The sequence below is a fragment of the Anabaena sp. PCC 7108 genome, assembly GCF_000332135.1.
Taxonomy (GTDB): domain Bacteria; phylum Cyanobacteriota; class Cyanobacteriia; order Cyanobacteriales; family Nostocaceae; genus Anabaena.
The window spans coordinates 5,515,712-5,573,382 of the sequence record NZ_KB235896.1; the positions used below are offsets into that span (position 1 = coordinate 5,515,712).

Annotated in this window: 46 protein-coding genes and 5 pseudogenes (2 of these 51 running past the window's edge); 39 read left to right on the forward strand and 12 right to left on the reverse strand. The window is 39.3% G+C overall.

Going from position 1 to position 57,671, the window contains the following annotated elements:
• The 3 genes from ANA7108_RS31135 to ANA7108_RS0125760 all read left to right on the forward strand — a co-directional run.
• Positions 1 to 3,087 carry the 3' portion of a DUF3854 domain-containing protein gene (locus tag ANA7108_RS31135; protein WP_026104457.1) on the forward strand. It extends 717 nt beyond the left edge of the window, so 3,087 of the gene's 3,804 nt are visible here — the last part of the coding sequence; its start codon lies beyond the left edge, outside the window; its stop codon occupies positions 3,085 to 3,087.
• Between the two features lie 125 nt (positions 3,088 to 3,212).
• Complete coding sequence (locus ANA7108_RS0125755) at positions 3,213 to 4,115, forward strand: hypothetical protein (RefSeq protein WP_026104458.1); 903 nt, start codon at positions 3,213 to 3,215, stop codon at positions 4,113 to 4,115.
• 147 nt (positions 4,116 to 4,262) lie between these two features.
• Positions 4,263 to 5,201, forward strand: coding sequence for an Rpn family recombination-promoting nuclease/putative transposase (locus ANA7108_RS0125760; protein WP_016953718.1), 939 nt, complete (start codon positions 4,263 to 4,265; stop codon positions 5,199 to 5,201).
• Between the two features lie 120 nt (positions 5,202 to 5,321).
• Here ANA7108_RS0125760 and ANA7108_RS0125765 read toward each other — a convergent pair whose 3' ends face one another.
• The gene (locus ANA7108_RS0125765) at positions 5,322 to 5,540 is read right to left on the reverse strand and encodes a hypothetical protein (protein ID WP_026104459.1); all 219 of its coding nucleotides are present in this window, start codon (positions 5,538 to 5,540) and stop codon (positions 5,322 to 5,324) included.
• A 91-nt stretch (positions 5,541 to 5,631) separates the two neighbouring features.
• Between ANA7108_RS0125765 and ANA7108_RS27980 the strand changes: the two genes are divergently transcribed.
• From ANA7108_RS27980 to ANA7108_RS0125795, 6 genes are all read left to right on the forward strand, one after another.
• A complete protein-coding gene (locus tag ANA7108_RS27980; RefSeq protein WP_084776981.1) occupies positions 5,632 to 7,227 on the forward strand; it encodes a plasmid recombination protein in 1,596 nt (531 codons plus the stop codon).
• A gap of 251 nt (positions 7,228 to 7,478) precedes the next feature.
• Entirely contained in the window at positions 7,479 to 7,700 is a 222-nt protein-coding gene (locus ANA7108_RS0125775; RefSeq protein WP_015214243.1) for a hypothetical protein, read from the forward strand.
• Positions 7,687 to 8,109 carry a putative toxin-antitoxin system toxin component, PIN family gene (locus ANA7108_RS0125780; RefSeq protein WP_202804356.1) on the forward strand — a complete coding sequence of 141 codons (423 nt, stop codon included), beginning with the start codon at positions 7,687 to 7,689 and terminating at the stop codon, positions 8,107 to 8,109. Before ANA7108_RS0125775 ends, ANA7108_RS0125780 begins: the two co-directional genes overlap by 14 nt.
• 126 nt (positions 8,110 to 8,235) lie before the next feature.
• Positions 8,236 to 8,562: a helix-turn-helix domain-containing protein gene (locus ANA7108_RS0125785; protein ID WP_016953722.1), complete on the forward strand. Its 327-nt coding sequence runs from the start codon at positions 8,236 to 8,238 to the stop codon at positions 8,560 to 8,562.
• Positions 8,563 to 8,914: 352 nt separating this feature from the next.
• Positions 8,915 to 9,691, forward strand: coding sequence for a hypothetical protein (locus ANA7108_RS27985; RefSeq protein ID WP_016953723.1), 777 nt, complete (start codon positions 8,915 to 8,917; stop codon positions 9,689 to 9,691).
• Positions 9,692 to 9,736: 45 nt separating this feature from the next.
• On the forward strand, positions 9,737 to 10,027 hold the full coding sequence (locus ANA7108_RS0125795; RefSeq protein ID WP_016953724.1) for a hypothetical protein: 291 nt from the start codon (positions 9,737 to 9,739) through the stop codon (positions 10,025 to 10,027).
• 80 nt (positions 10,028 to 10,107) lie between these two features.
• Here the strand turns inward: ANA7108_RS0125795 and ANA7108_RS0125800 are convergent, their stop codons facing one another.
• Entirely contained in the window at positions 10,108 to 10,563 is a 456-nt protein-coding gene (locus tag ANA7108_RS0125800) for a zinc ribbon domain-containing protein (protein ID WP_016953725.1), read from the reverse strand.
• A gap of 77 nt (positions 10,564 to 10,640) precedes the next feature.
• Between ANA7108_RS0125800 and ANA7108_RS27990 the strand changes: the two are divergent.
• From ANA7108_RS27990 to ANA7108_RS27995, 4 genes and pseudogenes are all read left to right on the forward strand, one after another.
• A pseudogene (locus ANA7108_RS27990) lies at positions 10,641 to 11,549 on the forward strand (tyrosine-type recombinase/integrase).
• Positions 11,550 to 11,915: 366 nt separating this feature from the next.
• Positions 11,916 to 12,299, forward strand: coding sequence for a DUF4158 domain-containing protein (locus ANA7108_RS0125810; protein ID WP_016953728.1), 384 nt, complete (start codon positions 11,916 to 11,918; stop codon positions 12,297 to 12,299).
• A gap of 127 nt (positions 12,300 to 12,426) precedes the next feature.
• Entirely contained in the window at positions 12,427 to 13,083 is a 657-nt protein-coding gene (locus ANA7108_RS0125815) for a transposase (protein WP_016953729.1), read from the forward strand.
• Positions 13,084 to 13,241: 158 nt separating this feature from the next.
• Positions 13,242 to 13,517 carry a hypothetical protein gene (locus ANA7108_RS27995; RefSeq protein ID WP_016953730.1) on the forward strand — a complete coding sequence of 92 codons (276 nt, stop codon included), beginning with the start codon at positions 13,242 to 13,244 and terminating at the stop codon, positions 13,515 to 13,517.
• Between the two features lie 180 nt (positions 13,518 to 13,697).
• Here ANA7108_RS27995 and ANA7108_RS0125825 read toward each other — a convergent pair whose 3' ends face one another.
• Both ANA7108_RS0125825 and ANA7108_RS0125830 read right to left on the reverse strand, forming a co-directional pair.
• A complete protein-coding gene (locus ANA7108_RS0125825; protein WP_016953731.1) occupies positions 13,698 to 14,450 on the reverse strand; it encodes a hypothetical protein in 753 nt (250 codons plus the stop codon).
• 60 nt (positions 14,451 to 14,510) lie between these two features.
• Entirely contained in the window at positions 14,511 to 15,530 is a 1,020-nt protein-coding gene (locus ANA7108_RS0125830; protein WP_016953732.1) for a tyrosine-type recombinase/integrase, read from the reverse strand.
• A 1,000-nt stretch (positions 15,531 to 16,530) separates the two neighbouring features.
• Here ANA7108_RS0125830 and ANA7108_RS0125835 point away from each other — a divergent pair.
• Positions 16,531 to 16,776, forward strand: a pseudogene (locus ANA7108_RS0125835) (IS4 family transposase); the annotation flags it as partial.
• Between the two features lie 47 nt (positions 16,777 to 16,823).
• Here ANA7108_RS0125835 and topA read toward each other — a convergent pair.
• Positions 16,824 to 18,999 (reverse strand): annotated as a pseudogene (gene topA / locus ANA7108_RS28000) (type I DNA topoisomerase).
• Between the two features lie 155 nt (positions 19,000 to 19,154).
• Here topA and ANA7108_RS0125845 point away from each other — a divergent pair.
• The 3 genes and pseudogenes from ANA7108_RS0125845 to ANA7108_RS0125855 all read left to right on the forward strand — a co-directional run.
• Positions 19,155 to 19,583 (forward strand): annotated as a pseudogene (locus tag ANA7108_RS0125845) (ATP-dependent RecD-like DNA helicase); the annotation flags it as partial.
• Positions 19,584 to 19,685: 102 nt separating this feature from the next.
• Positions 19,686 to 20,993, forward strand: coding sequence for an NF041680 family putative transposase (locus tag ANA7108_RS0125850; protein WP_016951334.1), 1,308 nt, complete (start codon positions 19,686 to 19,688; stop codon positions 20,991 to 20,993).
• A gap of 161 nt (positions 20,994 to 21,154) precedes the next feature.
• On the forward strand, positions 21,155 to 21,502 hold the full coding sequence (locus ANA7108_RS0125855) for a hypothetical protein (RefSeq protein ID WP_016953735.1): 348 nt from the start codon (positions 21,155 to 21,157) through the stop codon (positions 21,500 to 21,502).
• A gap of 92 nt (positions 21,503 to 21,594) precedes the next feature.
• On the opposite strand, the gene ANA7108_RS28005 is transcribed toward ANA7108_RS0125855, so the two are convergent.
• Complete coding sequence (locus ANA7108_RS28005; RefSeq protein WP_016953736.1) at positions 21,595 to 22,038, reverse strand: hypothetical protein; 444 nt, start codon at positions 22,036 to 22,038, stop codon at positions 21,595 to 21,597.
• On the opposite strand from ANA7108_RS28005, the gene ANA7108_RS30640 reads away from it, so the two are divergent.
• From ANA7108_RS30640 to ANA7108_RS0125935, 15 genes are all read left to right on the forward strand, one after another.
• Positions 22,013 to 22,264, forward strand: coding sequence for a hypothetical protein (locus ANA7108_RS30640; RefSeq protein WP_016953737.1), 252 nt, complete (start codon positions 22,013 to 22,015; stop codon positions 22,262 to 22,264). The two genes, ANA7108_RS28005 and ANA7108_RS30640, sit on opposite strands and share 26 nt — an antisense overlap.
• 21 nt (positions 22,265 to 22,285) lie before the next feature.
• The gene (locus ANA7108_RS0125870) at positions 22,286 to 22,552 is read left to right on the forward strand and encodes a type II toxin-antitoxin system ParD family antitoxin (RefSeq protein ID WP_016953738.1); all 267 of its coding nucleotides are present in this window, start codon (positions 22,286 to 22,288) and stop codon (positions 22,550 to 22,552) included.
• Complete coding sequence (locus tag ANA7108_RS0125875) at positions 22,549 to 22,854, forward strand: type II toxin-antitoxin system RelE/ParE family toxin (RefSeq protein WP_016953739.1); 306 nt, start codon at positions 22,549 to 22,551, stop codon at positions 22,852 to 22,854. The genes ANA7108_RS0125870 and ANA7108_RS0125875 overlap by 4 nt, the downstream gene beginning before the upstream one ends.
• Before the next feature lie 257 nt (positions 22,855 to 23,111).
• On the forward strand, positions 23,112 to 23,717 hold the full coding sequence (locus ANA7108_RS0125880; RefSeq protein ID WP_016953740.1) for a hypothetical protein: 606 nt from the start codon (positions 23,112 to 23,114) through the stop codon (positions 23,715 to 23,717).
• A 311-nt stretch (positions 23,718 to 24,028) separates the two neighbouring features.
• On the forward strand, positions 24,029 to 24,367 hold the full coding sequence (locus ANA7108_RS0125885; RefSeq protein WP_016953741.1) for a hypothetical protein: 339 nt from the start codon (positions 24,029 to 24,031) through the stop codon (positions 24,365 to 24,367).
• 153 nt (positions 24,368 to 24,520) lie between these two features.
• Positions 24,521 to 27,388 (forward strand): hypothetical protein, encoded by a 2,868-nt coding sequence (locus tag ANA7108_RS0125890; RefSeq protein ID WP_026104461.1) that lies wholly within the window; start codon positions 24,521 to 24,523, stop codon positions 27,386 to 27,388.
• Positions 27,389 to 28,027: 639 nt separating this feature from the next.
• Positions 28,028 to 28,786, forward strand: coding sequence for a hypothetical protein (locus ANA7108_RS0125895; RefSeq protein WP_016953743.1), 759 nt, complete (start codon positions 28,028 to 28,030; stop codon positions 28,784 to 28,786).
• A gap of 249 nt (positions 28,787 to 29,035) precedes the next feature.
• The gene (locus tag ANA7108_RS0125900) at positions 29,036 to 30,178 is read left to right on the forward strand and encodes a hypothetical protein (RefSeq protein ID WP_016953744.1); all 1,143 of its coding nucleotides are present in this window, start codon (positions 29,036 to 29,038) and stop codon (positions 30,176 to 30,178) included.
• A gap of 39 nt (positions 30,179 to 30,217) precedes the next feature.
• Entirely contained in the window at positions 30,218 to 31,000 is a 783-nt protein-coding gene (locus ANA7108_RS0125905; RefSeq protein ID WP_016953745.1) for a hypothetical protein, read from the forward strand.
• Between the two features lie 600 nt (positions 31,001 to 31,600).
• On the forward strand, positions 31,601 to 33,310 hold the full coding sequence (locus ANA7108_RS0125910) for a TrbI/VirB10 family protein (RefSeq protein WP_016953746.1): 1,710 nt from the start codon (positions 31,601 to 31,603) through the stop codon (positions 33,308 to 33,310).
• Positions 33,311 to 33,354: 44 nt separating this feature from the next.
• On the forward strand, positions 33,355 to 34,149 hold the full coding sequence (locus tag ANA7108_RS0125915) for a hypothetical protein (RefSeq protein WP_016953747.1): 795 nt from the start codon (positions 33,355 to 33,357) through the stop codon (positions 34,147 to 34,149).
• A gap of 207 nt (positions 34,150 to 34,356) precedes the next feature.
• Positions 34,357 to 35,643 carry a hypothetical protein gene (locus ANA7108_RS0125920; protein ID WP_016953748.1) on the forward strand — a complete coding sequence of 429 codons (1,287 nt, stop codon included), beginning with the start codon at positions 34,357 to 34,359 and terminating at the stop codon, positions 35,641 to 35,643.
• Positions 35,644 to 36,351: 708 nt separating this feature from the next.
• Positions 36,352 to 38,106 carry a type IV secretory system conjugative DNA transfer family protein gene (locus tag ANA7108_RS0125925; RefSeq protein ID WP_016953749.1) on the forward strand — a complete coding sequence of 585 codons (1,755 nt, stop codon included), beginning with the start codon at positions 36,352 to 36,354 and terminating at the stop codon, positions 38,104 to 38,106.
• A gap of 78 nt (positions 38,107 to 38,184) precedes the next feature.
• Positions 38,185 to 38,508 (forward strand): nucleotidyltransferase family protein, encoded by a 324-nt coding sequence (locus ANA7108_RS0125930; RefSeq protein WP_016953750.1) that lies wholly within the window; start codon positions 38,185 to 38,187, stop codon positions 38,506 to 38,508.
• A 69-nt stretch (positions 38,509 to 38,577) separates the two neighbouring features.
• Complete coding sequence (locus ANA7108_RS0125935) at positions 38,578 to 40,872, forward strand: hypothetical protein (protein ID WP_016953751.1); 2,295 nt, start codon at positions 38,578 to 38,580, stop codon at positions 40,870 to 40,872.
• 219 nt (positions 40,873 to 41,091) lie between these two features.
• On the opposite strand, the gene ANA7108_RS0125940 is transcribed toward ANA7108_RS0125935, so the two are convergent.
• Positions 41,092 to 42,549 (reverse strand): hypothetical protein, encoded by a 1,458-nt coding sequence (locus tag ANA7108_RS0125940; protein ID WP_026104462.1) that lies wholly within the window; start codon positions 42,547 to 42,549, stop codon positions 41,092 to 41,094.
• Positions 42,550 to 42,715: 166 nt separating this feature from the next.
• Between ANA7108_RS0125940 and ANA7108_RS0125945 the strand changes: the two genes are divergently transcribed.
• From ANA7108_RS0125945 to ANA7108_RS0125955, 4 genes are all read left to right on the forward strand, one after another.
• Complete coding sequence (locus tag ANA7108_RS0125945; RefSeq protein WP_016953753.1) at positions 42,716 to 43,012, forward strand: helix-turn-helix transcriptional regulator; 297 nt, start codon at positions 42,716 to 42,718, stop codon at positions 43,010 to 43,012.
• A gap of 64 nt (positions 43,013 to 43,076) precedes the next feature.
• Positions 43,077 to 46,577 (forward strand): AAA-like domain-containing protein, encoded by a 3,501-nt coding sequence (locus ANA7108_RS0125950; RefSeq protein WP_026104463.1) that lies wholly within the window; start codon positions 43,077 to 43,079, stop codon positions 46,575 to 46,577.
• A 57-nt stretch (positions 46,578 to 46,634) separates the two neighbouring features.
• Positions 46,635 to 46,781, forward strand: a complete 147-nt coding sequence (locus ANA7108_RS30395) for a hypothetical protein (RefSeq protein ID WP_158318385.1) — start codon at positions 46,635 to 46,637, stop codon at positions 46,779 to 46,781.
• 333 nt (positions 46,782 to 47,114) lie between these two features.
• The gene (locus tag ANA7108_RS0125955) at positions 47,115 to 48,455 is read left to right on the forward strand and encodes a transposase (protein WP_026104464.1); all 1,341 of its coding nucleotides are present in this window, start codon (positions 47,115 to 47,117) and stop codon (positions 48,453 to 48,455) included.
• Here the strand turns inward: ANA7108_RS0125955 and ANA7108_RS0125960 are convergent.
• Positions 48,433 to 48,777 carry an EF-hand domain-containing protein gene (locus tag ANA7108_RS0125960; RefSeq protein WP_016953756.1) on the reverse strand — a complete coding sequence of 115 codons (345 nt, stop codon included), beginning with the start codon at positions 48,775 to 48,777 and terminating at the stop codon, positions 48,433 to 48,435. The two genes, ANA7108_RS0125955 and ANA7108_RS0125960, sit on opposite strands and share 23 nt — an antisense overlap.
• A gap of 792 nt (positions 48,778 to 49,569) precedes the next feature.
• Here ANA7108_RS0125960 and ANA7108_RS0125965 point away from each other — a divergent pair.
• Positions 49,570 to 50,283: a hypothetical protein gene (locus ANA7108_RS0125965; protein ID WP_016953757.1), complete on the forward strand. Its 714-nt coding sequence runs from the start codon at positions 49,570 to 49,572 to the stop codon at positions 50,281 to 50,283.
• Here the strand turns inward: ANA7108_RS0125965 and ANA7108_RS0125970 are convergent.
• From ANA7108_RS0125970 to ANA7108_RS0125980, 3 genes are all read right to left on the reverse strand, one after another.
• On the reverse strand, positions 50,248 to 51,621 hold the full coding sequence (locus ANA7108_RS0125970) for an AAA-like domain-containing protein (protein WP_016953758.1): 1,374 nt from the start codon (positions 51,619 to 51,621) through the stop codon (positions 50,248 to 50,250). The genes ANA7108_RS0125965 and ANA7108_RS0125970 overlap by 36 nt on opposite strands.
• Before the next feature lie 15 nt (positions 51,622 to 51,636).
• On the reverse strand, positions 51,637 to 52,638 hold the full coding sequence (locus ANA7108_RS0125975) for a pentapeptide repeat-containing protein (protein ID WP_202804357.1): 1,002 nt from the start codon (positions 52,636 to 52,638) through the stop codon (positions 51,637 to 51,639).
• A 968-nt stretch (positions 52,639 to 53,606) separates the two neighbouring features.
• Positions 53,607 to 54,128, reverse strand: a complete 522-nt coding sequence (locus ANA7108_RS0125980; protein WP_144052427.1) for an EF-hand domain-containing protein — start codon at positions 54,126 to 54,128, stop codon at positions 53,607 to 53,609.
• A gap of 318 nt (positions 54,129 to 54,446) precedes the next feature.
• Here ANA7108_RS0125980 and ANA7108_RS0125985 point away from each other — a divergent pair, with 318 nt between their 5' ends.
• Positions 54,447 to 57,047: an adenylate/guanylate cyclase domain-containing protein gene (locus ANA7108_RS0125985; RefSeq protein WP_016953761.1), complete on the forward strand. Its 2,601-nt coding sequence runs from the start codon at positions 54,447 to 54,449 to the stop codon at positions 57,045 to 57,047.
• Positions 57,048 to 57,077: 30 nt separating this feature from the next.
• On the opposite strand, the pseudogene ANA7108_RS29260 reads toward ANA7108_RS0125985, so the two are convergent.
• A pseudogene (locus tag ANA7108_RS29260) lies at positions 57,078 to 57,429 on the reverse strand (four helix bundle protein).
• Positions 57,430 to 57,533: 104 nt separating this feature from the next.
• Here ANA7108_RS29260 and ANA7108_RS0125990 point away from each other — a divergent pair.
• A protein-coding gene (locus ANA7108_RS0125990; protein ID WP_016953762.1) for a cyclic nucleotide-binding domain-containing protein crosses the window boundary here: on the forward strand, positions 57,534 to 57,671 show its start. It continues 1,353 nt past the right edge of the window; the window shows 138 of its 1,491 coding nt (coding positions 1-138); its start codon is at positions 57,534 to 57,536; the stop codon falls past the right edge of the window.

Genomic DNA, 57,671 nt, shown 5'->3' on the forward strand with positions numbered 1-57,671 from the left:
ACCTCATTTTTATGTGCAGATACTCCACCCTCGTATGTCGATACTTCATATTCGTGTGTTAATACCTCACCTTTATGTGCAGATACTTCACCTTCGTTTTGGAACACTCCCCTATTATTTTGGGCGTGGCTACTACTGCTATTAAGCCAGCACAAAACAGATATAGCAAAAACTCTCCTCTCATTTGGGGAATGGGTCGTGCTGCTATTAAGCAAGAACAAACAACAAATAGATATAATCGAAACTCAACTCTCATTTTGGGCGTGGGTTGTGCTGCACCCAGAAATCCCGATTATTCTGTGTGAAGGCGAGAAAAAAGCAGCTAGTTTATTAAGTCAGGGATTTGTAGCGATCGCACTCCCAGGCATCTGGAACGGACGCATTGGCAAAAAAGACTTTGACGAACGCCTACACCCAGACATCATGCCCCTTACCCAACCAGGGCGCAAATTTATCATCCTTTTTGACTACGAAACCAAACCCAAAACCCGTTGGTCAATCTTTCAAGCCACCTTGCGTACAGGCAAAACCATTGAAGCTGTAGGTTGTACCTGTGAAGTCGCACTGCTCCCTGGTCCTGAAAAAGGTGTAGATGATTTTATTGTCGAACGCAGTAAATTAATCGAAAGTGGACAAACAGTTAAATACAGTCAATTCATTGAGCAGAATCAAACTAATACCCGCAATCAAACAATTAATCAAACTGCACCAGTTGAAAACAATCAATTAATCAATCACGGTCAAGTCATAAATTGTCATCAGGTAATTAATCCGATTACACCACTTCAAAGCAATGACTTAACCAATAACAGTCAAATCATAGAATGTCATAAAACAGTAGAGCCAATCTCATCGGTTCAACAACTAAACTTTAAAAGTCAAGTTACAGAATATCATGAAGTAATTAATCAGGTTTCATTACTTAAAAACAATCAATTAATAGACAATGGTCAAGTAGTAGAACATCATCAGCAACTTAGCCAAAACTCAGCATGGCAAAATAATCAATCAACAGAGAATAGTCAAGTAGTAGAACATCATCAAGCAATCAATCAGGATGTACCAGTTTCAATTAATAAAATAAATGCTTTACTAACCACTATCATTGATGATGCGATAAGTCTAAAACAATATCAACGCTCATTCCACACTAGGCATAGGGGACTAAGTAGTAAATACAAACCAGATATTCGTGTCAACGTCAAATACCTGTCATCAGCTGAAAAACTTCCCTCTTCTGGACTGGTAGTATTGTCCAGCGACATGGGGACTAACAAAACCGGACGCATGGCTCAATGGCGGGAAGCAAATCCTGATGTCAAATTCCTCAACACCGGACATCGGGTTAACCTGCTGAAAAACTTAGCGACCCGTCTTAAAACAGATATGTACTCTGATTTAAGTTATGCAGGTTTAGCCAAAGCACAAGCCCTCAGCATCACAATTGACAGCTTACACAAGTTGAACACCCAAATGCTTAACTACGGATGCGTATTTATTGATGAAGCTTGCCAATACTTAACTCACCTACTGCACAGTAAAACCTGTAAAGAATATCGAGCGCAAATATTAGAAGTACTGGAATATATCGTTTATAACGCACCGCTAGTAGTCATCGCTGATGCCCACATGGACGATATCACAGTAGACTTCTTCCGAGCCATGCGTCCATTAGGGGAAAAACCATTTATTCTCAAAAACGATTGGAGAAATGGCGATCGCTTAATCTATTGGTATGAAGGTAAGAATTCCTCAGCCATAGTTGCTCAGATTTCTGCCGCACTGATGAACAAACAGAAAATCATGGTAGCTTCTGATTCCAAGCGTTTCATCAAGAAACTGGAACAATCCCTCACTATGAAAGTACGAGTAGAAGAGGCAGGGAGCAGGGAGCAGGGAGCAGGGGGACTGGATACCTCTGCGGTAGTTAAAGATGGTGCTTCTCGAACTTTATCCCCGATAAATTTAACATCATCTGAAACAGTTAAAGATGACAATTCTCAAGCTTTATCGCAGGTAAATTCAACATCATCTGAAACAGTTAAAGATGGCGATTCTCAAGCTTTATCGCAGGTAAATTCAACATCATCTGAAACAGTTAAAGATGGCGATTCTCAAACTTTCTCACAGGTAAACCCAACATCATCTGAGGCAATTAACAATGGCAATTCTCAAATATCCTTGATAAATTCAGCATCATCTGAGGCAATTAACAATGGCAATTCTCAAATATCCCCGATAAATTCCACCTCATTTGAAACAGTTAAAGATGACAATTCTCAAGCTTTATCGCAGGTAAATTCAACATCATCTGAGGCAATTAACAATGGCAATTCTCAAACTTTCTCACAGGTAAACCCAACATCATCTGAGGCAATTAACAATGGCAATTCTCAAATATCCTTGATAAATTCAGCATCATTTGAAACAGTTAAAGATGACAATTCTCAAGCTTTATCGCAGGTAAATTCAACATCATCTGAGACAGTTAACAATAGCAATTCTACAGCTTTATCGCAGGTAAACCCAACATCATTTGAGACAGCTAACAATGGCAATTTTCCAGATTTATCACAGGTAAATTCCACATCATCTCAAACATTTAAAGATGATAGTTTTCAAATATCACCTTTAAACTCAACATCAGTTGAATCTGAGATAGTTAAAGATGAATCTGCAACAGATAAAGATGGCAATTCTCCAGCTTCATCTCAGGTAAATTCCACATCATCTGCAACAGATAAAAATGAAAATTCTCCAGCTTCATCTCAGGTAAATTCCACATCATCTGCAACAGATAAAAATGGCAATTATCAAATATCACAAGTAAATTCCACATCATCAAATCATTCCCCCACACCCAACACCCGACACCATTCAGACTGCGGCATGAACGCTCAATCGAACGCTAACGCTCACATAAACACCACACCCAAACTGAGATTATGGTCTATTCACTCAGACAACTCAGGTAGCGAAGAAAACGTTGCCTTCATCAAAGATATTACCAACGCCGTCAAAGATGTTGATGCCCTGTTAACCTCCCCCAGTCTCGGTACAGGAGTAGACATCAACGAATATCATTAGTAGAAAAAGATGCTGGTGGTAAATTAAGTCGAGCGATTTCCGCATTTGAGGCCATCCTCAAAGAACCAGATGGAACAATTTTTGACACTAATAGCAATAGACAATACCCAGCCCCACCAACAATTGTGGCAGAAAAAGACCGCCAAGAGCGAGAACATCTGCCTTTGTGTATGGACTGGGGTAATTATTCAGCTAAATGGTTAGCACGGTTTAATTTAGGACTGCATGACATTTTAAAACGGTTGATAGCAGGAGAGGAAGTTACTGCTCGTGATCCTGATTTATTGAGGATGGTGGCGATTGCTAAAGAATACGGGGTGTATATTAAAGCAATTTTGGGCTTTACGGTTCCTGCTGACTGTAAACCAATCTGGTTGTTGGGGACTTTGTTAGACCAACTGGGATTAAAGTTGGATGACCGCAAGGTGGGTCCACGTGGTAAACAGGTGAAAGTTTTCTCGCTTGGACAGGTGGAGTTGGATTTTGCGCTGAAGGTCATAGAGTACCGAGAGCATAAGCGTAACCAGAAGCAGGAAAGAGCAAGGCAAAGTCAGGAAGAACAACGGCGTTATCAGGCTAGAATGCAGTCTAGGCATGGGGTTGCGCCGCCACCTGACCCGGTATCCACTCCCCCCCTTAATGGTATAGGGAATCCTCTAGGGGAGGGGGTGAATATTACGGCTGATGGAGTTGATTTTGCAGCTTGTTCTAGAGATGGTAATGACCTTTCTTTAGCTAATGGTGCTGATAGAGTCGATTTTAGGCAGTTTCACCCGGATGATGGTGATGAAACTCCCTTGATTAATTGTGTTGAGTTACTGAGGACTAGTTTTAAAAAGGGGGTGGAGGCGATAAAGTCGGTGCTTCGTTCCTGGAGTGAGGATAGAAGATGGGGGGCTGTGTTGTTGCTGGAGGACATTGCTGCTGATGATTTGCGATTCCTACGGAGCGCTTCGCTATCGCTCGAACAGTTGATGCCACAAATTTATGATTGGCTGAGTGAATCGGTTTTACCGATGGATTGTTAACTTGATCTCTACGGGAGCAAAACAGAACGAAAGTAGCGGTAATACCCTTCGGGAAGCAAGCTACATGAATTACCTTTACGTAAGAATGAGGTTTTTAGCCACATCTTGCACAAATACTAGAAAATTATTGACACTATTTTAATCACAATGACTGAAATTACAGCTAACTATGATGAAACCTGGAAAGAAGCAATAGGAGATTATTTTGATTCATTTCTTGCCTTCTTTTATCCAGAAATCTATCAACAAATAGATTGGACTAAACCCCCCATTTCTCTAGATAAAGAATTAGAACAGATTACTGCATCTGCGGACAGTAAAACCCGCCACGCTGATAAATTATTTCAAGTGTGGTTATTAGATAATCAAGAGGTTTGGATATTAATTCATGTAGAAGTACAAAGTCAATATGATAAAGAATTTTCCCAAAGAATGTTTATCTACAACTATCGAGCTTTTGATTTATATCAAAAAACCGTGATTAGTTTAGCCATACTAGGGGATGAAACTAAAAGTTGGCGACCTAGTTCTTACCAGTATGGTTTAGGAAGTAGTCAATTAATCTTTAATTTTTCTATCGTCAAGCTTCTAGATTATCAATGGGAGGAGTTAGAGCAAAGTAATAATATTTTTGCTATAGTGGTAATGGCACATTTAAGGACTAAAGCCACTAACAGCAATTTGTCAGCTAGGGAACAGTGGAAATGGAACTTAGCTAGATTACTTTATGAAAGAGGTTATAACCGTAAAGAAATTGTTGATTTGTATAAGGTCATTGATTTAATGATGGCTTTATCTGAAAACTTGCAATTAAGTTTTGAAGAAAAATTAGCTCATTATCAGGAGGAACGAAAAATGCCACTGTTAACTAACATCGAAAACAGGACTATAAAAGAAACTCGAAAACAAGATATTTTTGATTTACTGGTTAGTCGTTTTGGTAAGTTACCCGAAAATCTGACAGAAGATATTGGAAAAATTCAGGATGTAAATATTTTAAAACAACTTCTAATATCAACAATTAGCATTAGTTCTTTAGAAGAATTTGCACAGCTTGTTAATTCTAATTTACCAGAATCAGATTAATAGATGTAGGTTGGGTTAAGCAACAGCCCAACCGAATAAAAGTATTGATAAGGTTGATTGAATTTGTGCAACAGGTTGTTGCCTAAATTCTTTGGGGTGATAATATCCGCATTTTAGATACTACTGGTGACGGGTTTGGGGATAATTGGGGTTATATACTTTATCAAGTGCAGCGTAACGGGCTGCAAATATCGCCTGTGCCAAACGCTCCCGGTCTAGTCCACTAGTCATTTCCACCACCTGGTCCAGCATATCTGCAAACCCCAACAATGGACTATCTCCCAGCTTCAGTTGTCCCCGCTCAAAGTAAAGTGCGGTCGTGTTTCTGTGACCAAACATCAGCACCCCCAACTGAAGAGAGCGCAACCAGTCCAGCACCCAAGCAAGCGGAGCGCATCTGAGTGGGAAGAGCAGTGCCGTAGGCAATCGCATTGTCAGGGCTGAATTGCACTTGGATGAAGTGACACCCCACATTCATGCTTATTTTGTGCCACTAGATGAAAAGGGGCAACTGCGGTGCAATCATTTTTTTGATGGTCGGCAGAAGATGCGAGATTTCCAAGAAAGCTATTTTGCATCTGTGCAGCACCTGGGGTTAGAGCGTGGTATTCAAGGTAGTTTGGCTAAACATCAGGATATTAAGGATTTTTATCGCATAGTTGAGGAAGGAAAAGACCTTAACTCTGACCTGACTATTGCACAGATGCGGGCTAAGGCTGCAGATCGAGATAGGGCATTGCAGAGTAAGAGTTCTATGGAGCGCACTGCTAAAAGGTTGGTGAAGGAAAATGAATCTCTGCGACAAAGGATTCAGGAACTGGAAGCGGAAAACTCACAGTTGCAAAAGCAGGTTGAACAATTAAGTGATTTGCCCCTGGAAGATGTGGCTTGGCATTTGGGATTAGACCAAGACAATAGCAGCTATCGCTGCTGGAAAGGGGGTGAACACATTATCTATATAAATGGCTCTCACTGGAGTCACCTTGCACCCGATACTCAGAATAGGTTGGATGCACCCAACACACAAACAACAGGTAATGGTACTGCCAAATCTCAGAAAACTGGTACTGCCAAATCTCAGAAAATAGGTAATGTTGCAGCCAACTCCCAAAAAACTAGTGCTAGTCCTGGTGCTATTACTGGTACTGGTGCTGTGGCGTTGGTAAAGCAGGTTAATGGGTGCAATTTTAAAGAGGCTTGCATCTGGTTGAATGATAGATTTGGTGAAGATGGGATGCAGAGGTCTGTCACTCACTATACTAGGCAACAAGCGCAAGATATCCTCAAAGATGAGGCTGCACCACAGTTTGTCCCACCAGTACCGGATGAATCGAACTGGCATTTAGTACACAACTATTTAACTAAGAAACGGAGATTGCCTCAAGATTTAGTGCAAGAATTATATCAACGGGGCTGGGTTTATGCTGATGCTCAACAAAATGCTGTGTTTTTGTTGAAAAACCTCAATGGTGAAACTAAAGGTGCATTTTTGCAGGGGACAAGAGCAGAAGATAATACTTTAGAAGAAGACAATACTTTTACAGGAGATGCTACTGGTTTTACAGGATATGCCACTGGGACAAAACGTAATCAGGGTTGGTTTTATCTCCAGTGGGGAGGGCAACCTACTGATGAAATCCAAAAAGTGGTGTTGTTGAAGTCACCCATTGACGTGCTGTCTTTTGCGATGTTAGAGGTTGAAAGACAGCGAGGAGTACCAGGAGGAGTACCACAAGAAAGAACAATGTACATGACTGTAGATAGTCCCAGGGGTTTACCTATGGAGTTATTGCCAGATATCCCTGAAGTTGTTTGTGCTTATGATAACAATGCTGCTGGAGATGAGATGGCTGGTGCTGTAGGTGAATTATTGCCCCAAGCTACTAGAGTTAAACCACAAGCGCAGAATTGGCATGAGGAATTGTTGGCATTGCTGCGGTGGCAACAGAGGGAACGAGAGTATCAACAACGACAAAAGCAACAACGACAACGTGAGCGTAAACGGGAGTCTGAACTGGAGTTATGAGCAGTATCGCTGAATCACAATATTGCACTCGTTTTCTACTACAAAAGTAGTTTTCAAAATACAAATTAATAAGTATAATTGCTTAAATTTTAGTTTGGGTCAAAAGTGGTCACGCGACGAGAAATTGATGAAATAGTGTATAAATTGTATGGGTTAACAGAGGAAGAGATTAGAATAATTCAGGATAGTGTAAAACAGAAATAACTGGCAATTGCTATAATAAACATAGACTAATTAACTTGTAATTTATCATGGAAAACATTACCATTCAAGTTGAGCCAGAAATTGCCAAAGCGTACCGAGAAGCAGAACCAGAAAAACAGCAAAAAATCCAAATATTTCTCAACATAATGCTGCAAAAAGCAGTCAGTCAAAAACCACTCTTAGATATCATGGAAGAAGCGAGTCAACAAGCCATTGCTAACGGAATCACCCCAGAGATTTTAGAATCAATTCTCAATGATGAAAACTAACCGTTTCGTAATTGATACAAATGTAATTGTCAGTGCATTAATCTTCTCTAAATCTACGACAATGCAAGCTTTTAGAGAAGCCAAACAAAACGGATTAATCTTAATTTCAGCAGAAATTTTATCAGAATTAATTGATGTACTCAGTCGTCAAAAATTTGACCGCTATCTATCGAAAGAAATTCGTGAAGACTTCTTAGCCAGTTTAGCCAGAGAAACAGAATTAATCACAATTAATGAAACAATAGATATTTGTCGAGATCCTAAAGATAATAAATTCTTAGAATTAGCCATTTCTGGAAATGCCACTCATATTATCACAGGAGATAAAGACTTGTTAGAACTGCATCCTTTTCGAGATATCTTGATTGTTACACCTAGTCAGTTTTTAGATAGTTTATCTTCAAATTAAACCCCAAACCAGGAAATAGACACCACAGAATTAGAAATAAAAATTGATGAAATAGTGTATTAATTATATGACTTAGTGTGACTTGTGACTTCGCTATAAGGATGCAGTAGCAAGGGAGAAACAACAATGACACAGGAACCCATTTTTGAAGAAAGCAGTGGCAACGTATTCGCCGACCTCGGTTTGACAAATGCTTCGGAACTTTTTACGCGGGGCAAGATAGGGATTCAGGTACTGCGCCTTTTGAAACAACGCCACCTCAAACAGCGAGAAATTAGTGAACTTCTTGGCATTCCCCAGCCATTCGTATCTCATTTGATGAAAGGAGAGTTTCAACGGTTCAGTGAAGGAAAACTCCTCATTTTCCTTAAGCGACTTGATACGGAAATCACCTTGCATCTTCGCCCTCGTCATGCGTCAGACCAATCTGCTGAAACTGTGATATTGCTGTGAACTTAAGTTATGTGGCCGCTAGATTAGTCTTGTTAGCCTGTGGACTGGTGAAGCAGCGCAGAAAACAGCATTTAAATAAATCTTGCCCTTGACATCAAAGCCGAGAAATTAGCCAATTGGACAACCCTTTAATAGCCAATTGGACGATGGTAACTACTGAAACCAGCAATTAAAGTGAGTGTATGCTCAACTGACAACTCTCCAAGTTATGGCTTACCTCACATTAAACTTTGACCCTGTTTCATCTTTGAAAGAGAGTGATTTACCGAACTTGATATGACAATAGTTTCAGTATTTAATTCACATAATCCGTAAATTACTAATTAGTATTTAACAAGAAGGAATTAGAAAAATGGCAACAATTCACTTTATTGATGGTGAAAAAGGTGGAGTAGGTAAGTCATTATTTGCACGAGTCATGGTACAATATTGCCTTGATAAACAACTGCCATACGTGCTGGTAGAAGCTGACCCAAGTAACCCAGATGTGGGTGTATTTTACCCAGAAAATATCCAAACTGCAATTTTTAGTGAATCAGAACGTAAAGTTTATGCTGCTGATGCAATTTTTAATTTAGCACTGACAACTCCTGTGATTGTCAATTTGCCTGCTCACGTAACTAGAGCAGTGAATGATTGGATTGAGCGGAATCAAATACTAGAAATGGGAACTAAGCATAAAGTTGATATCTGCAAGTGGTTTGTTGGTAACGGTGGATATGATAGCGTTCAGTTATTGATTCAATCTTTAAACCACTTTGAAGGCAAGATTAAGCACGTCTTTGTTCGCAATTTTGGTTTATGCGATGATTGGAAACACGTAGATGAACGAGAGGATTTACAAGAGTTAATTCAAGTTCAAAAAGTACCTATAATTAACTTTCCTAAGTTTAGTTATCGAGAGCGGGATTTACTTGATGCAACGCGGATCAACTTTTCTCAAGCTTTCTTAACTGCTGAGTTGGGTGTTTTGGGTCAGCAGCGTTTGCATAGTTTTCTTAAAAAAGCTTATGAAGAAATTGGCAAAGCGCAAGTATGGAATGTGGGTCAACCTGCGGCTAATAAATTATCACTAGATATAGCCTATTTTGGTAGCCCTCAAAGAAACTATTGCCATAATGAAGATTGATGCAGCTATTCAAGAATGTTCTATCACGTAGAGGAGAGATGAAGAATGATGCTCAAAGAACTACTTCTCCAAGAAATTGAATCCACTCCAGACAGCATTCTGGCTGAAACCCTAGACTTTTTACGCTTTCTCAAAGCCAAGGAAACCCAAACACAGCCCAAAGTAGAAGTAGCTGAAGAACCTACTCACACAAGAGTAAATTCCACAGCCAGCTACATCCTAGAACACTTGAAAACGATTGGTAAATGGGAAGGTGATGATTTACAAGAGTGCCTCCAGCTAGTTTATGCCACTCGTGGCAAGGCCAAATTTGATGACGATAACCCCTTTGAATAATGTACCTATTAGGTATTGAGCCGAGATACGTGTAAAAACCTGCAAGATAGTCTGGAAACGCTTACTGTGTCTAGCTTTCATCAATTTCCACCCCCATCCTTATAAGGTTTTCCACACAGAGGACAAAACTTATACCTCAACGACACCACCAACTCACCACAATTAGTACAACTAGACCGTAATTGCGTACCGCATAGATAACAAAACCTAGCCCGAACATTCCCCCACATTGAATCCACAGCACCACCAGGATTCCAACATTGGGGGCAAAACTTAATTGCTGCCATTGCCTGGGAAGCTTCCCCCCTGACAACAGCTTGCAAATACTCAACAGGCACAGACAAAGCTAAAGCAAGTCCGCCAAGAGTTTTATGGCTGAGTTTCCTTGTCAATCCCCGTTCAATTTTCCCCACAGAACGAGAATGAACACCAGCCGCATTCGCCACCTCAAACTGAGTTAAATTGAGTTCCTTTCTCATCCGCAAAACATAGTCGGACAGAGATTCTCCTGGTTTGGGAATTTTAAAAGTATCCATAAAACGCTGCCAATATTTCTCCCTAAAAGATATATAATTCAGGAATAAATAACCTTGCTAAAAACACACAAATTTCCGTGAAGCAAGCTGTCACATTAGCCACCGTTGCCGTCAAATTTTTAGAACGGACTGGACTAGCACCCAGTACCATAAAAACCTATGAACTAACCCTCTTAAACTTCCTAGCAGAGTATGGAAGTTGGCCAATCGAAATTATCAGTAAGCAAACATTAATAGAGTATCTAGATAGCCTTTCCCATTTAAAATACACAACCCACCACAAGCATCAAGCAATACTGCAAAGTCTATTTAACTTCGCCGTCCAACAAGAGTATATAAAAATCAACCCAATTCAGGGATTAAAATAGCGTCTCCCACAACGAGAAAAAGGCGAACATAAAAGCGATACTCCCATAAGATATCTAACATCAGACCAGCTAAATATCCTCTACCAAGTAACAAAAAATGACCTGCGACTGTCAGCAATAATTCATCTATTGCATCGCACAGGATGCAGAATAGGAGAGCTTTTAGCCCTGAATATATCAGACCTAGATATCAAAAATCAGAAATTTCAGGTATTGGGAAAAGGCAACAAACAACGATGGTGCTTTTATAGCGATGATGCTGCCCAATCACTAAATAAATATTTCCAACACACACGACATCAAAACATCAACGCACTGTTCACAGCACAACATCCAGTTACCCTCAAAGTCAGTAGAATTAGCTATCATACCTTGCATGATTATTGGCGAGAAATTACCAGCACAAATCCCGAATTAAATGGTGTACGCATCCATGATTTACGCCATACTTATGCTACAGAACGAGTTGGATTAATCAGCATAGAAGAATTACGCTCACTCATGGGACATGAAAGCATTCAAACCACATTACGTTACCAGAAAGTTACCTCCCAAAAAGCCGAATTAGCCGCCCGTCATGCCTTAAATATGCTGATTAATCCAGAACCACAAAGCTGAACTGAATCACCCGAATACCAGAAATGTTGACAACCTTTTTAACCAGAAAAACAGCATTTTGATTGGCATTGTCAATTTTTACCCAAAAGAATATAAAATACTCTTTGGTAAAGGAGTGAGGGATAAAACCTTTTTGGGTAATCTTAGTATTATATAAGACTCGTATTTGATTTATAAACGGGTTTTCAGATCAAAGCCTTGTTGAATATGGATTTGGGTGCGGTTTTTGTGTGTTCAGCAGTAAAACCCTTTTGATGCAAGGCTTGTGGATTAAAATCTATACCTTGTTCAACTGTATACCACGATAAGTAACAGTATATTTTCAAAATTTCCTCCGATTTTTTATATATTTTATATATTACTTGAATGACATCAATTGACCGTACCGCTTACCCCAAATTTAAACAATTTCCTGACCCCAAAGAACTGGCAGAACTTTATACTCCCACACCCACAGAAATCAAGTTTGTCAAGTCTAAAACCAAGAATCATGAAGGATTACTACGGTTAATGGTTCTGTTCAAATCCTTTCAACGTCTGGGATATTTCCCTCATCCTGAACAGATCCCAATTGCGGTAATTAAACATCTCCGGTCGTGTTTAAAATTACAAGACTCAGTAAAAGCAATACCCTCCGAACGCCAGCGTCACACCTATAAAAATATTATTCGGGAGTATTTAGGGGTCAAACAATATGATAAAACCGGTCAAAGATTAATAGCCACAATAGTTGCAGACGCTGCCAAATAAATTGTTCTCTGTAACTCATGACGCAAAAAGTTTGAAGTAGGAAGTTGGGAGAAATTACATCATTATACACCTCCTGCCCCCTGCCTCCTGCCTCCTGCCTTGAACGCAGAATTTTCACAAAATCGCGTTGCTCCCTATCCGTAACTGGAAGGATTTAACTTTTGTGCGTCCTGGTACAGATGTTAACTATCAGCATATTGAGCCACTATTTAAGGGTGTTGTCAATTGGAGTTTAATTCAGACTCATTGGTATGACATGATGCGAGTGGTGCTGTCAATTAAGGCTGGTAAGGTGATGCCTTCGACGCTGTTACGTAAGTTGGGTAGTTATAGTCGGAAAAATCGTCTTTATCAGGCTTTTCAAGAGTTGGGTAAGGTGGTGCGGACTATGTTTCTGCTGGATTATATTTCTAATGTTACGTTGAGACGGGAAATTACGGCGGTAACAAATGTTGTGGAGATGTACAATGGTTTTCTGGATTGGGTGTTTTTTGGTAAGCAAGGGGTGATTACTGAGAATGATCCCATTGAGCAGGAAAAGCGGTTGAAGTATTTGGATTTGGTTGCCAGTGCGGTGATTTTGCAGAATACTGTGGATATGTCGTTGGCGATTCAAACGTTGATGTCACAGGGTGAGGTGATTCCTAAGCGATACCTTGCTGCTTTGAGTCCTTATATTACAAGGCATATCAAAAGATACGGTGATTATGTGGTGAATTTACATAATATTCCTCAACCTTTGGAGGCGGCGATTAATCTCCCACCTGAAATCTTTGAAATGTAGACACAGTAGGCGTTTTCAGACCATCTTGCAGGTTTTTACACGTATCTCGGCTCAATACCAAGAGGAAAAGATAATGAGTGGAGTTTTTCAGATTTTAGAAAAGGTGAGAACTAAGCCAGGAATGTATATTGGTCGTCATAAAGGTGAGCGATTTATTTATGTTTTTGGTGGGGTATGAATGCGCCCGTAGTGAGTTAGGAATTGAAACCACTCAGGAGGATGATGATTTTTATGGTGAGTTTCAGCCTTGGTTACAGCAGAAGTTGGGGATAACAACCGTCAGTTCTTGGGCGAAGATGATTATGGTTTATTGTCAAGATGAAAAGGCAGGGTTTGAATATTTTTATAATTTACTAGATGAGTTTAAACAGGGAGATAAAAGTTTAGATAAAAATGGAGTTAAGGAAATATCTGAAACTGTCGGAAGTAGATAATATCAATTCTGACCCCACATTTAGGGAGAGAAATAATGAGCCTTTCAATTGAGCGATAGCTACGCTCACCGTATCCCTTCCGGGACCGCAGGAAAGGTATCGCTCAATTAATGCGGACCCAGGACAGATGACTGAGATCAGTTTTGTGCAGTTTATAGAACAGCCCCAAATTAATTGCATTTACCAAAAATCATCTTCAATAGGGGCTGAACCAATCATAAAATCAAAATTACCTTCACCCTTGCTTTTCTTCAATGTTTCCATAATTTTTGTGGGGTTATCGTGGGGACCATTAACATAGAATGGTTTCCCGTCACGACCACATTCAATACGTATCATCCCATCCCATTCTCCAATGTGCGCTCGTGATTTTTCAAAGTCTTTGTGTGGTTGAAATCCTAAGCTTTGAGCGTATTCGCAAGCACTAAATATCATCCCTTGGGCAACTTCAAGGGGAACCTCTTGTGGTTTTCCGGGAAACAGATTGAATAATCCTTCTACAACTTCTTTAAACTTTATCCTGTCTACTGTACGTGGTGGCATGGCATCTTTAACACCCAAGCACCATATATCTAAAAGGTAACTACAAAGCGTGATTTGATTGTATCGAGCTTCCCTGGTAATCACTACCAATCCTAAACCGCTATCAATATCGTTCTTGTTTTTTATAGGTATGATGTTTGTCAGTATATTTTCGATGCTGTTTTCCGGTGGGATTTTCGGTAACAATTGAATAAGACTCTCGCTTGCTAAACACTGATATATGGGGTCTAATTCTCCGGAAGCTAATCTATCTAATGTGGTTTGCTCGGCTTGATTTTGAATCGCTGCATTGACTTCTGATACTTTGATACCTAGTTTTCGAGCTATTTGTTTGGGTGTTAAATTCAATGTCCTTAAATTCAGGATTTCTTGTTGTTGTGTTGCTGTCATAAATTACTACCTTCTACAAAGCTGCGCTATCATATTTTCTGCCTGTACTTATTCTCATCATCACTCCTGATTATTTAACATTCCCGTCAACAATTCCGACATTTCCCATAAATCTTTATTGCGGTTATCATCATAAATCATCAACGTTCTCGGGTCAGCATGACGGCTCAACTTCTGCACCTTTCTAATATTCCCATCAGTCGCATCAAGCGCCGCCGTAATCGCCGAATGCCTCACCCTATGCGGTGACATAGGTTTCTTCACCCCCACCGCCTTAAAACTCGCCGACACAATTTTATAGATCCCATCCGCCGTCAATCTATGCCCAGAATTATGAAAATCCAACGCCGTAAAAATCGGTAAATTCTCCTGCACATCCCCCCGCGCTATCAACCACTGGGCAATGGCAATGCCCACATCCTTAGACATATCCAAATACTCTTCATTCGTTCCCTGACCCTTGCCTAAAATCCGCAACTTGCGACCATAAAAATCAAAATCACCCACATTTAACTGACATATTTCCTGGCGACGCAACGCTAAACCCCAAAGCACCATAAAAATTGCATAATTGCGCTTACCAATCAACGTTTCTCTATCAAACTGCTGAATCACCTTGGCTATCGTCTTAGTATCAACACCCCGCGTATCCCGATAAGCCTTTACCTTTTCCCCCTCCACATCTTCCAGGGAATAATTACACACCCCCAACTTCCGCCCCATCTTCGCCAAGGACTTAATCGCCGCCAACCGCCGATTAATCGTCGCCTCCCGCACCCCAGATTTAATCAACATCGCCTTATATTTCAGCACCACCATCACCGCTTGCTCCCGCTGCAAGTGCAGAAACTCCAGCACACTATCAGTAGATGGCAACAAGCCCGTCATCTTCGTAAAAAAATCCCGAATATCCTTCTCATACGCCCTTTTTGTATTGGGATTGCGCTTATCTGCCAACAACTGCGCCAACACATCCGGGTCTTGGTCTAACTGCGCGTCAAAATACCGAGATATCTTGGCATCCAAACACGCTTCTAACTGAGGAACGATAATTTCTCCCACCCGTGGTTGATTAGACATTTTTCCTCACTGGTTCGTTCGTGATAATGTATCTTTCCAATAACGTCTATCATAAAACAACAAGTATGGGCATGAATCAAAATATTCCCGAATTAACTAAATACTCCTTGCGGAAGTTGTCAGGTATGATTTGTCCATGCTATGTCTGTATTTGCCTGTTTTGATATCGAAGTTGATATCAGTTTTTTAGTACATCAATACTAAAGAATTACCCAAAGCGAAGCAATCGCTTTCTTATCCGGAGGGGTGATCACAGAAAAGGGAAGCAGCTTTAGATGCGTTTGTCCTGATGTCCAGTTTTGTCAAGACGGGAGTCAAACCCTACTACCAGGGGCTAAATGAGCAGCCATGCAGAAAGTTACGATAAGGACTTGATGACCCGTTAGTAACATCCTGACAAGCATGGATAAAACTGTACCATTTGAACGCCTCTAGTTTTTGTAGCCTGAAATCGGGGTAAAGACAAGATACGCGCAAAATTTATCACGATATTAAGAAATATAAAGAACCTTAACAAATACCCCTGAATTTCGGCTATTCATTAGTTATTTTTTCATTTATCCCCTCTTTTGTAAAAATAACGTTACAGTTAGTGGTAATTGAAGCGATACCTGCGGTGAGCGAAGCTATCGCCAAAGTCACAGCCCTTCAAATTAACTTGACCGAAAAGGGAAGTGGGTGGGTCAAGGAAAAAAGCTTCAAACCCTATCATTTCATTAGATTCAATCTCAAATATTGCCTAAAATGAACCCAACTAGGCAATGTTTGAAAGACATAAATACATGACTACTTTACAAAACTTTACGTCGTGCTAAATTTTGCGCGTATCTCGTCTTTACCCCAAATCCTTATGACTACGTTGTCAAATGCTGTATCAAATAAACTTTGGATTAATTGGTACGTTGAGAATTACCAAAAATATTGATTGACAGAATGCTTATCCAGTAAGAGTTACAGCCTTAGCGTAACTTTCTGTTCGATTGCTCATTTACCCTCTTTAGCTACTATCCACGGTCAACGCATGAAACAATTAGGTATTGAGACTTATGCTGGACGTATTCAACAACATCAGGACAAGTACCCATGCCAGAGTGATTTTAGTTTTGCTCTCTACGGACAACTATGGATCTATGGCATGGAATTATGGGCTGATTTAGCTCTGAACTTAATCGCTCTCAAGCCTCATAAACGCCTCTTTTTTCAACGCGGCTTTCAGGCTCTATCCCTTATGAAACAAGCTGTTTAACTACCTTGTCACCCGTTGAAGTCAAAATTACTTGCTATGTAAAACAATCACTCAATTTTTAAATTCCCAAATTTAGGACTCCACCATCCTTTAGCCGTATGAAAATAAGCCACATCCTTATGTTTCTTATCCTTCCAAGACTCCTGACCAGAACACCGCAGCATAGTTTTACTCTGTCCATCCTTAATATAGCTGTATTCCTCCAAAGGTTTCTTACATACCGGACAGGGATATGAAGTAATTTTTGCAGAAGGCTTGGGAGCATTTTCATCTTGGGATATTTTACTTTTCGGTGCTTCCCACTTTTTGTTAAAATCGCTCCAAAACAAAATAATGTTTTCACACCCACTCACACATTTGAGAAAGTATTTCTTTTTAACTTTGCTGCTAGGAATTTTAGCTAAAAAGTTTTTACAATCAGGACAACGAGTTTTAGAAGTTTCATATTTGCGCTCAACCAAGCTATTCGTTTTAGTTGTAGCTGATGAATTAACAACCACAGTTTTAGCTTTGGAAAGCGCAGGTACAAAATAATTTTGATTCCAACTAGTCAAATAATGTTGCCAAGAGTTTTTTCCTTCAGAGATTGCATCTAGTGCATCCTCCATTTTGGCAGTAAATTCCGCTTCTAATAAATCTGGTAAAGCCTTTTTTAAAAACTCATCAACTTCCAAACCCAAAGCTGTAGGTTGAAGATTATCTTTTTTCAACTCCACATAATTGCGTTTCTTTAAAGTAGCAACTGTAGGGGCGTAGGTACTAGGACGACCAATTCCTTTACGTTCCATCAGTTGTACCAGTTTTGGTTCACTGTACCTTGGTGGTGGTTGGGTTTGTTTTTGGTCATGTCCGGCATTTTCTAAGGTGAGTGCCTGTCCCTGTTGCAATAAAGGTAAAACCGCATCTTTGCTAAGATTCGTCCAATATTTTGCATAACCGTAAAATTCAATTACTTGCCCTCTAGCTTGCCATAAAATATTTCCTGATTTCGTAATTACCAGAGTTTTACGAAGTTGAGCAGGACGACATTGAGAAGCCACTGCTCTTTTCCAAATCATCACATACAGGTTAAACTCATCGGTAGGGAGTTCTTCACGCAATTGAACTGAAGGACGAAAGACATCTGTGGGACGAATAGCTTCATGTGCTTCCTGAGCCGTTTTACTACTGCGATGTTTGGCTACTTGCTGGGGGACATTCTGGGGGTCATTTTGTTCCAACCATTTACGCGCACTAGCACAAAACTCAGGACTTAACATTACTGAATCTGTTCGCATATATGTAATTAACCCTGCCTCATATAGCTTTTGGGCTACCTGCATGGTTTTGTCGGGGGCAAATTTCAACTTTGAACCAGCTGCTTGTTGGAGGGTGGAGGTGGTAAATGGTGGAGGGGGTTGACGATAAACTAGTTTCCCTTTTCCCTTCTACATGAATAATTTGATGAGGATAACGCTTTGCTTCCTCAACTAATCTTGTGGCTTCTGCTTCTGAGAGAACGCGCTTAGATTCGGGTTTTTCTGGGTTATTACCAGCTGCATCATCATGAGTTTCCGTTTCTGGTTCTGGTGTGTCTGTGGGAGTATTGGCTGTACCTTTGTAAAAAGCCCGAAATCCTTCTTTGTAATCTACCCAGACACTCCAGTAATCTTGGGGAACAAAAACTTGAATTTCTCTTTCTCGTTGACAAATTAGGTGTAATGTGGCGCTTTGAACTCTACCTACACTTTTTGCACCGTTATTTAATGCCCAAACTAGGGGACTACCTTTGTAACCTACCAGCTTGTCTAGGCAATCTCGACATAATCCTGCACCTATTAGGTTGGTGTCAAGTTTTCTAGGATGTGCGATCGCATTCTGAACCGCTGATGCTGTAATCTCTGTGTAAACTACTCGCTTTGGTTCTCTCAAACCTAAGATTTCTTTGAGATGCCAAGCAATGGTTTCTCCTTCCCGGTCTGGGTCTGTTGCTAAGACGACTTCATCAACTTGTCTGACAGCGGCTTTTAGTTGTTGAATGGTTTCTTTTGCACGTTGGTCACGGGGTACATAATTGCAGTGGATACTATTGCCTTCCATTGTGAATCCTAGTGAATCATCCCCCTCATTGCTGAGTTCGCGGATATGTCCACAACTAGCGCGAACAATCCAATCTGCACCGAGAATTTGACTCAGTTTTTTGACTTTACCGGGTGATTCGACGACTAGGAGGCGTTTGGGCATAGCACCTGTTTTCTAAATGCTCTATATTGAGTGATTTGTCACAGTAAGCAATTCCATAGTACATTTTAGTAGATATGTACTACGATTTTACTTTTATTTATTGCTTTTGACTTACAACTTTCTGATGACTGCAATTGGCATCAATTTAGCGCATAATGTCCACTGTACCAAACCCTGCTCCCCAACAAATTAATGCTTCTGTTCCCCAAGAAACAATTACTGGGGTAGTAGAACGACTCACTTTTTACTCAGAGGAGTCTGGGTATACTGTAGCAAGGTTAACTCGCTCCAAATCTCAAGATTTAACAACTATTGTCGGCAGCTTTGCCAATATTCAGCCAGGACAAACACTACAACTAACGGGTTTCTGGCGGGAACATCCCCAATATGGGCCACAATTTCAAGTAATCAATTATAAAGAAACTAAACCAGCTACACTTACAGGTATCGAAAAATATTTGGGCAGTGGATTAATCAAAGGTGTGGGTCCAATCACAGCAAAACGGATTGTTGCCCATTTTGGAACGGAAACACTAGAAATCATTGAAAATCAAATTGACCGCTTAATTGAAGTTACTGGAGTTTAGACTAAATCGGTCATGTTCAAGAAAAAAGGGAGTCTGATTGAATACAGTCCCCCTTTTGGCGGAAGCTAAGAGAAGAATCACCTACTCTTACTCGCCAATATGAAACGTACCTCCTTAGAAGAATTCCGTCAAGCAGCCTACCAACATTTAGGCAAAGCGAAAGACGCTACCTTTGAATTGACAGATGCGATATTACTGACTCGAAATGTTTATTGCCTAGCAGAGTTGTCCTTATCACCAGTATTTAGACGCAAGTGGCCAAGCATCTATGAAGCATTACAAGATAGCAGACCACAGCGACAGAAATTGATGCAGCTATATATCAAACAGATACCAACTGTGGAGCGACCTCTATTGGCAGGAGATCATACGAACTGGTCACGACCAGATGCAGTCAAACTCAAAGAAAGAACTTATCAACATAGTGGCACATCCATCGCCGGAAATAAACCAATAACTGTAGGACAGGGATATAGCACAATAGCCTGGATACCAGAAAAAGAGGGGAGTTGGGCATTACCTTTAAGACATGAACGAATCACAAGTTCTGAAAGTCCTATTTCAAAAGCAGTTTGGCAACTCAAACAGGTATGTAAATATTTACCTGTCAGACCAATTTCTGTTTGGGATAGTGAGTATGGTTGTGCGCCTTTTGTCTTAAAAACTGCGAACATTCCCGCAGATATTCTCGTTCGGTTGCGTTCAAACTTGTGTTTATGGGGTGAACCAGGAGCTTATTCTGGGAAGGGGCGACCCAAGAAGCATGGTGATAAATTTAAACTCAATGAACCAACAACATGGACTGAGGCGACATCTGTATTAGAAATAAATGACCCAAAATTAGGACTTGTGCGTCTGAGATTGTGGAAAGATTTACATTTCCGTAAAGCTGCCACAAGCCCAATGTTAATTATCAGAGTTGAACGTCTGGACGCGCAAGGTAACATGAGAGTGTCTAAACCTTTGTGGTTGGCTTGGGTAGGAGAAGAAATGCCACCCCTAGAGGAAGTTTGGTGTCTTTACTTGCGTCGCTTTACCATTGACCATTGGTATCGCTTTTTAAAGCAACGTTTACATTGGACAGTTCCAAACTTTGGTACACCTAAGCAATGTGAAAGGTGGAGTGACCTGATGCCGTTGATGACTTGGGAATTGTGGTTAGCTCGTGATATTGTTACCGATAATCCTCTCCCTTGGCAAAAATCTCAGGGTAATTTGACCCCTGGAAGGGTTGCTCAATCTATGGGTGGAGTTTTTGCGGCCATTGGTACTCCCACTTCTGCACCCAAACCTCGCGGAAAGTCTTCTGGTTGGGAACCAGGAAAACAGCGTCACCGTAAAAACCGCTGCCCCATTGTTAAAAAAACAGTATCACGACCACCTAAAGAACCTTCTGTTGCTGTTTAATACTCAAGGTTATTCATACTTTTCCTAAGTCTCTGATTAACTCAGCCCTGCTGGGTCATTTTTCATGGCTTAGTCTAAACTCCAGTTAATAACCCAAGTTGCTAATCATCTAGTTAAGGCTGGTAATTGGTAATTGGTGATAAAATCTCAGTCTTAATCCTATGAATGACTGGACTGTAGAACAAATTGCGTTTCGGTGCTATCGCCTTTCTGTACGTCTTGAACAATTGGCACAGAACTTTCTGCAAATGGCATCTCTCAGTTTGGATGGGGTTAATGAGGAAGCGGTACTTGGGATTGTTAGAGAAAGTAAAGTATTTTTAGAACTGACAGCGATTGATTTAGATGTGGACAGTGCGTTTGAACTGGCTCAAATACAACGTCAATTGTCTCGATGGCATACCCATTGGTTGGAGACTTGGGCAAGTGATTCTAGTCGTCTCCAAATTTCAACCTTGTCTCAAACCTGGGCAAATCGAATTAGGGAGATGGCAGGAGTTCTAGTTTAAAGCTTGCTGCATGGTTTTTCGCAGTTGATCATTAGCAGCTAATGTGTATTGAGAGGTTGGTTTGTACTTTGAAGCCAACCTGCTAAATATAGCTAATTGTTAAATCTTGCTAACAATTCCTCGCGGGATAAATCATTTAATTGAAGTAATAATTTGCTATATTCCTCCGTTTGTGAATTTAGCAGATTATCAATAATTCTGGATAATTCATCATCTAAATTTCCAAATTTTGCCCTCAACAAATTTTCCAAAACTAAACGCTGTCCTTGCTGTACACCTTCTTGTACAGCCTCAGCCCTTGCTTTTTGATAAGCCTCTGTTAACATCATAATTAACTCCTGGTCATCTTCTGTTAATATTTCCTGAGTTTGCACACTCACACGCCAACTAAAAACCAGTTCTAGAATATTGTGCCGCAACGGGTTTTCCGGTGGTAGTGCAACCAATTCTTTCACCGCTTCTTGTTGAACCTTCCCTCTTCCTAACAACCTACATAAAAGCGTTTCATCAGTGACAGGTAACTGGTTAATTGCCACTATCGCCGTTTTGAAAGCATCAGGCAGAAAAAATACCCCTGGTAGCCAATTATCTAAATCTAGTTTAGCTCCAAAACTCTCCAGTAAACCAGTAGAAGCAGAAGGAGCGAAAACCCATAAACTTGGTAAATTACCCTCTGGTAAAGAAGTATTTTCCCGTTTGGCTACTAATGCCTTAAGAATAATTAAATTTTTTGAATTATATTACAATAGTTATTATGTATAGCCAACTTAATCAAAATTTACTATGAGCATTAGTCTCACACCTAAGCAAGAACGCTTTATTGAAACAAAGCTGCAAACTGGGAAATACCATTCTGTAGAAGAAGTTCTAGAAATCGCTCTCAAGTTGCTAGATGAGTATGATCGTTCTGAGACAGAATGGGTTGAGGAAGTGCGTGAAAAAATTGATGCTGCTATTGCAATTTCAGAACACACAGCACCTATTGACGGTGAAACATTTGTAAATCAAATTTTAGATCGTTTTCAGCAACAGCGACAGGGACAAAAATGAATCGTTACGTTATTAATATTCTCGCTAGTCGTGATCTGAGCGAAATTGCTGAATACTTTTCACAAAATAACCTAGAAGCAGGTGAAAAATTTTTCCAGGAATTTAACCGTAAATGTCAACAATTAATTTCCTTTCCAAATAGTGGTAAAAGCTACTCAGAAATACATGCTGATTTGCGAGGATTACTCCTTGAAGGCTATATAATTTTTTATAGAGTCTTAGATGTGGATGATGGAATTGAAATTTTGCGGGTAGTAAGTGGTCGTCGTAATCTTCCCTCTGTTTTTGATGATTCTCAATAGAATAAATAGGATAAATTTTACCAGACCGTGAGCTACACTAACGCATTTCTGATGTAGAGTGCATAATTCAGCAACGCTAAATTTATTATATCAATTGATAGATGTTGTCATAAATTTTATACCAATGTTTTAGAAATAAGTGTTGAAAAAAAGTAGACACAATCTTATATCTGCAATTACGAAATTTGATAGCTGACTCAGAGAAGCAGGATAGTAGAAAATGATGCTTATTCGTAAGTAATTATAAAGATTGAGACATGAGAATACACAATAGTCCTGATTGCAGTAATTACCAAATTCCCAAGCAACAGGCAATTGAAGTTTATCCAATAGCATCCCAACGTCGCCCAGTTGATAAAAAAAGTTCAATTTTCTTATTGGTAGCAGCAGCAACAGCATTAGTGCTGGCAAATACATCCATTAATCACCTGCTGATGTCTGTTTTAATCTTGCTGACTGCCATCATCGCAGCATTTCCCAAATTAGCAAATAAATTGCTGACCAAATTTGAAAAATTGCAACGCCGTTGGGGGATCAACTTTTATGCCATTTTAGTTGGCATTATCTGTATAATTTTAACTTTTGATTTCACCACAACATCAGCTAATGCCCAATTTTTTAATGGCGCACAAACATGGATGACAGGAGCTTTTGCAGGTATTCCTGCCACTGCTGTTACACTATTTTTTAATGTTCTAAGAGCATTGTTTTTGTTGTATCTTGGTATTTCACTGGTGAGAATTGTCAATGCTGCCAGAAATGATGAAGATTGGCAGAATTTAGCGAGAACTCCTTTAATCATCAGTGTTACTATTGTAGTTGGGGATATTCTCACTGGTTTGATTACTGGTAATGCGGCTTAAATAGCTCAGAGAAAGAGGGGTTGAACTCTTTCTTAAAGAGTAGCTTTTAGAGATTTACAGCAGATTTCAGATAAGTGAGGTACAGAATCTAAGTTAAAAGCCAGACAATAAGACAGTTTTAATTTTGACTCCTGATCCTTGAATTTTTCTGCATAACGAGCGCTCGTTTCTCAACAACTTCTATCACTCTTGGATAAATTAACTATTTTTCGACAATACAACGGACAAAATTTCAGCTTTTCTCTCAGTCTGATAATAGCAGTTTAGGTTAAATTTACATCTTCAAAAACCTCAGATAACTAATAGAGATAATGAAGCGCAAAGAATTTAGAACAGTCAATCGAATTTTGGGGGAACAGCCGAGAATTGGACCATTTCCAGCAGATCAAGTTTTTCCTTGGACAGCTATTGCACTGATTACATACTTAATCTGCAAACAAAGTCTTCAAGCTTCTTGGTTAGTGACTGGATTAGTTATCGCTTGGGGGTGGGGAACTTGGTGGACTCTTACCAGTAATAAAACCTGGTTATCAAAGTTTCTCACAGTACCCAGAGTTACTAGAGGATATAAACGCTTTTATTCCCTGATTCAAGAACCAAAAATACTAACATCAACAGCAAAACAGATGGTCGTGCCAAATTCCAAATAGTGCTAACCATAGGTTAGGTAAAAAATCAAAAGTCGTTGCTCCCGATGCGGGGTAAGTTAGAATCTGAAACTATCGAAATTTCGAGGCTTGCATCCTTTTTAAATTGGTCAAAGTCAGAAAAAACTACATTATTTGAGTACCGAAATCATGGCAATGAATTCTTCAGCGAAAGGGAAAATATCTAAAGATAAGGTAGGAAATAAAAATATCTCTGCCCAAGAGATTTCTGTAGCCAAACGCCTGACTCCTTTTGAAGACTTAACCCATATTGCAGCAATCACTAATATCTCCATAGCCGGCAGAAAAGATGTTGGAGCAATTATCCTCAAGCGTAAAGACGATATCCAAATTAAATTCTGCTTTGATTGCCAAGGTATCCACTCCTCACTGCCAGAAAGTCAAATTTTACCAATTTTTGCAGGTATAGAAGCAGGACTGAAAGAAATACCTTATGGTGAAACTTTAACCTTTCATCTGGGTTCATTTACCGATGACCATAACCGTCAACAGGAACTAAAAGCATTAGAAGAAAATTGTCGCAGTAATGAACTGATGCTATTAATTCGGTCAGAAAGGTTACGAATTAGAGATTTAACAAATCAAGGCAGTCGCAAAAACAAATTTTTGAGAATTTACTGTACCTACACTGTTGCTGAAAATATTGAAACAGCGGACTTTGTAGAGAAATTCATTCTCCAAGCTAAAGAAAGTTGGCATAAATTTACTGGACAAATTCACGAAGTGCGACATCAACGTATTGAATCAATTCTCAAAAATAGCTTTACATCTGGCTTTCAGCTATGGGAACAAACCCTGAATAATAAAATGGGGTTGAATATCAAACCCTTGGGTTCTCAGGAACTGTGGGGAGTAATTTGGGGACAATTTAATACCAGCAACCCTCCAAATATTCCGCACTTGCTGACTTTGGATGATGATGGATTGCGGGAAGAACAAAACAGCGACTTCCATATCCGTCACTTAATTTTAGAAAGAGAAGCATCAGTTCCTTTTTTGGATAGAGCTTGGGTAAATTTACAAGACCATTATATCGGGGCATTAACATTCACAGAAAAACCAATTGGTTGGGTGGATGAATATGCTCAATTGCGCTATTTGTGGGAACTAATTGCTAGAGATAAGGTTTCTGATACAGAAATCATTTGTCAATTAACAAGAGCTAATGAGGGATTAGCTAAAACAGCACTGCAACGTCTGACTAAGCAATCTATCGTTTCCTCTGCCATGTCTGCTGATAAAAACAGTGTGGATGTAAAAGCCAATTTGAACATGGAAGAAGCGATCGCTGCACAAGAAACCATTTATAAAGGTGCAGTGCCGATTAATACCGCCGTAGTCTTTCTGGTACACCGTCCCTCACGTCAAAAACTAGATGAAGCTTGCCGTTATGTTTCTAGCTGTTTTCTCCGTCCGGCTGTTGTGGTACGAGAAATGGAATATGCCTGGAAAGTATGGTTACAATGTTTACCGATTGTTTGGCAAAACTTGCTAACTAAACCATTTAATCGCCGGTTGCCTTATTTTAGCAGTGAAGTCCCCGGACTAATGCCAGTAATTAAAACTGCAACTGGAGATAAAACAGGGTTTGAATTAATTGCTGATGAAGGTGGTACTCCTATTCATTTAGATTTATACAACCACCACAAGAATTTAGCAGTATTTGGGACAACTCGTGCTGGTAAATCGGTATTAGTAGCTGGTTTACTTACCCCGGCTTTAGCTCAAGATATTCCCGTTGTTGCCCTTGATTATCCCAAGCCAGATGGTAGTAGCACTTTTACTGATTATACTAATTTTATGGGGGAAGATGGGGCATATTTTGATATTAGTCGTGAGACAAATAACCTGTTTGAATTACCAGATTTGAGGGGGTTAGAAGCAGAGTTAAGAAAAGAGCGATTAACAGATTTTAAAGATTTTCTTAAATCTACAATCATCACAATGGTCATAGGTACTAATTCTGTTGGTGTTGATGCTACGATGGTGAGTAATATTGAAAGTATCATCACCTTAGCAATTGAAACTTTCTTTGCCGATGATGACATCAAATTACGCTATAAATTGGCATTAGAAAAAGGTTTAGGGACGGAAGAATGGAATGATACACCGACACTCAATGACTTCTATAACTATTGCTCTCCAGGTTATATTAAACTAGATTCAATTGCTAGTAATAGTGAGGAGCAATTAAAAGCACTAGACCAAATTAGGTTGCGATTAAAATTTTGGCTCAACAGTAGAGTTGGTCAATCTATTAGCAAACCCTCCAGTTTTCGTACTGATGCTAAGTTGTTAGTATTTGCATTGCGTTCTCTTTCTTCTGAGGCAGATGCAGCTATTTTATCATTAAGTGCTTATGCTGCGGCTTTGCGTCGCGCTCTGAGTTCTAAGGCTTCAATTTTCTTTTTAGATGAAGCACCAATATTGTTTCAATTTGAAGCAATTGCGGAATTAATTGGTAGATTATGTGCTAATGGTGCTAAAGCTGGAATTCGTGTAATTTTATCAGCACAAGAGCCAGATACTATCTATCAAAGTAAATCATCTGCCAAAATCTTTGCTAACCTGACAACTCGGCTGATTGGTCGGATTCAAAGTAGTGCGATAGAGTCATTTATCAAATATTTTCAATATCCAACAGATATTATTTCTCGTAATAGTACCGAGTCATTCTTTCCCAAGAAGGAAAGTATTTATTCACAATGGCTATTAGATGATAATGGGAAATTTACATTCTGCCGTTATTATCCTGCTTATTGCCTTTTAGCTGCTGTTGCTAATAATCCCCAAGAACAGGAACTCAGAACATTATATCTCAGGAAATATAAAGATGATCCTATTACGGGAATAGTCAGATTTTCTGAAGTGTACATCAAAATGATTAGAGGTGAAGAACTTACTGAGGAGGCTAATGAAATTTTAGAAGAGGTGAAACTGAAATCAAAACAAATTCATATTTCAGAAACTAAGTCTGATAAACCATTGAAAATAGTGGCATAAAGGAAATTTATACCTCATAAAGAAATGGTATTAGGACTTACGCACAAGTCAATTAGGAACGTATCCCTTCCCTTACGGAAGTCGATAGCTTGCGTGGCGACGCAGGAGCCATAGACATACCACGGAGGCACAGAGGACACGGAGAAATTAGGGTTTAATACCAAATTAATATGAAGATGCATAGAACGAAATATCAAGAATAATTGACCGCAGATAAACGCAGATAAACGCAGATAAAGATGGGTCAATCAATGGATTTCAGGATTTTGTTCAGCCTCACATAAAATTGGTATATAGCCTTTCTTAGGCTAGTGGGTTACATCTCTTTTTATCTCTTTCTGTTCCCTCCCCATGACTTACATCACGCTACGCTATCACTGATAAGTTCTCAAATCAAATAGGATTGCTATAAGTAATCAACTGATTTTTCTGTTTCCTTTTTCAATAAGTGAATTTAATTTTGTCCGACTACTTATAGGAATGTGATTGTAATAATCACTCTACTTTAAAAACCATACCATCTTTCGTTATTTTTGGTGTTGTGAATTATGCTAATACAATTTTTTAATTATTAAAACACAAGGTCTAATATTCTAGGCATATCATTCATTTATTAAATTACTCAACAGGTGAAATATCATGAAAAGTAACAAGAAAAAGTTAATTTCAACTGCTATTGTATCAGGTTTTATATTAGCAGCAATAACTGTACCAAGTAATGCCTTTGCCATTGACTTGGGAGGAGAACTTGACAACTTCTTCAATCAAACGTTTGGATACATAAACGGCTATTTTAACGAGGTAGCTAATCAACTAAAAGAAGAAGTAGATAAAAGTTGGGGAAATCTCCAAAAAGATGCTCAAGCAGCAATTGAAGAATCTAAGGGAAATATGGGGATACCAGACCCTACAGCAGCTAGTCAAAAATTAGCTGATAAGTTGCAAGAAAAAGGAGGAATAGCAGCAGAAAGTAGCACTATTATTGGTGCGGTGGAAGCCGGGAAACAACTAGAAAGAGATAGTACCCGCGCTACGGTAGCTAGTGTTTTAGGGAAAGAAGGACAGCAGCGGACTCAATCTGAAATTGATGCTACCAACAAAACTGTTGGACAAGCACAGCAGTTAGCTGAAGATGCTCAAAATATGGATGCTTCACAAGATGTCCTCAAAGCGATCGCTGCTCAAAATTCTCAAATTGTCTCCATGTTAGGACAGGTACGTACTGATGGTTTACAAGCACGACATGATGCCCAACAAACTAACCTCATGCTCAATCAAATTGCTGAAAGTCAATCAGAACAAAATCGAGCTAGAAGAGTTTTATCTACTGGTATGACTAGTCAATATTTAGAGTTAACTGGTTGGAGTAGATTAGACCCTGCTTATGTCAATAAGTAGCCATCATGAACTGCGTACACCAGGAGGGATGAAAATAGATTTTCAAATCAGGTTGAAATTGACACTCTCAGGTCTAAAGACATTTTGATTAACTCTCAATACGGTTCGATTAACTAAAAATCCCAATTTTTCAAATCATGAACAATTGATTATTACATTCCTTTGTTGAGAACAATGTCAATCATTAACCTTATCCAAACTGTATTGGATTAACTCTTTTTTCACTTCTATTCTACCAGGAATAACATTATGCTTGGTCAAACAATACTAGCAGCAAATAACTTCGGTGCAGGAGATTTAATCGAAAATGCGTCTGCTGGTGCCAGCTTGGTAGCAGAAGGTTTTAATGATCTATGGCAACAAACTCTTACAGGTGGACTATATGCTTCGCTGTGTAAAGTTGGAGTATTATTTGCAGTTGCTACCCTCACATTATTCATGGTGCAATGGGGTAAGCAAATGATTAATGACGAAGAACAAAGGGCATTTAGTGAATTAATTTGGCCTTTAATTGTCACTGTTCTTCTTGCTAATAATGGTTCTCTACTAGCGAATAGCACTTTGGCATTGAGGGAATATATTAACAGTGTCAATAACTATATATTAGAGTACACCGCAGCCGATGCTGATTTGAGATCCGCTTACCAACAAGCACTAGGACAAGCGGCATTAGAAACAGCCGTAGGTAATGCTATTCAAGAATGTCGTTCTTCTCAATTATCAAATGAAGAAGAAATACAGTGTCTCAAACAAGCAAAAGCCGATTTAGAAGCTAAATTTCCTGACATTTTTAAAGATGCAGAAGGTGGTAGCTATTTAGGAGCAGCAGGTAGTTGGGTAACTCAAGGTTTGGACAAAATCAACCAAGCAGCTTCGGAAGCTGAAGGTGATGGTTTAGTGGGAAGTATTACCAGTAAATTGTCTGCGGCTTCTAGTGCGGCAATTGGTGCAGTTGTTACCACTTTTATTACCAGTTTATTATTAGCACTAAATAATGCTTACCAATGGGGATTAGAACTAGCATTACTTCTAACTGCATTGATAGCTCCTTTGGCAGTTGGAGGTTCTTTAATGCCAATTGGTAATAAAGCAATTTTTGGTTGGTTAACAGGGTTTTTTACTGTTGGTCTTGCTAAACTTTCTTTCAATATTATTTTAGGTTTAGCTGGACAATTAATTGCTACAGCCAAAGCTAGTCAACCGATGATTTTTTTGGCATTTATTGGTTTAGTTGCCCCATTTTTAGCTACAGGAATTGCTGCTGGAGGTGGTCTAGCAGTGCTAACTCAGCTTAATAATGGCGCTCAATGGTTAGCTAGTGGTGCTATCTCAGCAGGTAATATTGCTCTTTCTGCCAGTGTGTCACGAATAACAGCGATGATTCGCAAATAAAAAGTTTATCAATCAGAACTTTATCAATTTTGAGAAATTATGCTAAATCACACTAAATCCAAAGTTCCTAAAAGGGAAGCATTACAGTTTTTAAGTTCTGGACAATCGGTATCTAATCCCATTGCTATTGTTGCTATCATCTCGCTAATTTTTAGTTCTTTATCCTTCCTATTACAAATGCTCAATTATGGTGCAACTTCAACTTTAGCTCGTAAAGAACCACCATCTTTAGTCCAGATTGCTGATGGGAATACAATCAATGTGAAAGCACTCGAACCTGATGACCGTTCAGCAGAAGTGATTAAAAAATTTGTGGTTGATACCTTAGTAAAATTGTTCAATTGGGATGGATTAATCAAATCAACTAAAAATGGAGAAATTATTACTCAACAAGATAATGGCACTAATATAAAAGTTACAAAAGGGACTGCAAGAGTTACTACAAAAGCTTGGGAAGCTGCTTTTGCATTAAGTGAAGAACAAGACTTTCGAGCCAGTTTTCTGAAAAGATTAGCAGAACTCACACCACCAAGTGTCTTTCAAGGTGGTTTACAAAGTTCTCTAGTACCAAGATATGTTAGTGAACCACGCAAGATAGGTAAAGGAAAATGGCAAGTAGATGTGATTGCTACTTTGGTGACTTTTAGTAAGGAGGATAATGCTGGTAATGGAATAGCTTTTAATAAAACTGTGACAGTTCAAGCTATACAAAGTCCTCAAAAACCTCCAGAAACAACAGAGATTGCTCAGAAAATTTATTCGGTTCGCAGGTCAGGTTTAGAAATTATTGAAATCACAGATTTAAATTTAGGTAAGAACTGAGACAAGGAAAGCTGGAGAGAGAGAAAAAGAGAAAAGATAAAAAGCCTTATTTGAACTATATTAAGGAGTAAAGAATTCAGAATTAATCTCACATAACAGATATTTACTTTATTGGTAGTGGTTGATTGAAAATAAAAATCTTAATGACAAAATATCATTTCATAAGATTTTTATAGATTTATATTTTGTAAATCACGGCAAGATTCATAAGTCATAAATCAAAGGGAGTTAATTTATGTTTATTTTAAAGCACAAGTCATTTTTTACATACAATGAATAATAAAACTCTTAGGGGGTAGGCATCTTGCTCGCAACAGGTGTACTTCATTGAATTTAGATGAAATCTTCTGTAATACCTAAGATAAGGGGATGTAAATTTAAAGTTGATTGATACAATACTGTGTTGATGTATGAATAAAAAATCAGAACTTATCGGTTGAGTAATTTTATAGGAGTTATGTTTATGAAAAAAGTATCATCAAAAATTAGGCATTAATCAATCTGAAGATTTGAGTGTTATTGAATTAATAAGATACTTTTGATCTAATCCATAAAAATTGAGATTTCTGGTTATTTACTGTAAATACAATAGGGGTATTTATGAAAACAAATTTAGAGAACAGAACTGAATCTAATAAGATAGATAATTTACTCAATTTCGCCGAAGATAACTCTGAAAATAATCTTGCTGGTACTGAGAATCAAAATATTATTAGTGAAGCAGATGTGGAATTAGCAGATGAATTGGAATTAGTAGAAACACAACATTCACTTGTAAATTCTCCCTGGTCACGCACAATAGTAGTTGGAGGAGGATTTGGAGTAGGATTTATACTAATTTTTATGTTCCTCAATCCCATGATGAATGGGAAAGTAACTAAGAAAGAACAAACACCAGAAGTTGCTGCTACCTCTCCTCCTGAAGAAGAAGTTCCCAAACAAGATGGTGATATTTATGCCAAATTAGCATTACAAAAACAAGCAGAAGAACTGGAAGCGTTTAAAGAACAAAATAGAATTAAACAGGAATCACCAGTTGAAAAACAGGATAAGCAGACAGTTGAAAACCTGCCCAGAACTAAAACTATTCCTAATAAATCTGTCAGCAGGGAAACATCATCAACAGTCACTAGGGAACAACAACCTAGAAGACCTATAAGAACGGAAAGACCTGTCAGAGAAGTGCCAATGGCACGCTCTTCACCCCCAGTACAAACTGTTGCAACTTCAACAATTTTACCCAAACAACAAACCACGTTTAAATCTCCTACAAAACCTTCAGATCCATTAGCAGAATTAGCAAATTTACGTTCTCTTGGTTCTGGTGGTCAAATTGATTATGCAGCAGCAATTACAAATGAGAAACAGGAGGTAGCAAGCACCCAAACTCAAAATGTTGGCACTTCTGATTATACTCCTAGACGTAGGTCGAGTTATAGCCGCAATTCTCAAATAGAACCACTAGAAACAGTTACTACTAATAATTCATCATCAGATTTGGACAGTAATTTTGATAATAACAACGGGGGAATTGAAGAACTAAAAGCTAAGTGGACTCCAGTAATTAGTGCGAAAAGTTTAAATAAAAGTGATAAGGTAACGAATTTCAGTGTCAGCAAAAATTATTCTCCAGAAGAAGCAGCTATTATTGAGGGCAGAGAAGAGCAGTATTTAAGGGTAGGAGAATACACTACTGCCATATTAGAAACACCCGTCGTTTGGTCGGCAAATGTTAATTCTAATAATTCTCACATTCAAACTAAGTTTGTTGTGAAACTCACCCAACCTTTAATGAGCAATATTGGGAAAGAAGCAATTCCTGCTAATACACTTTTGAGTGCAGAAATTCAAGGAGTTGATTCATCTGGGAGAGTTACTGCTGTAGTTACTGCCATTCTCAAAGATGGAACTGAATATACATTACGACCAGGAACAATTGTCATACAAGGTCAAGGGGGAGAACCTTTAATTGCTAATCAGTATCGGGACAAAGGTAAAGAGATTTTAAGCCTGGATGCAGGATTAGGTTTGATGTCAGGACTGGCCAAGGTGGGGGAGGTGATTAACCAACCTGATATTCAAAGTAGCATTTCTCAATCTAATGGTGGGTTTAGCAGTATCCAAACCAGTCGCAATGGAAATCGCTCTTTATTAGGTGCATTTGCTCAAGGAGCGTTTGGTACAGTTTCCAAGCAAGTAGAGGAACGCAATCAAAAAGCGATCGCAGAAATTATGAAACGACCCAACATTTGGTTTATCCGCCAAAATACCCAAATTACTGTTCAAGTAAATCGCTCTTTGCGACTTTAACTACCGAATACACATTGGGTGAAGGTATCTCCTGGAGAATGAAAATGGACAAGTTTTTCTGGTTATTTCTAGCTGTTACAACTTCTTGCTTGATCAATATTCCATCTCAGGCACTACCGACACCAAGAACACAATCAACTAATACCAAGAGTTCTGTCCGCATTATCCCTCAAAGTAAAGCCACTGGAACTCAAGCCCAGCTGCAAACTGTGGAGGTATGGCCGGGACATGGTGTATCCGTCTCGTTTTATGAGACTGGTGAGGTTATTCAACGAGTGTGGTTAGATGATCCTTCCCGCATCCTCATGGATGTAGATGGTTGCTTGCAAGGTTTGTCTGATAGGTCGAATTGTAAGGACTCAGGTGCAGGTTTAATTCACCTTAGACAAATTAACCCGGTTAATATTCCCGGAATGCCTACAGCTAAAAACGGCGCACACTTGACGGTAATTACGCAATCTTCAGCAGGAACGCGCCAAGTTTACAACTTTCGGGTGCTAACAAGCAAAGGAACTCCACGCTACAGTACCATCTCTATCACTCCTGATGTCACTCGCAAAGAAGCACCACCCACAGATTCTATTATTGTCGCCACTATTACTAAGGGATTACAGGTAGCAGCAGAGAAACGGTGGATAACTCCTAGTAATCCTTTATGGCAGAAACTACAACAACTAATTCAAGAGTTACAGTCAGGTAAAAATCTGACCACTGCTGCTCAAAGTGTTAAAGTTTCTCCTCAACTGGTTGAGCGTTTATTGCAATTAGGAACTGAATCAACTAAATCAAGTATTCCTGCTCAAAAAGGTAAGCATTTAACTGTCAGTAATCAGCCTTAAAGATTGAAACAAACAACAAGATAAAAAGTGTGTAAATTACCAGGAGATTAAAATCCTCACTCTTTAATCAATCTTTGCCATTGATGCTATTAGCTCATCACTGATATATGAATGCTTGTAAAATATAAATGCTTAACTTTACTTCTTTCAAAAAAACAATGGTTTTCAGGTTTTCATTCTAAGAATTAAGGTAATCAAGGTGTAAATATGCTGCATAATCCTCAGTATCGAAATAATCAACAACCCATTAAAAGCACAAAAAACAATCATTTGAATTTTAAATTCAATATTAAATACTGGATGTTTTTGGGTTTATGTACAAGTTTATTATTACATGGCTTAATATCCTTTCGCCATCATAATTTACTCAGTTATATTTTAGGAATTCAGCCAGCAACGGCATCTCCTACACCAACAGTGAACACTATCCCTAGTAAATATATAAATAATGCACCAGTTCCTGATTGGCAAAGTATTACATTTAAATCATTTGTTTTCTTTAGTCCTGGTAGTGTTGAACTTCCTAATGTTGAATTTCCTGGATATAAATCAATCAGAAATTGGCAAGCAGGACAAAGTTTAGATGAAGTAATGGAATTAGGAGATTTTGAAAATGTATTTAATTTAGAAAATTTTAGTTTACAAACAATTGGTCAATTGAGCGGTATTTCTCTGGTAAATACTAAATTATCAGATTTTGATACTGTTAAATGGCAAACCGTTCCTGAATTAACTAAAGCTATTCCTAGTTTAGCTAATGAATATGTAGAAAATGTACCAGCTATCCGAGATTTGATTAAAAAGATATTGGGTGTTGCAAATATTAATGGACAAACCATAGGAGAAATTATCAATAATTTCCCACAGATAAAAGATATAGAGTTAGGAGAAATTGATTTATCAGATTATAATCTGACTTCCATTCCTGGAATAGAAAAAACTGCTCTTAAACAGTTTAGTAATTGGCAGAATACTAGTATATCAAAAATCCCTGGACTAAATCAGGTAACATTCGCTAATTTTCCCAATGCACCTGTACCGCAAGGAAGTATTATTGGTAAATTAGATTTGCCATTAAAGGAAGTAGAATCAAACCGACAACGTTCGATTAGTGGTAGTGACCAAGTTGGATTTAATGTTCCATGTACTAACAACTGCGCTCACATAGAATTATCAGGTGCAGGTGGAATCACAGGTAGTCAATGGATGAGTGGTAAGTTTCAACAAGTAAAGGGTGGTTTTGGGATATTAGGCAATCTTAATGGTGGAAAAGAACCAACCGGAAGGCATCCTTTTGGTAAGGGTTTTAAACAAGCTGTGTGGGATATTAATGAAGGTGATGGAACTGCATCAACAGCTATTTTCTTCCGCATTTGTCGGAGAGGAGGTTGGTTTGATTTAGGCTGTTCACCTTATTTTATTGGACCGTTTCCTTTTTTCATATATCAAGAAAAATCACCTATATTTCTTGGTACTCCTTTAACAATTCCCTAGACAATTTAATGTTTTTTGAAGTTGCGTTTTAGCGGAGATAGGATGTTATGTGTGATGAGAGTTTATATATCGTGCTGATATCACAATTCTATCTATAGCAATCCTAAATAACATATGAACACCTCTTTTTCTCTACCTCTGCGCTCTCTGCGTCTCTGCGGTTCGTTTTAAAAATTCCGTTCATAAATCAAATAGGATTGCTATAATTTGTGTTTTTAGAAGATGCGTGAAAAAGCATAAATAGATTTTTTATTTCACGCAGAGGCGCAGAGATCACAGAGAAGATATGGAAACAAAAGATAATTTTTTATGACTGATACAGGACTAATATAGGCATCCTGTTTGATTTCTGAAAATATACTGAGACTTTAATCTATGTCCAACAAGGCTTTTATCTTCAAACAAGTTGAGAAATCAAATATAGCACTCCTATTTGATTTCTAAAAAAATCGGTTACACCTTAATTTTCCCTAATCCTCTTACCTGCCTAAAAAAACTATCAGCAATCAAGTCATATACCTATATATGTTTTAAAATATTCATCTACAACAACTTTTAAATTTTCAAACAACACTCTTGCGCTCTTCTCTGCGCCTCCGCGTCTCTGCGTGAGATAAAGAAAATGTAGTTATCTACTTGAAATGGCTGTCATACAAAATATCGCAATCCTAAGTCTATATCAATCATTTTGAAATTTATCTAATCACAATGAGTACAAACAACTTCATTTCCGAACTTCAAAATCCCCAAGCACCAATTGGTAAATACACTCATTACCTTTTTTCTGCTAATGGGTTAATGCTGACAGGATTATTGGTAGGATTTCTATTACTACAAATGTTATCTGGCAATAAAAAAGGCAGGTTAGCTACCAGTTATTTTGGCGGCAGCAAGGAGACAGCTAAAGCGAAGAAGAAAGCTATTAAACAAATTGCTAATCCTCAATGTGATAGTGCCAGTCTCTATATTGGTAGACACAAATTCACAGGTCGAAAAACTCAAGATAAAGAACCAGGAAGTCCCATTCCTTTATACATACCAGATGTACAAAGAGGAACGGCAGTAATTGGCGCTCCTGGTAGCGGTAAGTCTTTTTCTGCTATTAACCCGATGATTTATAGTGCCATTGACCAAGGTTTTCCAATTGTTTTATATGACTTTAAATACCCTACTCAGGCTAAAGTTGCCAGTTATGCGAAAAAGATGGGTTATCAAGTCCATATCTTCGCTCCTGGTTTCCCTGAAAGTGAGGTGTGCAACCCCCTTGATTTTCTCCGAGATTCTACGGACGCGGAAACAGCAAGGCAGTTAGCAACTGTAATCAACAAAAATTTCAAAATGATGGCTGCTAGTAATGAGGATGCTTTTTTTGGACCTGCTGGTGATCAGTTAACGGAAGCTATCTTAATGCTGACTAAACAAACTCAGTATCCAGATATTATGACAGCGGCGGCTATTTTGAGTAGCGATCGCATGGTAGAAAGATTAATGGCTGCTAATCTCAATCCCTGGATTAAAATTGCTTTTGGTCAGTTGTTTAGTTCTGCTGGTTCTGAGAAAACGATTGCAGGTATCGCCGGTACTGCCAGTTTGATGTTTACCCGGTTTATGAAAAAGAATACTTTGGGGTGTTTTGTTGGTAAGACGACTCTACCTCTGGAAATCAAGGGTAAACAAATGATTATTTTTGGGTTGGATAGGGAACGACGGGATGCGGTGGGTCCACTATTATGCAGTATTTTACACATGACCGTTGCTAGAGCGACCACCTCCGGTGCGCGAGACGCGAACGCCAAAAAACGGCAAGACCCATTAGTTGTTGTCCTCGATGAAGTGCCTTCTTTATACCTACCAGACCTGTTTAGATGGCTGAATGAATCTCGCAGTGAGGGTTTTTGCGGCATTCTGGGTTGGCAGAACATGGGACAGTTAGAAAAATACTACGGTAAGGAAGTTGCTAAAACCATGCTGGGTGCTTGCGGTACGAAGTTCATTTTTAATCCAGGTGAGGAAGAATCAGCGCGGTTGTTTAGTGCTTACCTGGGAGATGAAGAAATTAAATACAAGCAGAAATCTAAAAGCACTGGGGGAGGTAAAAGCAGTACCTCAATTTCTGAACAGGATAAAACACGGAAGTTGTTTGAACCAGCACAGTTTTTGAAGTTGCCACCGGGGAAGTGTATATTTATCAACCCAGCTTACTGTAATCAAAATGAAGCTTCTGTTCCTTTATTAAAAACGATTAAAATCCCCAAAGTTTTAATTAATATTGACCGAAAAAATGACTCTAGGTGGAAAAGTTTGATTACTCAGTTAACAGAGAAAAGCACTCAACAACGTCCTACTCAAGAGGATTTAGATAAACGAGTGGCGGAGGTAAATAAATTATTTCCTATTCCTCAGCAACCTGTACAAGCTGGTGCTGTACCATTACCTATTGATGCTTATAAAGGATTTTTCTAATTACCAATGTTAAGGGTATTTAGATAGGGAGATTAAGAAACAGTTAGCCAAAATAGGTTTTTCTCTGGAGGAATAGAAATGATACAGGATAGTGAACGAAAAATTGTTTCAGAGTTTCGCTCCCAACTGGAAGCAATAATTCCCATTTTAGATTTGCGGGTATTTGGTTCAAAAGCGCGGGGTGATGCTACAGAAGAATCAGATTTAAATGTGTTTATTAAAGTCGCTGAATTAGATAGATCATGTCGAGAAAAAATTAGTGATTTAGCATGGGAAGTGGGTTTTAAATATGATCTAGTTATTTCCACTTTTGTAGTCACAGAAGCACAGGTAGAAACGGGAGCTATGGGGGCTAGTCCCTTACTGTCTAAAGTGTTACAAGAGGGTATTTCTATATACTGAATCAGAAACTAAAGTTATTAAATGAATCCTATTAATCCTTTAATCCTGATCTAAAATGGATATATTAATATGTTTGATGAAAGAGTAACGCAATTAGCAACCGCTTATCAAAAAACTGTTGACCATATAATTGATGAGCTTCAAATTACTGCCTCAGTATTAGCAGAATTAGTCCAGGCTTTAATAGATAAAGTCAGAGAAAAACTTAAACAAGAACAAGAAAAGTTATTTGAAATTGAAGTACAAGTTGGTAGTGAGAAATATCGGCTTGTTCCAGATGAGGAATTTCCTGGTGCTTGGAAATGGGAATCTGCCGAAATGTCTGATGTCCAAGTGCAGAATATCGCCAAGCAGTTAATGTTAACAGCAGCAGATAATTCTCAAGACATCACAGATATTGTTCTAGCTAATAATAATTCTTCTTTAGCTATTATTGCCACTATTGAATCAGGTGATAAATTAACTGTTTACCAGCAAGATATTGAAGGTAAATGTCGTCATAACTGGGTGACGGAAAATTTACAGACTGAGGAAATTATTGCTGTTGTTTATGAACCCATAATTCGTTATTTACCTCCTAGTCAAAATTACACAGATAATACAAGAGAGATAAAGGAAGATTTAACCAAAATTGTTGATGAACTGCTAGGTCAACTTTTTGGAAGTCAAGATATTGAGAGTGAAGTTGTTGATAATTATACAGAATCTGAATCTCCAACAGCAAGAATAAATTCTGGAGAAAACATTGAATTAGAAAATGAATTTACACCTATTTTAGACTCACCATTTGAAGAGGAAACTTTCGTCTTTTGGGATGAAAATACTCCATTACCAGAACCACCAGTAGATGATTCACCAGAATGGGATGATGCTAGGGATATACCTTTAGCTGCTGAGACGACATATACGGAAGAAGAACATCAGCATAATTTTACTGATAAGCAAGTTTCGACGAATGAAATAAAAACTGAAGAAACAGTCACAGAGACAATACCTGAAGTTGATGTTGATGCTTTTAGGGAAGAAAAGTCAGCTAGATTTGTTGAAACAACAGAGGAGGAAATTGGGACAAAAAAGCGAAAAGTTGCTTTTACAGAAAACTACAATGGTGTGGTTTCATCTCCAACAGTAACTTCTCAAAATCAGAAGTGGATACGGGAAGTGGAAGTTCCTATTAAGAAGGATGTTGCACCCATTTGGCAAAAGGTTCTAGGTTTAAATTGGCTGAAAATGCGGCATAATCTCAAAGTTGAAAATGCCAAAATCGCTCAAACAGCAGTTGAACTTCTCAAAGCTTATGGGGAGACATTAGCAGATGGTTCTAGACTTTATAGAAGTGATGCTTTTGTAATTAGAAAAGAAGGTGAAAAGTATAGTATCCATCATCGGCGTGATGAATTATCTAATTTTTCTCATTCTTTGATGGAGTTTACTGTCAATTCTCGTCAAGATATAAAAGTTAAAGTTCCTCCTACACAAATGTTAGCAGTAGAAAGACAAGAGTTTTTGATGGTAGCTGAGAAGATTTCGGGTGAGAAAAAATTACCACAGCTACAAAATGCAGATATCAGAAATATTGCTAACCAACTAGGTTCTTTAGCACCTGCTGGTACTTTTGCAACGTTGGAAAGTTTTAGAAAGACTGAGGTTTTGGGGTTACTCAATTCTGCTTTACAACAAGCTAAGACTGATATTTTAACTATAGGTGAATATACAATTTCTAGATCCAGGGATGTAGATGCTGGGGTGGCAAAGTTACAGCTACATAAAACTAATCATCAGGGTGAACAACAAGAAATGGTATCTTTTACTCTCTATAAAACGGCAGAAGGTATTATTAAGCAGGTAGATTATCTGAATATTAGCGATTGGGATTTAACACAGTTGAAGTTTATATCCCGCAATGCTCATTTGTTTGATTTGGAGAAGTATGGTTTAGTTGATAAAGCAAGGGATGGTAGCAAGGAAGTTAAGAATATTGCTGATATACCAGTTCCTCTACATCCTGCAATTAAAAAGGTATGGCAGCAAGTGGAAAGGGATAATTCTCATATTAATTCTTCTCTTATTAATGCAGATGAGGTTAAAGCGGGTATTCAAGATAAGCTTGAAAAGTCTCAGGAGATGCTTTCTGTGGGTGAACAGAGGGAATTGTATTTTCAACTGTTGGTGTTACAGAGTTTAAAGCATGATGATTTGCAAAATCAAATGCCACCTTTGAGAGAAATAACCGATGATTTAGAACAGTGGCGGAAGGAAACAGTTTCCAATAAATATACGGCAAGAGCAAGTATATTAACACAGAATATGGATACAACGAAGAGATCAATGCAATCTAGAAATGTTGCTGAATATTCACTTTAAACAGCAGTAAAAAAAATACCCCACCTGCTTAGGGCTTTATTGACAGAGATATAGCTGCAAAAACGAGAATTCAGGTTCAAATTACACCAAGACTGACTACACCTATCAGCTTTATTCATGTCGGTATTCAAATTGCCAATGCAATTCCAGGACAGCAAAAATTATTAATAGATGAAAATCATCAAGTTACAGCTAATCAAGATCATGGGATTATATGAATTACGTTACATATTCATGGATTTTTATTTCCTGCACCAAAGTTTTTATTTTCATAAATTGCTCCTTAATTTCTGCTTGATTTAAATTGATTGCATCTGTATTTATAATCAAATTGACAACATTTGTTAATTCAGCCTGTTGCTTGTGATTAGAAACTTTGAGTTGTGCCAGTTCCTGTTCTCTAGTTGAAATTACCTCATTTAATCGCTCAACTTCTGACGTTAATGGTGCAATTGTTTTTTCTAATTCTGAGTTGACAACTTTTGCGGCTTGCTTAGAAAATGTGTTATTCCAACTGTTTTGAGTGGCTTGTTCTAGTCCCTTTTCTAAATCAGCTATTCGTTGCTCTAATTGCTGGTTTGTGACTTGAAGATGTTGAACTGCGGCTAACTGTCTTTCTGTTTCAATTAACTGCTGAACTAATTTTTCCTTCTCTTGTGTCATTTTTTGAGCGTGTTGTTGAGCAGCTTTTAATTCTACTCCGGCAGCTTCAAGAGCAGCTTCACGAATTTCGATAAATTTACCCAGTTCTGCTTCTGCTTTTTCTTGTTCGCGTTGTGCTAAAGCTTCAGCAATTTTTTGTTCTACCTGTTGTGCAGTAAAAGTCTCTTGTAAGCGAGTTGTTCTACTCCGAGCCTGGTTTAGTGCTATTTCCAATTGAATTTGTTCTGGTTTCAATAACTCTTTTGAGAACGACCCTTGGGCAACTGCATTGTCTAATAGCGCCCACCAGCATTCATTGCCATTTACTTCCCACTTGGCGGTAATAATCCCTTTGTAACCATTCCAGATTCCATGATCAACAATGACAATTCGCATCCCCGGCGCAAATTCTGGCGCATCTACTTGTTCGTTACTGGCAGCAGCAACAGTAGTGGAATTAGTTGTTTTTGGACTGGCTTTTGGATTTGTTCCAGTCTTTTCTGCTGTTGCCTTGACTTGTGCGGCTGTTTTCTTGCCAGAATTGACCAGTTCTTTGACAAGGTGATCAGCTACTTTAGTCAGTTGGCTAAGGGCAGCAACACTCCAGTTCTGGACTTTTTCTCGCACTAAACGTTGGATTCGCTCTGGCAGTTGCTCAAACCAAGCGTAAATTTTCATGGCTGAGGAGGCAATATAGCGAGATGCGCCAAAATCATTACTCAATAGCCAGGTGTTAAAAACCTGTTTACCGTTGGGGCAAAAAGCGATGCAATCGTTATAAATATCTTGCAATGCTTGACCACTAGCGAGTAAGCCATCAAAAGTCTGACGGACAAAACCGATAAAGTTAGCTAGGGTGGTTTTGGCTTTGTTTTGCAGTCCGGGGTCTGTAAATTGGTTGTAATCGAAGTTGTAGTTGAGAGCAAAGGGCGCAATTGCATCAGCTTGTCTGTCAATGTATTGTTCTAATTCTTGCTGTGCAGTTACTGGAATTTCTGCTAGAGCTACCCTAAAACCTTGATATTGTGTCATCATAATCTTGACCTCGAAATATTAGGTCTATTTGTGAAAGGGCGATCGCGATCTTTGGACGGAAGGCGATCGCCTTTTTGCTTTTTATATTATAGCGATTAACTATTTAATTGTCTAATCGCTATAATGGCTGTAACTATAAACGACAATAGAAACGAAAGACTTTTAAATGACAGCATCCTTAATGAATCGTAACGTTCCCCCAAAATTTACTAAACGAAGTGACAGAAAAGCTGTGCAGCAGTTGAAAGTCCAACTTCGTTGTCGCTTACAGGATTTAATTGATGCCCAAGATTTGACCAGATCGGCACTGGCTGAGGCGACTGGGCTAACTCCTACTGCTGTTAGGGGATTGTGTGATAACTCTGCAAAGCGTTATGATGTTGATACTTTAGCGGTTCTATGTGATTTTTTCGGCTGTGGAATGGGTGAATTATTTGAGGTAATTCCAAAAGAGCGACAATAGCGAATAAAGTAGCAATTCAAGCTACTCTACTTTTAAAATAACTGACTTTAATAATCAACGTTATATGCCCCAATATAGCTATCAACTCGGCGGTAGTCTAATCGTTGATGCACCTAGTTACGTACAGAGGCAAGCCGACTCGGAACTGTATCAAGCCCTAAAGCGAAGAGAGTTCTGCTATGTCCTGAACTCCCGACAAATGGGCAAATCCTCTCTGCTGGTACGAACCAAGCATCGTCTTGAGCAAGAGGGCTTTCACTGCGCTGCTCTCGATTTGAGTGTGGTGGGGAGTGAACAAATTACTCCACTGCAATGGTACAAGGGATTCGTAGGTGACTTATGGCGGCAGTTGGGGCTACTGGAAACCTTAAACCTGAAAACTTGGTGGGAAGAACGCAACGATCTTGGTTTACTGCAACGGCTGCGGTGGTTTATTGAGGAATTGCTACTGGTGCAGTTTCCCCAACAACAGTTGTTTATTTTTGTTGATGAAATTGACTCTCTGCTGGGGCTGAATTTTTCGATTGATGACTTTTTTGCCTTCATTCGCTTCTGCTATAACCAACGGGCAATTAACCCAGAATATCAACGCATTACCTTTGCCATTTTTGGGGTAGCAACTCCCTCGGATCTGATTCGAGACAGAACGAAAACACCGTTTAATATTGGACAAGCGATTGCACTCAAAGGGTTTGAGTGGGAAGAAGTGACTCCCTTAATTCAAGGATTGGAAAAGACAGTATCACAGCCTGCATCATTTGTCAAGGCGATTTTAGACTGGACGGCTGGACAACCATTTTTGACTCAGAAGTTGTGTCATTTAGTTGTGCAATTGAGTCAGCAGACAATCGGGGACGGTGGTATAAGTATTCCACCAGGTACAGAATCGCTCTGGATTGAGAAATTGATCAAAACCCGGATTATTGAGCGGTGGGAATCGCAGGATGAACCGGAACACCTGAGAACAATTCGCGATCGCATTGACCGTAACGGTCAGCTGGCTAGTAGAATCTTAAGCATTTATCAAAAAGTTTTGCAAGGAATTGAAATAAAAAGTGATGATAGTCAAGAACAGATGGAATTGTTACTCAGTGGCTTAGTCGTGAGACACGAGGGAATATTAAAGGTAAAAAATCGCATCTATCAACAAGTATTTAATCTGCAATGGGTTGAAAGCAGATTAGCGGCGTTGCGTCCTTACTCACAGACGTTTGATGCTTGGGTAGCTTCAGGGCAAAAAGATGAATCACGACTGTTGCGCGGACAAGCCCTCAAAGATACCCAACTTTGGGCGCACGGGAAAAGTTTGAGTGATTTAGATTATTTATTTTTTAATGCTTCTCAAGAAGTCGATCGAAAAGAAGTAGAAATACGCTTAGAGGCAGAACGTGTTAAAGAAGTAGAAGCCAGACTGGTGCAAGAACAAAAAGCTGTGAGAATTCAGCAGTTCTTGCTCAATGCAAATATGGCAGCCTTACAACAATCTAGACTCAGTGAAATTAAAGCGATCGCCAGTGCTTCTGAAGCCCTCTATGCCTCCCATCAAGGTTTAGAAGCATTAGTTCAAGCAATTATTGCGGGGCAAAAGTTACAACAATTAGGTTTAGTTGAACCTGAATTAGAGCAAAAAATTGATAACGCCCTGCGACAGGCAGTTTACGGCACAACCGAATGTAATCATTTGACGGGACACAGTGCCGATATTTGGAGTGTTGATATCAGTCCTGATAGTAAACTGGTTGTCTCAGCAGGAATGGATGGTGCGCTGAAACTTTGGCAACGAGACGGCACCTTACTTAAAACTTTGCAAAATGAATCTGTAGGAATTTGGTCAGTTAAATTTAGTCCCGACGGACAAATGATAGTTTCGGGACATAATGATGGTAGTGTGAAACTGTGGCGACTGGATGAAGATCAACCAAAAATCCTAGTCAAATATTCTACAACGACTCGCGCTGTCAACTTTAATCTTGATGGTCAAATCGTTGCTTCCGGACACGATGATGGCGTGATAAATTTATGGAGTCTGGATAGTGTTTTGCTCGGCTCATTCAAACATCCAAACCAAGCCGCCAATATTATTTTTGTTCCTGACAGTCAACTGATAATTACGCAGGCAGAGAACGTCATTTACCTCTGGCAGGAGAACGGGACACTGCTCAATAAATGGGTGGCACACCAAGCGGGTATAAGCACATTGCTTCTTAGTCCTAACGGAAAAATCCTCGTTTCTGCAAGTCAAGATACTACTACTAAATTGTGGCATCTTGATGGTACGCTTTTAACAACAATAGCCGGACATAGTGCAGCAGTATGGGACATTGCTTTTAGTCCGGATGGAAAAACTCTCGTGACTGCCAGTGGAGATAAAACCGTCAAAATTTGGAGTGTTGAGGGAATAGAACTGAGTACCCTCAAAGCACATCGTTCCACCGTGCGAACAATTGCCTACAGCCCAGACGGGAGTTATTTTATTTCTGCTGGGTCCGATTGCACCATCCGAATGTGGAAACCTACTCATGACCTCAAAACTACTATAAATGCTCACAGTGCAGCAGTTTTCGGCGTTGCGATCGCTCCTGATAGTTCCACGATCGCGACGGCTAGCTTAGATTACACTGTCAAACTTTGGCAGCGCGATGGCACATTGCTGAAAACCTTGCAACACGAGGCATCTATGTTTAGTGTTGCTTTTAGTCCTGTTAGCGATAGCCTGCTGTCAGGCGTTGGAGAAATTTTAGCAACGGGAAGTAACGATAGTATTGTTAGACTCTGGCAGCGTGGGGGTAGAAACTGGGGCAAAGCTGAACTTCTAAAAATACTGCCAGCAGAAGGAGGATTAGCGTTTAGCCTTGCCTTTAGTCCTGTTGGCACTAGCCTGCCGTCAGGCATTAGTAAGGTGATTGCCTGTGGTTATGGGGATGGTAAGGTGAGGCTTTGGAATCGAGATGGCACATTACACAATATTCTCACTGGACAAGAAGAGATGGTTTCGTGTGTTGCCTTTAGTCCTGACGGTCAGTTCATCGCCACTAGTGGTAATTTAAACCAAATTAAAGTTTGGCATCAAGACGGCTCCTTATTGACAATTCTTGCTGAAAATGATGCAAGTGTTAATTATGTTGCTTTTAGTCCTGATGGTCAATTAGTTGCTTCTTGCAGTGGTGATAGCACGATTAAGCTGTGGAACTATAATTCTACAACGGGAGTTTCCAGTCAATCTATTAAAACCTTTGTCGGTCATAACGGTGTAGTGTCTAAGATTGCTTGGAGTAGCGACAGTCAATTTTTTGCTTCCTGTGGAATGGACACAACCGTTAAACTTTGGAGTCGAGAAGGGCAGTTGATTACTACTCTACTTGGTCATAGTGGTTCAGTTTGGAATTTGGCGATCGCGTCTGATGGCAGTTTTTTAGCTTCTGTTGGTGAAGATAACACTCTGGTTATCTGGAATTTACCGCGCATACTCAATCTTGACTTGCTGGAATATGGCTGTAACTGGGTACGAGATTATCTGCTGACTAACGCAGAAGTGGAAGAGGGGGATAGACAACTTTGTCAATAGTCATTCGTCCGCAGCGCCTCTTGGAATCAATCTGAGCTTCTAGTTTTAGACGGTTTTATGTCTTTCTTTGTCCAAAGTCCAATCGAGTACCGGAGGGGAATAGACATTTGTGCGATCGCTATTCTGTCTCATCACCAAAATAACAGCGATCGCATTCTCCAAAGCCTACTTCTTAACAATCAAGAAAATGACGCAAAGAAATAGCCTAATCAGGACTTACGCAAACAAAATTTGTCATTGCGACCGGAACGCAGTGTAGGGAAGCAATCCCAGAATATCAGGGGATTACGTCGCTTCGCTCGTAATGACGTAATTCCGTGACTTTTGCGTAAGTCCTACTAATAAGTGCGTTAAGTGTGCGTACATTTTAAGTGAAGCATTTAAGCCTAAAGGGAGTTCTGAGGGCAAGAAAAGATGGTTATGCTTTCAATGAGGTCTATTCATCAATACTGTAGCCAAAAAAAGAGTATAAAAAGAGGGCTGATGTAGTAGAGTTATAGTCTTCCACAACGACAACTCGAAAGCCACATACAGCCCATGTTTGACATACTAGCACTGTTGCAATGCCTACTACCAGAAATAAAAGTGACGACGATGCGGCAGTTAAGCCAGATCATCACGGCCATGTTAGCCATGAGCGGGCGAGTCACAATGTTGGGAATATCGCGTTGGACGCTTAGTGGTGGTAGTTATCGGACGGTAATCAGATTTTTTCGTACAGTCATACCGTGGACAACGGTGTTCTGGGTGTTTTTTCGGCGGCATTTGTTCTGCCCAAATGATGTTTATTTGTTGGCAGGAGACGAAGTAGTAATAAGCAAAGCCGGGAAAAAAACCTATGGATTAGATAGGTTCTTTTCCAGTCTAATAAGTAAACCAATATTGGGACTATCTTTCTTTACATTATCATTAGTAAGTGTTCAACAAAGACACTCATTTCCGATTCAGATAGAACAGGTAATAAAAAGCGATGTAGAAAAAAGTAGTGTCTCGCCAAGTCCAGAAGTAAAACCTCAAGAAAAACGTGGACGGGGACGACCAAAAGGAAGTAAAAACAAAAATAAAAAGGAGGTGACTTTTACACCTGAATTGCTAAGAATTAAGAAGATGATTAATGAGCTATTTAAGTTAATAGCTAACTTTATTCCCCTCACTTACTTGGTCGTAGATGGTCACTTTGGGAACAATAATGCTTTGCAGATGGCTAGGCAGGTAAAGTTACACATAATTTCCAAGTTACGCCACGATTCGGCGTTATATATACCTTACCAACATCCTGACCCCAATCATCGTTCTCGTCGTAAATACGGAGATAAGCTGGACTGGCACAATATATCTGATAAATATTTGTGTCAAATTAGTATTGAAGAAGATATCCAAACAAATACTTATCAATCTACCTTACTGCACAAAGAATTTGCCCAGCCTTTGAATGTAGTGATTTTAGTAAAAACCAATCTGAAAACTAATGCTTGCAGTCACGTAATTCTGTTTTCTAGTGACTTAACTTTATCATATGACAAAATAATTGACTATTATAAACTGCGCTTCCAAATCGAATTTAATTTTCGTGATGCTAAACAATTTTGGGGATTGGAAGATTTTATGAACAGGGGTCAAACTGCGGTGACTAATGCTGTCAACCTTTCATTTTTTATGGTCAATTTATCTCATTATCTTCTAGCTCAGTTCCGTCAAGATAATCCTGGTTCTGGCATTGTTGATCTTAAGGCTTACTGTCGTGGTTTTCGATATGTTCGGGAAATGTTAAAAATGCTTCCGCAACAGCCTGAGCCTATTTTATTATCCCAGATTTTTGCCAAGCTTACCTCTCTTGGTCGTATTCACAATGCTTCTACAGCCGTTGAACCCTCGTAATTTGGCTACAGTATTGTTCATAAGAACCATAAAACCAATTACCAGCAGCATTCAAATCATCACTGATATGAAACTCTTTGGAGGCTTGGAGATATTCATCGCGTGAAATATGTCCATCAGCGTTGGTATCTAAATGGGCAAAAGCTGTTTCAGCATCTTTTTGGGTCAGACCAACAGCTACACAAAATTCTTGATATTCTATCAGGCTGATTTGACCATCATTACTGGCATCCAAAATGTCGAATATCACGTTAGCCTTATTCTTATGAGCTTCTTGAAGTAAGGCTGAATTAGAAAAATTACTAATCGAATTATCTGCCATCTTCAGATATTCTTCTAAGCTAACTTTACCATCGCCACTAATATCAGCAGGCTGCCAAAAATTAGTCCAGATTGCTGAATATTTGGCTTTTAACTCGATAAATTCTGATGAGTCTGGTTTCCAATTACGCAGTTTGGCAAGATTGCTAGCACAAAGCTCTAAATCAGCTAGTTCTACAAATCCACTTCCATCTATATCGTATAAGTAGGTTAACAGAAAAATTTCAAGGTATGTATCGGTTTGTAAAGTTGTCCTAATGCGTTATTCTGGTTGAGTTTCAGCCATTTTACAAAACGCAATATACCTCATTTTTATTTTGTTAACCTACTTACATGGAAATTCTTAGTGTGTTTTTTTTACAATAGCTGACTTAACATTTATAGTTTTCCAGGGATTCATAGATAACATATCAAACTTTATCAGGTTTGAAAAATAAAGCCACTTTTTTTTAAAGCAAGCCGACTTTTCCTACTTGTTCAATTAATTGGGTTTGAGGTGATCGATGGCGTTTAAACCATTTTCGTTATGGGTGTGCTGAATTATGTATCTGTAATTCGAGATCGCGCCTCTTGGAACCAATCTTTAGCTCTAGTTGGGTCATTAATTGACCAATTTAGTATATTGACAAAAGCCAGTGATTATGTATTTATGGCTCACAGTAATATAACTTTACACAAACATACCAACTTTATCTATTTCTCATTGAGCTAAAAAACTAAACAATAGTCTTCACATAGCTTGGTTTTTTCCCACCGACTCGCTGTGTCCATACTACTCAAATAGAATAACTACATGAATGTTGACGAAGTTCTCGACACTGTAGAACAAAGTTTGCTCTCAAGACAATTAAATTCCCTTGAGCGCTTCATCCTATGTAACTCATGGCTTGGCCGCAGTTATAGTGAGATTGCACCCGATTGTGCCTATAGTATCGCTCACATCAAGGATATTGGCTCCCAGTTGTGGCAAGCCCTTTCAAAAGCGTTAGGGGAGAAAGTGACGAAAAAAAATCTGTTTTTAGTCCTGAAGCAGTATCTACTCTACCGCAGAGATGAAACAGTGGCTAGTGACTCGTTATCTGTTACCTTAGAGTTAGTAAAAGTAATTGACGATTCTGTGGAAGCTTCATATTCAGAGGATAGCGAGCAATTACCACTGGTTAGCGATCGCTGCGACTTAATAAGTGACGAAAGTTCACAGCTTGAGATAGGGCAACAGGATTACCAAACTTTCACAAAAAACCCAAAAGCGGAAGATAATAAAGATGCCCCAGCCATAAAGATTGAGCAAATAATTCCTGGTAGTTATTTGCTGCTAGACTATCCTCTTTACGTGGGTCGTCTCTTGATGGAAGAACTCTTTTACACTAAAATTAGTCAAATTAGATGTCTTATTCGTATCAAACCATCTCATAGCTTGTTGGAGAAGAATCCAGCTATTCTGAATTCAGGAATCAGAATTAGTAAGTCATCAAGAAAAATAATTGTGGAAGTACTCTCGATATAGCTCACAGCTAACAGTCGCTTGATTTTCGCTAAGATGCACCAATCCTAAACTTTTTAACTTAAATGCTACCTCAAGTTCTAACTGGATTGGATCTATTAAAACTTGTTGAAAGGCATCAGCTAATTTAGGATGCTGTTGAAGATTCCACAACTGATACTGAAGATGTTGTTGATAGATTCCAGTATTTCTCGTAGCATCTTGCAGTAACGCTTGCACAGGAATCTTCAAGCAGACACTTTTATACAATGCCAGTCGGATTAAATATGGAAAGCCAGCAGTGAGCTTCATTAACTGCTCAAGTTCAGTCCTCGTGAGTTGAAGTCTGTGACGTTCGGCTAAATCTTGCACCTGTTCTTGGTTGAAAGTCGGTAGTGCGATCGCTAATCCCACATTAAACGGAGAGCGATGGGTAGGTAAAGGAATGTAAACTTCAACTGCATGAGCCATGACAATTCGTAACTTCTGCCAAACTGAACTGTCTTTTGTCTCCTCATACCAGGAACGTAACAATACGAAAAAATCACTAGCGAGTTCTGGGTACTCAAATAATTGGTCTACGCCATCTAGTGCTAAAATTATGGGGTGAGAGAGTTCCTTGAGGAGATAGCCCTGAAAATAAATGGTGCTGTTAATCAAAGCTCCCATATCCTCGTCCCAGTAGTGATTTAATCTCGATTCCAAACCCAACTGGCGAGTGACATTGGTACAAAACCAGCGCAAGAAGCGATCGCTCGAAGCAAACACCTTTGTTCCGGCGTGATGTAAGCTGAGTCGTACTGTGTGGTAATTCTGACTGCTTCCATAATCCAGAATTCGGGCGATTAGGGAAGTCTTCCCCATCTTCCGAGGTGCTTGAATGCGAATGAACGTATGGGGTTGGAGAATTTCTTGATAACAGGTTTGTTCGATTAGCAATAGCGAAGCGCTGCTGCAAGCAGATCGCTCAACATACAGACAAGAAGCCAGGGGAACCTGTCCTTCGGGAGATTCTACAACATAGGATGAACTAGTCAAGCCCGTCACAGACATTGCTTTTATTGTCTCATGGGGCTGAGGATAATTCTGATTTATGAACTTTTGTTCTAGCAGCGTTAGGAAATTCGTCTTATTAACCTTTTCACCGAGCGTCTGTGAAAGCAAAGACCATAATCTAGGCGCAACTGTAAACTTAATATAGCTTTCAGAGTACTTATTTTCTTGGGCAAGTTTAGCGTAAGTTTTTTTGTTTTCAAGCAGAGATTCTCGCAGGATTACCTTGTGAATATAGCTAAGAGAAAACCCTGTTTCTGTAGTCACTAACTGGAGCGCAAATTCAACAAGTTCTTCAATGTTTTTCATTCAAATAGCAACTTGCTAGGCTGGAATATTCAAGGCTCCATTGACTAAAAGCCACTGCTTCTGTTGGTAAGTTAACCCTTGAGCGTCTGTAAAGCAAGCTCCTTTGACGCGGGAACCAGAAAAATCAGCACCCATTAGCTGAGTATCTTTAAAGTTGGTGTGTCTGAGATCAGTCTCAACCAGATTGGTATCATGTAAGACTGCTCCCTGAAGATCGGCTTGAAATAGAGAAGCTCGTTTTAAAGTCGCACGGCTTAAGTCAGCGCCGACTAAGTTTGCTAACTCTAGGGCAACTTTGCTTAAAATTGCTTCTGTCAAATCGGCATATCTCAAATCAGCCTTAACCAAATCAGCCTCCGTCAAATCAGCCTTGTTGAGTATTGTCTCATGAAATTGGCTCTCTTCGAGATCGACTCGCCGCAACGAGGATTGACTTAAGATAGCACCTTCCCAATTCGTCTGACGCAGATTAGCTTCATCGAGGTTAGCTCTGGTAAAATCTGTCTGTTTCAAGTTTGCTTTGAATAAATTGGCTCGAGTAAGAGTTGCTTGAATCAAACAAGCGCCTTCTAAAGATGCTTCCGTCAAATTCGCACCCTTTAAACAGGCAGAAGTTAGATTTGCATGATTTAGAAGAGCATTACTTAAGTTGGCGTTAACTAATGTGGCTGACTTTAAATCTGCCCAACAAAGACTGCTGTAGAGCAAGCAAGCTTGAGTTAAGTTTGCCTCGATTAAGTTGGCTCGATTCAAGTCTGTCCAAATCAAATTGCTACTGCTTAAGTTTGTATAGCTAAAGTCAGCACTATTGAGGTTAGTATGACTAAAATCAATTCCATTTAGGTCACCACCCTTCAAGTCAACTCGACTAAGGTTAAGATTTTGAAAATTTCGTTCCTGCTCGGCATAGTGCTTAAGAATGTCACTGGCATTAATGATGTTCATCAGCATTAACGAGGCATTGCTCGGCTTAACGATTGTTTTTGAACAAGCTTGGTTGTCATTTTCTATACTCACAGTTTTGCCATTTCTACCAATATTCCATTTGCGTTTGTTTCCAGCAGTGATGCTGTATTTGAGATATTCGTAATTTTTCGAGCAATCTGACTTAGTTTAGCGATCGCTCTGTTTACTATTTACCAAAAAGGCAGGAGTTAGGAGGCAGAGGGCAGGAGGTGGAAGTATCAATAAAAACTGTCTTTTCTGGGTCTAAAGCCCAGTTTAAAAAAGGAATTATACCGAGACGCGTAGCGCAAGGTATAAAGTGTCCTTACCTCAATCCCATTCTTTTAAGGGTGGGTTCCTCCTGCCTCCTGAACAGTTTGATGTCATCCATAAAAAATACAAATATTAAGATTGAACTGGACACACACTATATATCACTATAATTCATTAATGCAATTCAGGAACACGAAAAATACAAAACTTGAAAGGAATGGAGCTAATTAAAATCATTGCGGTAGTTCCGACTGATATTAGAAGTAAAAATTGAAAAGTTGATTAAAAAAGTTCCATAACTTGCTGGTATCTAAGCAGAAGAATTCAGAATACAGAACTCAGGAATCAGAATTAATTAGTAAGGGATTTAGACCCGACATTAATTGTAGACTAAGTAGAAAGGCACAAAAAAACCGAACTATGTAACGAAAAGTAAAGTTGCCCAAACCCTGTTCCCTGTTCCCTTGTCATAACGACAATTTTTAACGCCAACCTACTTACCAATCTTTCAATTTGGTGGGGGACTTAAACCCAGTTATTCAGATGCTCAATGATTCGCTACCGCTACGCTATCGGCCAGTCATACAAAATTCATTTTGACTTTTAACTCCTGAATTCTTTCTTGTTAAGTGTAAATATCGAATATCTGTTCTTTATTTTTTAGGTAATAATTGCCTGGAGTGCAAATAAATGTTGCCTGATAAACTGATAATTTCAAATTCTCAGGCAATCACTCTCATCCGCGATTTGAATCCTTAAGTGTCAGCTTATTCGTAAGCACCAAAAAACAAGTTACCAGGCGCTTGTGGGTTGTCACTCAAGTAGAAATCAGCAACTAGATTCAGGTAGTCATTTTTCTTGATTTTGCCATCTCCATCGAAATCAAGCTTGGAAAAAATTTCTGCGGCTAAATTAGCATCACCAATTCCGTGAATTTTGTACATGATTTTATATTCTTCAAGACTTATTGCACCGTCCTTATCTACATCCTGAACGTCGTAAAACATACTTGCTATTTTCAGCCAGAGAAAGTCGCTTTTGGGATCGTTCACTAACTTGTCTTGATAGGAAAGCCACTCATCTAAAGACACTTTATTGTCTGAATTTGTGTCTGCCTCTTTTGCAAGAGCATCCCAGCGATTACCATAAGTTGAGGAAATATATTGGTAGGTTTCTGAATCCTGTGCGATGTTGTAAGTTTCTGCAACACCATTGACAATTTTATCAAAGTCAGGTTTTTCCAAAACACCATTTTTATCAGCGTCAAACACATGAAAATAATAGGTCAATTTCTTCTTCTGAAGTTCAGTTAATATGGGTTATCGGTATTGCAACAATTAACCCAACAATAAGCTATTTTTGGTTTTTCTTATCTTGACTATACTAGATTCCTACCTTCCCTACTTTTCCTACTTTAAAGTCAGGAATAACTTATTTACAAATAATTTGCAATTCCGCTTGACTTAGATACATTAATCTGAATAAATAGATAAAACAAAGAAATACAAATACAAGGTTCAAAAGCTGAAACAATCTATAAATAGTAGATTTATTGGTTGAGACATAAGCAACAAGTTAATTATTCACAATCAAAATTAATAAAAAAGATGTTAAATCCCGAAAAAGGCTTGCGGAAGTTGCGTAATGGCTCCCTAATTAATCTAAAACTGGGTGACTGGACAATTAAATCCAAGCTGCAAGCATTGCTCCTGGGAGTTAGCCTTGGTTCTGTTGTAGTAGTTAGTGGGATTGGTTGGTATCAAACACAAGCTACCCTCAGAAGCAAAATCGCCGAGCAACTTTCTGGTATACGTACAACTAAAGCCGAGCAGTTTGAGTCGTACTTTGAAAACTTGAATAACCAAGTGGGGATGCTGGCGGCAGATGGCAACGTCGTCAAAGCGATGGTGGAATTGAATGGGGGTTTCCGCAACCTGGATCGCAACTTCATTCCCCCCGAATGGGATACAGCATTGAATGCTTACTACACCGAACAATTTTTTCCTCGCTTGCAAAAGAATCTATCCCCTGAAGCAGTGATTCCCAGTGTCTATCAGCCCCTTGGACAAGCGGCTCGCTATCTTCAGTATCACTACATTGCGTCTAATCCCAATCCAGTTGGCAAAAAAGACCAGCTTCTTGATGCTGGTGATGGCAGCGCTTACACCAAAGCTCATACCAAATATCAAAAATTCTTTGCAGGAATTATCGAAAAATTCGGTTATTACGATTTATTTTTGATTAATCCTAAAACAGGAGATATCGTCTATTCCTATTTTAAAGAGTCAGATTTTGCTACTAATCCGCTACAGAGTTATGACTCTCAGAATGGACTAAAGGATTTGGTGCAGGCAGTCCAGACAAATCCGACTCAAGGTAGCATTCAGGTTGTTGATTTCAAGCCTTACCGTCCCTCTTATAATGCTCCGGCTGCTTTCCTGGGAACGCCCATTTATAGCGGTTCTAACATGATTGGCATCTTGGCAGTGCAAATTCCTATTGAAAAGATCAACAACGCTATTAGCCGGACAAATAATTGGGAAGGCAGTGGTTTGCAGAAAACGGGGGAAGCTTATTTAGTCGGACCCGATTTCCTAATGCGTTCGACATCCCGTTTTTGGGTTGAAGACCCCAAAAAATATCAAAATGTTGTTCGTAACACGGGGACTGACAAGAGAACTCTGCAACTGATGGAGAACTTTAACACTACCATTAGCTTACAGAAAATCAATAGTCCAGCCGCTAAAGCCGCCTTAGAAGGGCAACAAGGGATGATGGTAGACCGCAACTATCGGGGAGCAGAGGTATTGAGTTCTTACACTCCTTTGAAGTTGAACGGGTTAAATTGGGCGATTATAGCAGAGATGGAGGTGGGAGAAGCTTATCGTCCGCTTTACACGTTACAGATAATCTTGCTGATTGCGGCGGCGCTTTTCTTACTGGGGACGGCGTTTTTAGCGGCAATTGCTGCGAAAATTTTCACCTCTCCCCTGCGTCGTTTGACTGATAGCGCCCGGAAACTGAGTGCTGGGGAACTGGACACAGAAGTTGATGTGACATCCCTTGACGAGTTTGGGGAATTGGCAACAGAGTTCAAAGAGGTGGCGAACAAATTACATCAAACTGAGGAAGATCTGGAAACCAAGAAGCAGGAGAACGATATTCTCTTGCAGAATATCTTACCAAGAGCGATCGCCGAACGCAGGAAGCAAGGAGAGCTATCCATTGCGGAAAACTTCAAGCAAGTAAGCATCCTCAATGCTCATCTGGCTGGGATTGCTGAGTTGAACAAACGCCTGTCACCGCCAGAGATCACAAAATTGCTCACCGAGCTATTTGATGAATTTGATGACTCGGCAGAACGCTACGGGTTAGAACGACAGAACTCCCTGAGTACAAGCTATGTGGCGGTGTGCGGACTTACTGAAGTCAGATTTGACCACAGCCAGCGAACTGTTGATTTTGCCCTAGCCATGTTAGACATAATCCAGCGTCTGAATGTTAATCATAATTCTGCCTTGGCTTTACGCATCAGCATTCATGCAGGTTCTGTGACAGCCGGGGTAGTAGGAACACAGCGATTTGGATACAGCATTTGGGGAGAAACAGCATATATAGCAAGCAATCTTCAAAGCCAAGCTGAGTTGAACTATATTTTACTGACTAAGAGTGTGTACGATCGCATAGCCGATAGCTACACATTTATCCAAAACCCAGTCGTGAAAATTCCAGGTCTGGGTGAAGTAGAAACCTGGACGCTAGTAACCACCAGGAAGTTAGTTCTAAGTCAAGTGGAGTTGGTTCAGTCATCCTTTGCTAAAGTGAAACCCATCGCTGATCAGGCTGCCGAACTGTTCTACAACCGACTGTTTGAATTAGAACCTTCTTTTCGTGCTTTATTTAAGGGGGATATGAAAGAGCAGGAACGTAAGCTAATGGCTACGCTTGCACTTGCAGTGGAAGGTTTGCGTCAACCAGATAAGATTATCAGTCCCGTTCAGAAGCTTGGTCGCAGCCATGCCAGCTATGGTGTCAAGGCTGAATACTACGATATTGTCGGCGAAGCTTTGCTGTGGACGTTAGCGCAAGGACTGGGTGAAGACTTTACTACGCCAGTGCGAAAAGCATGGGAAGAAGCCTACACATTCCTGAGCGAAATTATGAAAGAAGCAGCAGCGGAACTTGAGTTGTCAAAGATAGGCGTTTAAAGGGGGCAAGAGGCAGGAGGCAGGAGGGTTTTAAGACTTAATTTTTTGAATGCTTGACACTAAAATTCCTTGAAATCTATCGACTTCTTCCAAAACGGGAGTAAATAGTTCAGGGGATGCTAATCCAACTTCCTTGGAAATAATTAACTGAGTGTCAAGTTCAAGGGAGCGAACCTAAAGCAATATGTAGAAATTGGATATATTCGTTCTGCGTTCGTCTTCCATACCCTTCTGCCATATTTGATGGCACAGAAACTGCGGAGCGCCTAATCTGGCTAGTTAATCCGTAAAGCTCAGATTTCGGAAATTTTTCGGTAAGTCGATAGCAGTTAATGGCAAGCTTGACTCCACGCTGCCAGATAAATTGCTCTCTGTAGCTCATGGCGCAAGAAGTTTGAAGTAGGAAGAAACTAAACTATTCTACACCTCCTGCCTCCTGCCTTTTTCCCCGCTACTCACTGTTTATTATTCGTAAAAAAAACAGTCATGGATAAATCATTTCTGGGATGGATATTACTTTTGGGGCTGGGATTTCCATTGTTCGGTATACTGCTTGGTGAAGCTGCCTCAAGATTGGAACGGCAGCAACACCCCTTAGCAGTTGCTCTGCGTCAGATACGGGAG

Coding starts and splice junctions, on each gene's coding strand:
- ANA7108_RS27985 (WP_016953723.1), top strand. CDS start 8,915: ATGGCAACAATTCACTTTATTGATGGTGAAAAAGGTGGAGTAGGTAAG.
- ANA7108_RS0125765 (WP_026104459.1), bottom strand. CDS start 5,540: ATGTTTGGTCACAGAAACACGACCGCACTTTACTTTGAGCGGGGACAA.
- ANA7108_RS0125825 (WP_016953731.1), bottom strand. CDS start 14,450: ATGACAGCAACACAACAACAAGAAATCCTGAATTTAAGGACATTGAAT.
- ANA7108_RS0125985 (WP_016953761.1), top strand. CDS start 54,447: ATGTTAAATCCCGAAAAAGGCTTGCGGAAGTTGCGTAATGGCTCCCTA.
- ANA7108_RS0125970 (WP_016953758.1), bottom strand. CDS start 51,621: ATGAAAAACATTGAAGAACTTGTTGAATTTGCGCTCCAGTTAGTGACT.
- ANA7108_RS0125945 (WP_016953753.1), top strand. CDS start 42,716: ATGACAGCATCCTTAATGAATCGTAACGTTCCCCCAAAATTTACTAAA.
- ANA7108_RS0125890 (WP_026104461.1), top strand. CDS start 24,521: ATGAATTCTTCAGCGAAAGGGAAAATATCTAAAGATAAGGTAGGAAAT.
- ANA7108_RS0125960 (WP_016953756.1), bottom strand. CDS start 48,777: ATGGCAGATAATTCGATTAGTAATTTTTCTAATTCAGCCTTACTTCAA.
- ANA7108_RS0125870 (WP_016953738.1), top strand. CDS start 22,286: ATGAGCATTAGTCTCACACCTAAGCAAGAACGCTTTATTGAAACAAAG.
- ANA7108_RS0125905 (WP_016953745.1), top strand. CDS start 30,218: ATGCTAAATCACACTAAATCCAAAGTTCCTAAAAGGGAAGCATTACAG.
- ANA7108_RS0125885 (WP_016953741.1), top strand. CDS start 24,029: ATGAAGCGCAAAGAATTTAGAACAGTCAATCGAATTTTGGGGGAACAG.
- ANA7108_RS0125850 (WP_016951334.1), top strand. CDS start 19,686: ATGAAACGTACCTCCTTAGAAGAATTCCGTCAAGCAGCCTACCAACAT.
- ANA7108_RS0125950 (WP_026104463.1), top strand. CDS start 43,077: ATGCCCCAATATAGCTATCAACTCGGCGGTAGTCTAATCGTTGATGCA.
- ANA7108_RS0125775 (WP_015214243.1), top strand. CDS start 7,479: ATGGAAAACATTACCATTCAAGTTGAGCCAGAAATTGCCAAAGCGTAC.
- ANA7108_RS0125910 (WP_016953746.1), top strand. CDS start 31,601: ATGAAAACAAATTTAGAGAACAGAACTGAATCTAATAAGATAGATAAT.
- ANA7108_RS0125880 (WP_016953740.1), top strand. CDS start 23,112: ATGAGAATACACAATAGTCCTGATTGCAGTAATTACCAAATTCCCAAG.
- ANA7108_RS0125785 (WP_016953722.1), top strand. CDS start 8,236: ATGACACAGGAACCCATTTTTGAAGAAAGCAGTGGCAACGTATTCGCC.
- ANA7108_RS27995 (WP_016953730.1), top strand. CDS start 13,242: ATGTTTTTGGTGGGGTATGAATGCGCCCGTAGTGAGTTAGGAATTGAA.
- ANA7108_RS0125830 (WP_016953732.1), bottom strand. CDS start 15,530: ATGTCTAATCAACCACGGGTGGGAGAAATTATCGTTCCTCAGTTAGAA.
- ANA7108_RS0125810 (WP_016953728.1), top strand. CDS start 11,916: ATGACATCAATTGACCGTACCGCTTACCCCAAATTTAAACAATTTCCT.
- ANA7108_RS0125935 (WP_016953751.1), top strand. CDS start 38,578: ATGTTTGATGAAAGAGTAACGCAATTAGCAACCGCTTATCAAAAAACT.
- ANA7108_RS0125800 (WP_016953725.1), bottom strand. CDS start 10,563: ATGGATACTTTTAAAATTCCCAAACCAGGAGAATCTCTGTCCGACTAT.
- ANA7108_RS0125875 (WP_016953739.1), top strand. CDS start 22,549: ATGAATCGTTACGTTATTAATATTCTCGCTAGTCGTGATCTGAGCGAA.
- ANA7108_RS0125780 (WP_202804356.1), top strand. CDS start 7,687: ATGATGAAAACTAACCGTTTCGTAATTGATACAAATGTAATTGTCAGT.
- ANA7108_RS0125760 (WP_016953718.1), top strand. CDS start 4,263: ATGACTGAAATTACAGCTAACTATGATGAAACCTGGAAAGAAGCAATA.
- ANA7108_RS0125925 (WP_016953749.1), top strand. CDS start 36,352: ATGAGTACAAACAACTTCATTTCCGAACTTCAAAATCCCCAAGCACCA.
- ANA7108_RS0125920 (WP_016953748.1), top strand. CDS start 34,357: ATGCTGCATAATCCTCAGTATCGAAATAATCAACAACCCATTAAAAGC.
- ANA7108_RS0125940 (WP_026104462.1), bottom strand. CDS start 42,549: ATGATGACACAATATCAAGGTTTTAGGGTAGCTCTAGCAGAAATTCCA.
- ANA7108_RS0125795 (WP_016953724.1), top strand. CDS start 9,737: ATGATGCTCAAAGAACTACTTCTCCAAGAAATTGAATCCACTCCAGAC.
- ANA7108_RS0125930 (WP_016953750.1), top strand. CDS start 38,185: ATGATACAGGATAGTGAACGAAAAATTGTTTCAGAGTTTCGCTCCCAA.
- ANA7108_RS0125895 (WP_016953743.1), top strand. CDS start 28,028: ATGAAAAGTAACAAGAAAAAGTTAATTTCAACTGCTATTGTATCAGGT.
- ANA7108_RS0125855 (WP_016953735.1), top strand. CDS start 21,155: ATGAATGACTGGACTGTAGAACAAATTGCGTTTCGGTGCTATCGCCTT.
- ANA7108_RS0125915 (WP_016953747.1), top strand. CDS start 33,355: ATGGACAAGTTTTTCTGGTTATTTCTAGCTGTTACAACTTCTTGCTTG.
- ANA7108_RS0125955 (WP_026104464.1), top strand. CDS start 47,115: ATGTTTGACATACTAGCACTGTTGCAATGCCTACTACCAGAAATAAAA.
- ANA7108_RS30395 (WP_158318385.1), top strand. CDS start 46,635: ATGTCTTTCTTTGTCCAAAGTCCAATCGAGTACCGGAGGGGAATAGAC.
- ANA7108_RS0125900 (WP_016953744.1), top strand. CDS start 29,036: ATGCTTGGTCAAACAATACTAGCAGCAAATAACTTCGGTGCAGGAGAT.
- ANA7108_RS0125965 (WP_016953757.1), top strand. CDS start 49,570: ATGAATGTTGACGAAGTTCTCGACACTGTAGAACAAAGTTTGCTCTCA.